The sequence below is a fragment of the Mucilaginibacter sp. OK098 genome (genome assembly GCF_900142915.1).
Classification (GTDB): Bacteria; Bacteroidota; Bacteroidia; order Sphingobacteriales; family Sphingobacteriaceae; genus Mucilaginibacter.
On sequence record NZ_FRCM01000001.1, the window covers coordinates 1,499,461 to 1,556,452 of the forward strand.

The 56,992-nt window shown below is 40.1% G+C and carries 59 protein-coding genes (2 of these 59 running past the window's edge); 32 read left to right on the forward strand and 27 right to left on the reverse strand.

All coding sequences use genetic code 11. The features are described from left to right. Positions 1 to 2,180 carry the 5' portion of a TolB family protein gene (locus BUE31_RS06160; protein ID WP_143167024.1) on the reverse strand. 667 nt of this gene lie to the left of the window's left edge, so 2,180 of the gene's 2,847 nt are visible here — the first part of the coding sequence; it begins with the start codon at positions 2,178 to 2,180; its stop codon lies off the left edge, out of view. 541 nt (positions 2,181 to 2,721) lie between these two features. Here BUE31_RS06160 and hscA point away from each other — a divergent pair. Further along, on the forward strand, positions 2,722 to 4,578 hold the full coding sequence (gene hscA / locus BUE31_RS06165) for a Fe-S protein assembly chaperone HscA (RefSeq protein ID WP_073401219.1): 1,857 nt from the start codon (positions 2,722 to 2,724) through the stop codon (positions 4,576 to 4,578). A gap of 184 nt (positions 4,579 to 4,762) precedes the next feature. Then, positions 4,763 to 5,755, forward strand: coding sequence for a hypothetical protein (locus BUE31_RS06170; protein ID WP_073401221.1), 993 nt, complete (start codon positions 4,763 to 4,765; stop codon positions 5,753 to 5,755). A 112-nt stretch (positions 5,756 to 5,867) separates the two neighbouring features. Here BUE31_RS06170 and BUE31_RS06175 read toward each other — a convergent pair whose 3' ends face one another. Next, positions 5,868 to 6,158 carry a hypothetical protein gene (locus BUE31_RS06175; protein WP_073401223.1) on the reverse strand — a complete coding sequence of 97 codons (291 nt, stop codon included), beginning with the start codon at positions 6,156 to 6,158 and terminating at the stop codon, positions 5,868 to 5,870. A gap of 93 nt (positions 6,159 to 6,251) precedes the next feature. Between BUE31_RS06175 and BUE31_RS06180 the strand changes: the two genes are divergently transcribed. Beyond that, positions 6,252 to 7,397, forward strand: coding sequence for a tetratricopeptide repeat protein (locus tag BUE31_RS06180; protein WP_073401225.1), 1,146 nt, complete (start codon positions 6,252 to 6,254; stop codon positions 7,395 to 7,397). Here BUE31_RS06180 and BUE31_RS06185 read toward each other — a convergent pair. Next, the gene (locus tag BUE31_RS06185; protein ID WP_073401227.1) at positions 7,394 to 7,978 is read right to left on the reverse strand and encodes a riboflavin synthase; all 585 of its coding nucleotides are present in this window, start codon (positions 7,976 to 7,978) and stop codon (positions 7,394 to 7,396) included. The genes BUE31_RS06180 and BUE31_RS06185 overlap by 4 nt on opposite strands. 401 nt (positions 7,979 to 8,379) lie before the next feature. Next, entirely contained in the window at positions 8,380 to 8,877 is a 498-nt protein-coding gene (locus tag BUE31_RS06190) for an SRPBCC family protein (protein WP_073401228.1), read from the reverse strand. 80 nt (positions 8,878 to 8,957) lie between these two features. Between BUE31_RS06190 and BUE31_RS06195 the strand changes: the two genes are divergently transcribed. Continuing rightward, positions 8,958 to 9,419, forward strand: a complete 462-nt coding sequence (locus tag BUE31_RS06195; protein WP_073401230.1) for an NUDIX hydrolase — start codon at positions 8,958 to 8,960, stop codon at positions 9,417 to 9,419. 93 nt (positions 9,420 to 9,512) lie between these two features. On the opposite strand, the gene accC is transcribed toward BUE31_RS06195, so the two are convergent. The 3 genes from accC to BUE31_RS06215 all read right to left on the reverse strand — a co-directional run bounded on the left by accC (position 9,513) and on the right by BUE31_RS06215 (position 12,440). Then, positions 9,513 to 10,994: an acetyl-CoA carboxylase biotin carboxylase subunit gene (gene accC / locus BUE31_RS06200; RefSeq protein ID WP_073401231.1), complete on the reverse strand. Its 1,482-nt coding sequence runs from the start codon at positions 10,992 to 10,994 to the stop codon at positions 9,513 to 9,515. Between the two features lie 379 nt (positions 10,995 to 11,373). After that, positions 11,374 to 11,892, reverse strand: a complete 519-nt coding sequence (locus BUE31_RS06210) for a GNAT family N-acetyltransferase (protein ID WP_073401236.1) — start codon at positions 11,890 to 11,892, stop codon at positions 11,374 to 11,376. A gap of 56 nt (positions 11,893 to 11,948) precedes the next feature. Beyond that, on the reverse strand, positions 11,949 to 12,440 hold the full coding sequence (locus tag BUE31_RS06215; RefSeq protein WP_143167026.1) for a c-type cytochrome: 492 nt from the start codon (positions 12,438 to 12,440) through the stop codon (positions 11,949 to 11,951). A 165-nt stretch (positions 12,441 to 12,605) separates the two neighbouring features. Between BUE31_RS06215 and BUE31_RS06220 the strand changes: the two genes are divergently transcribed. Together BUE31_RS06220 and BUE31_RS06225 are read left to right on the forward strand one after the other, a co-directional pair. Next, entirely contained in the window at positions 12,606 to 12,968 is a 363-nt protein-coding gene (locus BUE31_RS06220; RefSeq protein WP_073401240.1) for a BlaI/MecI/CopY family transcriptional regulator, read from the forward strand. Between the two features lie 5 nt (positions 12,969 to 12,973). Beyond that, positions 12,974 to 14,863 (forward strand): M56 family metallopeptidase, encoded by a 1,890-nt coding sequence (locus tag BUE31_RS06225; protein ID WP_073401242.1) that lies wholly within the window; start codon positions 12,974 to 12,976, stop codon positions 14,861 to 14,863. Positions 14,864 to 14,976: 113 nt separating this feature from the next. On the opposite strand, the gene BUE31_RS06230 is transcribed toward BUE31_RS06225, so the two are convergent. Then, a complete protein-coding gene (locus BUE31_RS06230) occupies positions 14,977 to 16,062 on the reverse strand; it encodes a DNA topoisomerase IB (RefSeq protein ID WP_073401244.1) in 1,086 nt (361 codons plus the stop codon). Positions 16,063 to 16,323: 261 nt separating this feature from the next. Between BUE31_RS06230 and BUE31_RS06235 the strand changes: the two genes are divergently transcribed. Further along, a complete protein-coding gene (locus BUE31_RS06235) occupies positions 16,324 to 17,346 on the forward strand; it encodes an aldo/keto reductase (RefSeq protein WP_073401246.1) in 1,023 nt (340 codons plus the stop codon). Positions 17,347 to 17,433: 87 nt separating this feature from the next. Here the strand turns inward: BUE31_RS06235 and BUE31_RS06240 are convergent, their stop codons facing one another. The 3 genes from BUE31_RS06240 to BUE31_RS06250 all read right to left on the reverse strand — a co-directional run bounded on the left by BUE31_RS06240 (position 17,434) and on the right by BUE31_RS06250 (position 19,972). Then, positions 17,434 to 17,979: an SRPBCC family protein gene (locus tag BUE31_RS06240; RefSeq protein WP_073401248.1), complete on the reverse strand. Its 546-nt coding sequence runs from the start codon at positions 17,977 to 17,979 to the stop codon at positions 17,434 to 17,436. A 66-nt stretch (positions 17,980 to 18,045) separates the two neighbouring features. Beyond that, positions 18,046 to 18,936 (reverse strand): helix-turn-helix domain-containing protein, encoded by an 891-nt coding sequence (locus BUE31_RS06245; RefSeq protein ID WP_073401249.1) that lies wholly within the window; start codon positions 18,934 to 18,936, stop codon positions 18,046 to 18,048. A 22-nt stretch (positions 18,937 to 18,958) separates the two neighbouring features. Continuing rightward, positions 18,959 to 19,972, reverse strand: a complete 1,014-nt coding sequence (locus tag BUE31_RS06250) for a threonine aldolase family protein (protein ID WP_410503963.1) — start codon at positions 19,970 to 19,972, stop codon at positions 18,959 to 18,961. Between the two features lie 41 nt (positions 19,973 to 20,013). On the opposite strand from BUE31_RS06250, the gene BUE31_RS06255 reads away from it, so the two are divergent. Continuing rightward, positions 20,014 to 20,739 (forward strand): hypothetical protein, encoded by a 726-nt coding sequence (locus tag BUE31_RS06255; protein WP_073401251.1) that lies wholly within the window; start codon positions 20,014 to 20,016, stop codon positions 20,737 to 20,739. 31 nt (positions 20,740 to 20,770) lie between these two features. On the opposite strand, the gene BUE31_RS06260 is transcribed toward BUE31_RS06255, so the two are convergent. Continuing rightward, entirely contained in the window at positions 20,771 to 21,985 is a 1,215-nt protein-coding gene (locus tag BUE31_RS06260) for a BaiN/RdsA family NAD(P)/FAD-dependent oxidoreductase (protein WP_073401252.1), read from the reverse strand. Here BUE31_RS06260 and BUE31_RS06265 point away from each other — a divergent pair. From BUE31_RS06265 to BUE31_RS06280, 4 genes are all read left to right on the forward strand, one after another. Then, a complete protein-coding gene (locus BUE31_RS06265) occupies positions 21,984 to 22,646 on the forward strand; it encodes an NADH-quinone oxidoreductase subunit A (RefSeq protein WP_083619378.1) in 663 nt (220 codons plus the stop codon). The genes BUE31_RS06260 and BUE31_RS06265 overlap by 2 nt on opposite strands. Continuing rightward, positions 22,636 to 23,166 (forward strand): NADH-quinone oxidoreductase subunit B, encoded by a 531-nt coding sequence (locus BUE31_RS06270; RefSeq protein ID WP_073401254.1) that lies wholly within the window; start codon positions 22,636 to 22,638, stop codon positions 23,164 to 23,166. Before BUE31_RS06265 ends, BUE31_RS06270 begins: the two co-directional genes overlap by 11 nt. Positions 23,167 to 23,328: 162 nt before the next feature. Beyond that, positions 23,329 to 23,763 (forward strand): hypothetical protein, encoded by a 435-nt coding sequence (locus BUE31_RS06275; protein ID WP_073401256.1) that lies wholly within the window; start codon positions 23,329 to 23,331, stop codon positions 23,761 to 23,763. 147 nt (positions 23,764 to 23,910) lie between these two features. Further along, on the forward strand, positions 23,911 to 24,816 hold the full coding sequence (locus BUE31_RS06280) for an alpha/beta hydrolase (protein ID WP_073401734.1): 906 nt from the start codon (positions 23,911 to 23,913) through the stop codon (positions 24,814 to 24,816). Between the two features lie 95 nt (positions 24,817 to 24,911). Here the strand turns inward: BUE31_RS06280 and BUE31_RS31300 are convergent, their stop codons facing one another. Next, positions 24,912 to 25,568: a fasciclin domain-containing protein gene (locus tag BUE31_RS31300; RefSeq protein WP_083619381.1), complete on the reverse strand. Its 657-nt coding sequence runs from the start codon at positions 25,566 to 25,568 to the stop codon at positions 24,912 to 24,914. A 256-nt stretch (positions 25,569 to 25,824) separates the two neighbouring features. On the opposite strand from BUE31_RS31300, the gene BUE31_RS06290 reads away from it, so the two are divergent. Continuing rightward, positions 25,825 to 26,313, forward strand: a complete 489-nt coding sequence (locus BUE31_RS06290; protein WP_073401258.1) for a hypothetical protein — start codon at positions 25,825 to 25,827, stop codon at positions 26,311 to 26,313. A gap of 60 nt (positions 26,314 to 26,373) precedes the next feature. Here the strand turns inward: BUE31_RS06290 and BUE31_RS06295 are convergent, their stop codons facing one another. Next, positions 26,374 to 27,837, reverse strand: a complete 1,464-nt coding sequence (locus BUE31_RS06295; RefSeq protein ID WP_073401260.1) for an isocitrate/isopropylmalate family dehydrogenase — start codon at positions 27,835 to 27,837, stop codon at positions 26,374 to 26,376. Positions 27,838 to 28,498: 661 nt separating this feature from the next. Between BUE31_RS06295 and BUE31_RS06300 the strand changes: the two genes are divergently transcribed. From BUE31_RS06300 to purE, 3 genes are all read left to right on the forward strand, one after another. Beyond that, positions 28,499 to 28,891 (forward strand): hypothetical protein, encoded by a 393-nt coding sequence (locus tag BUE31_RS06300; protein ID WP_073401262.1) that lies wholly within the window; start codon positions 28,499 to 28,501, stop codon positions 28,889 to 28,891. A gap of 48 nt (positions 28,892 to 28,939) precedes the next feature. Then, positions 28,940 to 30,079, forward strand: coding sequence for a 5-(carboxyamino)imidazole ribonucleotide synthase (locus BUE31_RS06305; protein ID WP_073401264.1), 1,140 nt, complete (start codon positions 28,940 to 28,942; stop codon positions 30,077 to 30,079). 104 nt (positions 30,080 to 30,183) lie between these two features. Next, positions 30,184 to 30,675 carry a 5-(carboxyamino)imidazole ribonucleotide mutase gene (gene purE / locus BUE31_RS06310; protein WP_073401266.1) on the forward strand — a complete coding sequence of 164 codons (492 nt, stop codon included), beginning with the start codon at positions 30,184 to 30,186 and terminating at the stop codon, positions 30,673 to 30,675. A 204-nt stretch (positions 30,676 to 30,879) separates the two neighbouring features. Here the strand turns inward: purE and BUE31_RS06315 are convergent, their stop codons facing one another. After that, a complete protein-coding gene (locus BUE31_RS06315; protein ID WP_073401268.1) occupies positions 30,880 to 31,443 on the reverse strand; it encodes a YqgE/AlgH family protein in 564 nt (187 codons plus the stop codon). A gap of 263 nt (positions 31,444 to 31,706) precedes the next feature. Here BUE31_RS06315 and pdxH point away from each other — a divergent pair, with 263 nt between their 5' ends. The 4 genes from pdxH (at position 31,707) to BUE31_RS06335 (ending at position 35,319) form a co-directional block, all read left to right on the forward strand. Then, entirely contained in the window at positions 31,707 to 32,354 is a 648-nt protein-coding gene (gene pdxH, locus BUE31_RS06320; RefSeq protein ID WP_073401270.1) for a pyridoxamine 5'-phosphate oxidase, read from the forward strand. After that, positions 32,351 to 32,848: an NADH-quinone oxidoreductase subunit C gene (locus BUE31_RS06325; protein WP_073401272.1), complete on the forward strand. Its 498-nt coding sequence runs from the start codon at positions 32,351 to 32,353 to the stop codon at positions 32,846 to 32,848. Before pdxH ends, BUE31_RS06325 begins: the two co-directional genes overlap by 4 nt. 239 nt (positions 32,849 to 33,087) lie before the next feature. Beyond that, a complete protein-coding gene (locus tag BUE31_RS06330) occupies positions 33,088 to 33,930 on the forward strand; it encodes a cupin-like domain-containing protein (protein ID WP_073401274.1) in 843 nt (280 codons plus the stop codon). 264 nt (positions 33,931 to 34,194) lie between these two features. Further along, positions 34,195 to 35,319, forward strand: coding sequence for an NADH-quinone oxidoreductase subunit D (locus BUE31_RS06335; protein ID WP_234997766.1), 1,125 nt, complete (start codon positions 34,195 to 34,197; stop codon positions 35,317 to 35,319). Positions 35,320 to 35,482: 163 nt separating this feature from the next. On the opposite strand, the gene BUE31_RS06340 is transcribed toward BUE31_RS06335, so the two are convergent. Together BUE31_RS06340 and BUE31_RS06345 are read right to left on the reverse strand one after the other, a co-directional pair. After that, the gene (locus BUE31_RS06340) at positions 35,483 to 36,580 is read right to left on the reverse strand and encodes a S1C family serine protease (RefSeq protein WP_073401278.1); all 1,098 of its coding nucleotides are present in this window, start codon (positions 36,578 to 36,580) and stop codon (positions 35,483 to 35,485) included. Between the two features lie 13 nt (positions 36,581 to 36,593). Beyond that, entirely contained in the window at positions 36,594 to 37,163 is a 570-nt protein-coding gene (locus BUE31_RS06345) for an RNA polymerase sigma factor (protein WP_073401280.1), read from the reverse strand. A gap of 490 nt (positions 37,164 to 37,653) precedes the next feature. Here BUE31_RS06345 and BUE31_RS06350 point away from each other — a divergent pair, with 490 nt between their 5' ends. From BUE31_RS06350 to BUE31_RS06385, 7 genes are all read left to right on the forward strand, one after another. After that, positions 37,654 to 37,851 carry a hypothetical protein gene (locus tag BUE31_RS06350; protein WP_073401282.1) on the forward strand — a complete coding sequence of 66 codons (198 nt, stop codon included), beginning with the start codon at positions 37,654 to 37,656 and terminating at the stop codon, positions 37,849 to 37,851. 138 nt (positions 37,852 to 37,989) lie between these two features. Continuing rightward, complete coding sequence (locus BUE31_RS06355) at positions 37,990 to 38,217, forward strand: hypothetical protein (protein ID WP_073401284.1); 228 nt, start codon at positions 37,990 to 37,992, stop codon at positions 38,215 to 38,217. 159 nt (positions 38,218 to 38,376) lie between these two features. Next, positions 38,377 to 39,888, forward strand: a complete 1,512-nt coding sequence (locus BUE31_RS06360) for an ATP-binding cassette domain-containing protein (protein WP_073401286.1) — start codon at positions 38,377 to 38,379, stop codon at positions 39,886 to 39,888. Positions 39,889 to 40,531: 643 nt separating this feature from the next. Continuing rightward, positions 40,532 to 41,656, forward strand: coding sequence for a cyclic dehypoxanthinyl futalosine synthase (mqnC, locus tag BUE31_RS06370; RefSeq protein ID WP_073401290.1), 1,125 nt, complete (start codon positions 40,532 to 40,534; stop codon positions 41,654 to 41,656). Positions 41,657 to 42,203: 547 nt separating this feature from the next. After that, entirely contained in the window at positions 42,204 to 42,764 is a 561-nt protein-coding gene (gene scpB / locus BUE31_RS06375) for an SMC-Scp complex subunit ScpB (protein WP_073401293.1), read from the forward strand. A gap of 166 nt (positions 42,765 to 42,930) precedes the next feature. After that, on the forward strand, positions 42,931 to 43,119 hold the full coding sequence (locus tag BUE31_RS06380; protein WP_073401738.1) for a hypothetical protein: 189 nt from the start codon (positions 42,931 to 42,933) through the stop codon (positions 43,117 to 43,119). Positions 43,120 to 43,207: 88 nt separating this feature from the next. After that, the gene (locus BUE31_RS06385; RefSeq protein WP_073401740.1) at positions 43,208 to 44,329 is read left to right on the forward strand and encodes an N-acetyltransferase; all 1,122 of its coding nucleotides are present in this window, start codon (positions 43,208 to 43,210) and stop codon (positions 44,327 to 44,329) included. A gap of 126 nt (positions 44,330 to 44,455) precedes the next feature. On the opposite strand, the gene BUE31_RS06390 is transcribed toward BUE31_RS06385, so the two are convergent. The 9 genes from BUE31_RS06390 to mce all read right to left on the reverse strand — a co-directional run bounded on the left by BUE31_RS06390 (position 44,456) and on the right by mce (position 52,122). After that, a complete protein-coding gene (locus BUE31_RS06390) occupies positions 44,456 to 44,797 on the reverse strand; it encodes a helix-turn-helix domain-containing protein (protein ID WP_073401295.1) in 342 nt (113 codons plus the stop codon). Positions 44,798 to 44,995: 198 nt separating this feature from the next. Further along, positions 44,996 to 45,844 (reverse strand): universal stress protein, encoded by an 849-nt coding sequence (locus BUE31_RS06395; protein WP_073401297.1) that lies wholly within the window; start codon positions 45,842 to 45,844, stop codon positions 44,996 to 44,998. A 107-nt stretch (positions 45,845 to 45,951) separates the two neighbouring features. Further along, positions 45,952 to 46,788 (reverse strand): 50S ribosomal protein L11 methyltransferase, encoded by an 837-nt coding sequence (gene prmA / locus BUE31_RS06400; protein WP_073401299.1) that lies wholly within the window; start codon positions 46,786 to 46,788, stop codon positions 45,952 to 45,954. A gap of 60 nt (positions 46,789 to 46,848) precedes the next feature. After that, entirely contained in the window at positions 46,849 to 47,277 is a 429-nt protein-coding gene (locus tag BUE31_RS06405) for a hypothetical protein (protein ID WP_073401301.1), read from the reverse strand. Positions 47,278 to 47,387: 110 nt separating this feature from the next. After that, positions 47,388 to 48,152, reverse strand: coding sequence for a triose-phosphate isomerase (tpiA, locus tag BUE31_RS06410; RefSeq protein ID WP_073401303.1), 765 nt, complete (start codon positions 48,150 to 48,152; stop codon positions 47,388 to 47,390). 119 nt (positions 48,153 to 48,271) lie between these two features. Beyond that, positions 48,272 to 49,456, reverse strand: coding sequence for a GlmU family protein (locus tag BUE31_RS06415; protein WP_073401305.1), 1,185 nt, complete (start codon positions 49,454 to 49,456; stop codon positions 48,272 to 48,274). Positions 49,457 to 49,524: 68 nt separating this feature from the next. Then, positions 49,525 to 49,773, reverse strand: coding sequence for a type B 50S ribosomal protein L31 (locus BUE31_RS06420; RefSeq protein WP_073401307.1), 249 nt, complete (start codon positions 49,771 to 49,773; stop codon positions 49,525 to 49,527). Between the two features lie 292 nt (positions 49,774 to 50,065). After that, entirely contained in the window at positions 50,066 to 51,430 is a 1,365-nt protein-coding gene (locus BUE31_RS06425) for a right-handed parallel beta-helix repeat-containing protein (protein WP_159440641.1), read from the reverse strand. A gap of 284 nt (positions 51,431 to 51,714) precedes the next feature. Continuing rightward, complete coding sequence (gene mce, locus BUE31_RS06430; RefSeq protein ID WP_073401311.1) at positions 51,715 to 52,122, reverse strand: methylmalonyl-CoA epimerase; 408 nt, start codon at positions 52,120 to 52,122, stop codon at positions 51,715 to 51,717. A gap of 106 nt (positions 52,123 to 52,228) precedes the next feature. On the opposite strand from mce, the gene BUE31_RS06435 reads away from it, so the two are divergent. The 3 genes from BUE31_RS06435 (at position 52,229) to BUE31_RS06445 (ending at position 54,351) form a co-directional block, all read left to right on the forward strand. Further along, positions 52,229 to 53,440, forward strand: a complete 1,212-nt coding sequence (locus tag BUE31_RS06435; RefSeq protein ID WP_073401313.1) for an IscS subfamily cysteine desulfurase — start codon at positions 52,229 to 52,231, stop codon at positions 53,438 to 53,440. An 83-nt stretch (positions 53,441 to 53,523) separates the two neighbouring features. Beyond that, positions 53,524 to 53,937 (forward strand): Fe-S cluster assembly scaffold IscU, encoded by a 414-nt coding sequence (iscU, locus tag BUE31_RS06440; RefSeq protein WP_073401315.1) that lies wholly within the window; start codon positions 53,524 to 53,526, stop codon positions 53,935 to 53,937. 87 nt (positions 53,938 to 54,024) lie between these two features. After that, on the forward strand, positions 54,025 to 54,351 hold the full coding sequence (locus tag BUE31_RS06445; RefSeq protein ID WP_073401317.1) for a HesB/IscA family protein: 327 nt from the start codon (positions 54,025 to 54,027) through the stop codon (positions 54,349 to 54,351). 252 nt (positions 54,352 to 54,603) lie between these two features. Here the strand turns inward: BUE31_RS06445 and BUE31_RS06455 are convergent, their stop codons facing one another. Continuing rightward, positions 54,604 to 54,972 (reverse strand): hypothetical protein, encoded by a 369-nt coding sequence (locus BUE31_RS06455; protein ID WP_200801865.1) that lies wholly within the window; start codon positions 54,970 to 54,972, stop codon positions 54,604 to 54,606. 235 nt (positions 54,973 to 55,207) lie between these two features. Here BUE31_RS06455 and BUE31_RS30640 point away from each other — a divergent pair, with 235 nt between their 5' ends. Further along, a complete protein-coding gene (locus tag BUE31_RS30640) occupies positions 55,208 to 55,567 on the forward strand; it encodes a hypothetical protein (RefSeq protein WP_143167028.1) in 360 nt (119 codons plus the stop codon). A gap of 530 nt (positions 55,568 to 56,097) precedes the next feature. Further along, positions 56,098 to 56,992, forward strand: the start of a protein-coding gene (locus BUE31_RS06465; RefSeq protein WP_073401322.1) for an AMP-dependent synthetase/ligase. It continues 1,019 nt past the right edge of the window; 895 of the gene's 1,914 nt are visible here — the first part of the coding sequence; its start codon is at positions 56,098 to 56,100; the stop codon falls past the right edge of the window.

The window sequence follows — 56,992 nt, forward strand, 5'->3', positions numbered from 1 at the left end:
CTACCAAACTGTAAACCGGTTAAATGTTTACCAGCTGATAAATTAAGCGGCACCTGCAGTCCGGCATTAATTTGAGTTTCATTCCAGTATATATTGCTTCCTTTATAATATCCGCGCCTATCAACTGTATAATTGGCTCCCGCTGAAATATAAGGAAACAATGTGCCGTAAATGGCATCAAAGCCAAATTGTTTATACCCCTCATCCCGGTTATAATCAAAGGAGATATTGGTTTGCATGGTATTCAGCACATTTTCTCCGGCTATAGATATTTCGTAGTTAGGGTCGCTAATATTGGGGATAATGCTGTGAAAGTTAAATAAATGGTACGATTTGGAGTATTTAGTTGCAGGCAGTGGTTCGTTCTTTATAGCAGCTAATAAATTGGTTGATGAATCTCTTTTTAAAGCACTAATATTAAAATCAGGTAAATCACAGCAGATCTCGCTTTTCTCCAGCCATTTGAGATCTTCCCTTTTGGCTTCAATCACTTTAAATCCTTCGGCGGCAAAGCCAACCCAGGCAAATGATCTTTCAGATACAGCGGGCTGATAAAATCCAAATGAACCTGTATGGTTATAACCGGCCTGGCAGTATAATTTACCGGTGGTTATATTTAGCGCGTATAAGTTATCATCTTTTCCGGATGCAACTGTAAAATAAACGGTGTCATTTTTCACTACAGGAAATGCTATTGGCTGATAGGAGAAAGGTAGCAGGTATTTTGCATCACCTGTTTTTATGTCGATCATGGCTAACGACATCTTACCTTTTGAGTTTCGTACAGCAGAGATCACCTTATCAGCACCATAAAATTTAGGATAGGTATAAAATAAACCCTGTTTGTTCGGAATAACAGCAATCAGCTTGCCATCTGCGGTGTTTATTAAGTGAAGATCACTTTTTCCGGATGTTGCTTCTTCAACCGTTACTATGGTTTTTCCGTCATCACTAAAGGCAGGTGAAAAATATTTGGTTTTTCGGGTAAGTTTTTGCTCTTCTCCCGTATTTATGTCCAGTAAAACCAGCTCGCCGTAGTTGCGGTAGTTCCACCTTACATCGGGGCGGTAGGCGCTGTAGATGATCTTACCATCACGATAAGCAAAATAGTCATCGATTGATACATCTCTTACACTAATGTTTCTTTCAATGTTACCGCTTTTGATCACAAATACAGGTATGTGATCATAGGTACTTTTCAGATAGATCAATGTACTATCGTTTACAAAAGCCGGGTATTCCCTATTGGCGTCGAAATGTTTGTGGTGCTTGGCAAAAGAAGTGTCAGCTTTTGGAAGTATGTTACCATAAGACGCATATAGACCAAACGCCTTTTTAAAATGGTTAAGTCCGTCGTTTCTGAACGTTTCAAAATCCTTGCCTGAATATTTTTTTATGGCCCTTTGTAAAGGATAAAATCCACCCTTAAAAGCAGCAGCATCATGCGTTACCTTTTTCCAGAAATCATCGCCATATTTTTCTCTCCCATATGATACCAGCATATAGCCCAAGGGATACCAATCAGGCACATAATCACGGTATGATCCATTGCGGATCTTCATATAGCTGTAATCTTTCCCTTCAGCCCATAAAGACCGGAAACCATTGAAGAAATACGGGAGCCTGCCCCTGCCCTGCTCACTTACATGAGTTTCGTTAAAAACGGCATCCCCTTCAAAAAACCAGTCGGGTATAGCAAGGCCGTTACCCAGCGCCTGGCCGCCCTCGCCAAAAAGCACTTTTAATAGGTGCGATACGCCCACATTAAAATTATTATACTGCTGCACATGCCTGAACTCGTGGATAGCCAGTTGCTCGTTCCAGGGCAGGCTACCCACATCAAAGCTATTCTGCTCGGGGGTTAAAAAAAACTCACTGCGAAAAGGCGCCAAACCAACGTAAGCATTGGCAACAGTGGTTTGGTTTTGCATTACAATGCTTACCTGCTTTTGCTTATAACCAATGGTAGGCTGGATAACTCCATTCATTTGCTGCACAATGTTAGCCACCTTTATCGCCATTGAATCAAGTCCAACAGGGAAGATAACTTTTGCCGCAGGGGTATTTACCTGTTTCCATTTTATGGATGGCGGATTACCACCAAATTGCTGGGCATTGGAAATAGTAACGGTGGCAGTTAAGAGTAGCAGTAAAAAGGAGTGTTTTGGGCAAAATTTCATTAGCGTGAAAGTAAGCACATTTTGTTGATTGTCTGAATCAGAAATCATTGAATTTATAAATTATTCGTTCCGCATTCGACATTTCGACTTCAGCATTTAAATTAAATCCCAAATTAAGAGTGTTCGAAAGATTTATAACCCTTCATTTTCATTGCCACAACGCTAAAAAAAAATTACCAGAGGCGTAGCCTCGGCCTATATTGTAACAACGGATTTTAATCCGTTGGCTATAAAAAGCAGATAAAAAAGAACCATAGGTTCGGTACATATAAATACTTCCTAAGATCGATATGCATCGTACTTGTGCTATTAGTTCTCAACGGGTTGAAACCCGTTGTTACAAAATGCATCGAGCCGAAGGCTCTTATTGTAAGGGATGATGAATCTTTCGAACAATCGTAATCCGAAATTAAGTCATTCCGCAATCGGCATTTCGACTTCCGCATTTAGTAAATCCGAAATAGAACATTCGAAATCCGAAATTCACATGACACACCATCAACTAAAACATCCTACATTTGCGTTTTGTTAATATATCGTAATGGCTAAAGTTTCTATCAACCTGGCAACGGGTTCTATACAAAAGGAAGAGTTAATAGTAGGGATTGATTTAGGTACCACCAATTCGTTGGTTGCTTTTATTAACCCGGATAAAAATCCGCAGGTAATAAATGATACCGGCAAGGGGGTTTTAGTACCTTCAATAGTGCATTTTGGTGCATCGGGCGATATTACAGTTGGTAACGAGGCTAAGGAATATTTAATAACCGATCCTCAAAACACGGTCTTTTCTGTGAAGCGTTTGCTTGGCCGCTCCTATCACGATATTGAAAACTACAAAGATTTTTTCTCCTACAAGGTAATTGACGATGATTCTGAAAGCCTTGTAAAAATAAAGGTTGGCGATAAATTTTATACACCTATCGAGCTTTCGGGCCTGATATTAAAAGAGCTTAAGGCGCGTGCCGAACACGCTTTAAAAACACCGGTTAACCGCGCAGTTATAACCGTACCTGCCTATTTTAACGATTCGCAGCGCCAGGCTACCCGCGATGCCGGTAAATTGGCCGGACTTGATGTATTGCGGATTGTAAATGAGCCAACCGCCGCAAGCTTAGCTTATGGCATCGGCTTAAACCCCGAAGAAACAAAAACAATTGCCGTATACGATCTGGGGGGCGGAACATTTGATGTTTCTATCCTGCAAATTCAAAACGGCATTTTCGAGGTATTGGCAACAAACGGCAATACTTTTTTAGGGGGCGATGATTTTGATAGCGCCATAGTTGATTACTGGATAGAAAAAAACCAGCTTAACAAAGCTGATATAATTGCCGATAATAAGCTTGCCCAGCAATTACGCCTTAAAGCCGAAGAGGCAAAAAAAGCATTTGCCCACCAAAGTTTGGTGAACGATAAAATAGGCGATATCTGGTGCACCATTGACCGGACTACGTTTGAGCAACTCATCCTGCCGAAAGTACAGGAAACCATTACCTGCTGCCAGAATGCATTGAAAGACGCAAAACTGGATATCAGCCAAATTGATGAGGTGATTATGGTAGGCGGTTCAACTCGTACGGAGCTGGTTAAAAAAATGGTGGCTGAGTTTTTTGGTCGCCCTGTTCATGATGAAGTTAACCCGGATGAAGTTGTTGCCCTTGGCGCCGCAATCCAGGCGGATGTTTTAGCAGGCAATCGCAGTGATATTTTGCTGCTAGATGTCACCCCGCTTTCCCTGGGCATTGAAACCATGGGCGGATTAATGGATGTCATCATTCCACGTAACTCAAAGGTACCTACAAAGGCTGGTCGCCAGTACACTACCTCAATTGACGGGCAGGTTAATATGAAAATTGCCGTTTACCAGGGTGAGCGTGATCTGATAAAAGAAAACCGCAAACTGGCTGAATTTGATTTGAAAGGCATCCCATCCATGCCGGCAGGTTTCCCTAAAGTGGATATAAACTTTTTATTGAATGCCGATGGGATTCTAAAGATCCAGGCGGTTGAACTACGTTCAGGCGTTAAGCAGGAAGTAGAAGTTACACCAACCTACGGCATCACCGACGATCAGGTTGAGCAAATGTTAATGGACAGCATCACCCATGCAAAAGATGATGTAAGCCAGCGGATGCTTATAGAAGCACGTGTTGAAGGGGAGCAAATGGTTAAAACGGTGGAAGGCTTCCTAAGAAAGAACAGTGATTTTGTTTCGATCGCAGAAATTTCCGATACACATAAATATATTGAAACTTTGAAAGGCTCATTAACCAGTGGCGATAAAGACCAGATCCATAAAGCCATTGATGAATTAAATGAATTTACCCGCCCCTTTGCCGAGCGATTAATGGACCAGGCGATCAGTCATGCCATGAAGGGAAAAAGTATAGAGTAATTCAATTGGAAAATTTGTAGAGACGCGATGCATCGCGTCTAAATGCGGACAAGCTGCCAATATGTTTCACAAACCTGGCAAATTGTGTTCCTAATTATAATGATTAATCTTAATGGTTTCAGACGCGAAGCATCACGTCTCTACAACGAATAACATATAAATCATACACCTATAAACACCTATTTTGAAAAACATCAAATCTACCTTCCTCCTATTAGTCCTGCTTTGCTTTTTAAGCATTACAAAGGCATCGGCTACAAAAATCAATTATTTAAAATTTAATGATACCACCGTTAAATCTTTGGATACCACTTTGTACGATTCATTGATGCATAAGCTGGCTAATGGTGATAAAAGGTGGCCCGTAAAAACTAAAGCCTATCCTTTGCCGGGTGCAGTTTTACCGTATAACCGAATAGTTGCCTATTATGGTAATATGTATTCAAAAAATATGGGGGTATTGGGTCAGTATCCGCCAAAAATCATGCTGGCAAAGCTTAAAGCGGAGGTAAAGAATTGGGAAAAGGCAGATACCAGCACCCCTGTTAAACCAGCCCTGCATTATATATGTGTTACCGCCCAGGCTGATGCCGGCAGGAACGGCCTGCACAACCTGCGCATGCCCTTTAAACAGATTGACAGCGTAATCAGCATGGCCAAATCTATTGATGCATTGGTGTTTTTAGACCTGCAGGTTGGCTTTAGTACGGTGCAAAAAGAGGTGCCTTTGCTTGAGAAATATTTAGTAATGCCAAATGTGCATTTAGGAATCGACCCGGAATTCTCTATGAAGGAAGGTAGCGTTCCCGGAAAGCGGATAGGTACTTTTGATGCAGATGACATTAATTATACTACCCAATACCTTGCATCGCTGGTTAAAAAGTACAACCTGCCGCCAAAAATATTTATTGTTCACCGTTTTACTAAAAAGATGGTGACAAACTATAAAAATATAAAACTACGACCTGAGATTCAGTTTGTAATGGATATGGACGGCTGGGGTGGCCCCGATCTAAAAAAAGGTACCTATAAATACTTTATCCAGGGTGAGCCGGTACAATTTACCGGTTTCAAGTTATTTTATAAAAACGACATTAAGAATGGCCCAAAACGTTTGCTGACTATGAAAGAAGTTTTGGACCTGAAGCCTGCTCCTATTTATATCCAGTACCAGTAATGAGGTGAAAGGATAAAGGCGAAAGGTAAAAGGCTGAAAAGCTTTTAAAAAAAAGGCGAAAGGCAAAACATGATGGTCTACCTTTCGCCTTTTACCTTTCAGCTTTAACCTCCTATAACTTATTTATCGCGTCCTGCTCTTTCAGGGCGGCAATATTGTTGGTATCGCTAAACTTATCGGTTTGTGAAGCAAAATCTTCCAGGATACTTGCAATGGTATCAAGGTTATCAGCTACACGTTGGTGCATATCGGGCAAGTCTTTTTCAAGTCTTTTATCACCCAGTTCCATATTATCTACCTCTATTTTAGCAAGTTTTTGAATGATCGCCTGCTGACTATTTTTTAAATCTTCCAGTTCATGGACAATCTTTTCCATTAACCCAAATTTCTTTAACTTATCCATAATGTTTTGGTTTTAATTATATAGTTGCAACATCACTTGACATAAAATGTTTGAAAATTTGGATTTATGATTTATAACTAATAATTTAGTTATATGAAAACCATTCTTACATCTTTCCTGTTCCTCTGCCTGTTTACAACCACATTTGCTCAGCAATCATCAAAACCAGATGATGCCCTGCTAATGGACTATTATCAAAGTCAGCGGTATAATGAGGCTATAGATTACCTGAAAAAGAGTTTCCCCGAGCCAGTTACCGATCTGAAGGTTTTATCCCGCCTGGCTTATACATCGCAAATGGCGAATAAACTTCCGGATGCCGAGGCTTATTACCAGCGTGCTTATGATATGGATACTACTAACCAAAACATCTTATTTAACATGGCTGGCATAAATATACGGCGCGGTAATCTTCCAAAAGCTGAGCAATATTATAAACAGGTAGCTTTACGGGATACAGGGAATTTCACAGTTTACAATCAGCTGGCATCGTTATCGGAAAGGAAGAACGACACCGTTGCCGCTATCGGTTATTTTGAACACGCTAACAGGATCAACCCTAACGATGTTGATGTGGCAAGTGAACTGGCGGATCTTTACACTGCCCTTAAACAATTCGACAAGGCGTTGTTGATACTAAATAAAGCTGCCGCAAGCGATCCGGATAACGTTATTATTTTGCTAAGCACCATGAAGTTAACCTACGCTGAAAAAAAATGGGCCGAAACTGTTGACGTATGTAATAAGCTCGTCCAAATGGGATCAGTAAGCGGGATGATAACTACCAAGCTCGGTATTTCTTATTATAATTTAAACAACTATGCCTGCGGCGCTGAAACTTTGGCCAGCCTGAAAGCCATTGAACAAACTGAATACACCCTTTACTATGCAGCCTTATGCTACAAAGGACTCAAAGACAATGTACAGGCTATTAATTTTTTGAACCAGGCTATTGCCCAGGGAATCTCTCCTTACATTGCTAACTACTATGGTGAAATTGCTGACAGGGACATTACTTTAAACAGGCATAAGAAAGCCGCCATGGCCTATCAAAAAGCGTTACAGTTTAGCGAAAGCCCGATATTGTATTACCTGTTGGCTAATTTATACGATACAAAATTGAATGATAAAAGAAATGCCCGCATCTATTATAAAAAGTTCCTGGCTTCAAACCCGTCGGGGAAACAACAAACCTATATAGCTTTTGTAAAAAGCCGGGTAGAGCAGCTTAACAATTAACGCTGCATTAATCGTGCAACGTATTTGCCTATAATATCAAATTCAAGGTTAACAACAGAACCGGCTTTTACATGCTGCAGGTTGGTGTGTTCAAAAGTGTAGGGAATTATAGCAACCGAGAAGCTGTTGTTATGTGAGTTAACAACGGTTAGGCTTATCCCATTTACGCAAATGGAACCTTTCTCTACCGTTACGTTGCCTTGTGCTACGTCATATTCAAAGGTGTATTCCCAGCTGCCATCTAACGCTTTAAAATCAATGCAGGTTGCGGTTTGATCAACATGGCCCTGTACAATATGACCATCAAGGCGGGCATTCATTTGCATGCAGCGTTCCAGGTTTACCAGGTCGCCGGTTTTAAGGTGGCCCAGGCTGGTTTTATTTAAGGTTTCTTCAATGGCTGTAACCGTATGCTTGCCATCTGCTAACGCGATAACCGTTAAACACACCCCATTATGCGCTACCGACTGATCGATCTTTAACTCCGCAGCTATTGATGATTCAACCGTAATGTGCAGGTTACCCTGTTCATGCCGCAGCTCAGTTATTGTTCCTAAAGTTTCTATTATTCCTGTAAACATAGTCGGCCCCCTGGCCCCCTAAAGGGGGAACTTTTTGATTTGCGCAAATGTAATTAATTACAGTATTTCTTGTGTCAGATAAATATGGTATTACCACATGTTATCCCCCCTTGAGCTACAGTGTACCCACATCTTTTTATAAAACCCCAGCGGGGTTCAATATTGGTAGAAAAATGTCAAAAAATATTTTTTGTGCCGGAGGTACAACACCTATTCCGCCTTTTGGTTAATTAACGAAAATCCGTGGTAAAATAGTCCAATAGGTTTCGCACCTATGGAGCGAAAATTTATTGTTTTCTATTTTTCTACCAATATTTTGCTCCTACCGGAGCAGCCTTTCTTGATAATTAATTTAAATAAAAGATGTGGGTACACGGTAGCCCCTTGAGTGGGCCTGGCTCCTATTTAAAATTACTGCTTAGCTCTAATTTTTTATTTCTCAAGTCAACTCCACCTTCAATTACCGATTTCAGGTTAGCCATATAAAACGTCCACCCTATTTGGCATTGGATATATAAATTTTTTGAAGGATCAGCTTCTTCAGGGATATTTTCCTGCGTAAGCTCAACAATTGATACTCCGTTGCGACTGTAGATATTTATGGTTACAATACTCCCGCCCGAAAAGGTGAATTTTAAAGAATCGGTTCCGTTTGCTTCAAGAATCTGCCCTTTTTCAACAGCATCATCACCATAGCCGTGCCAGTACCATTCATAGGTATCCTCGGTCATAATAAATTCATGAGGTTCCCTGGTGCGTCTTGGGATGGTATAAAAATTAGCTTTACGTAAAAACCATTTTTCAATACCTTCTGTGGTTGCCCATGCTTCGTAAAGGGTTCTTATATCTGTATTATAATCGCCGGCTATTTTAAAGCTGGTCCATTTGTTGTCGGTCATATGGGTAATATAGCTTTTATTCTCTCAAATTTAGTTATAATAGTTTTTGTGTTTGTTAACTTGCTGATAAATCTTTAAAAATGCCATATCAAAGTGCCGGGATCTTATTATACCGTAAAATAAACACCCATCTACAGGTCTTCCTTGTTCACCCCGGCGGACCATTCTTTAAAAACAAAGATATGGGTGCATGGTCGATCCCCAAAGGCGAATTTTTAGATGATGAAGAATCGTTTATAGCGGCCAAACGTGAATTTGAGGAAGAAACCGGGCAGGCAATTGATGGCAATTTTATCCCTTTAAATCCTGTTAAGTTAAAAAGTGGTAAAATGGTTTATGCATGGGCCGTTGAAGGTGATATCAACCATGAAACCATTTTCAGCAATTTATTTGAGATGGAATGGCCGCCCAAATCAGGCAAAAAACAATCATTCCCCGAAATTGACCGTGCCGGATGGTTTGAGATTGATGAAGCGAAATTAAAGATAAATGGGGCGCAGGCGGCGTTTATTGAAGAGTTAATTGCTCTTTTCTCTGTGTAACTTTGCGTATCTCTTTGTGAACTCCGTGGTAAAAAATAACCACAGAGATACTGAGCAGGCACGGAGGTCACTGAGATTTGGGAAAATACCGGTTTAAACAGCACGCCTGTTCTTCACCCAATCAGATACCTTTCCATCAACAACTTCAGCTACTTTTAAACGCTGGGTGCTTAATAGCTTTTCCATTATCATGGCTGCTATCAAAGCCTCGTCTTCATTGCTGGTTTGCAGCGAGCCGGGGGTAAAATACTTCTTTACAAAATGTGTATCAAAATTACCCGATACAAAAGCTTCATGCTGCATCACAAACTTTCCGAAACCAAGCGTAGTGGTTATCCCTGTTATGTGGTACTCGTCAATTGCGCGGATCATCCGTTCAATTGCCTCGGTTCTGTCTTTACCATAAGTTACCAGCTTGGCTATCATCGGGTCGTAGTAAATGGGGATCTCCATGCCTTGCTCAAAGCCATCATCCACCCTAACACCCGGACCTTTTGGGGTAATGTAGGTTTGCAACGTGCCTATATCCGGTAAAAAATTATTATCAGGGTCTTCGGCGTAAACGCGCAGCTCAATGGCATGACCATTAATTTTCAAATCCTCCTGTTTAAAGCTGATTGCTTCGCCTCTTGCTATTTTTATCTGTTCTTTTACCAAATCAACCCCGCTGATCAATTCACTTACCGGGTGTTCAACCTGCAAACGGGTATTCATCTCTAAAAAGTAGAAATTCAGCTGTTCATCCATAATAAACTCAACCGTGCCAGCGCCGGTATAGTTAACAGATCGCGCTACGTCAACAGCACATTTACCCATCTGCTCCCTTATCTCCGTCGTTAATATAAACGAAGGTGCTTCTTCAATAACTTTTTGATGGCGACGCTGCACAGAGCAATCCCGCTCAAACAGGTGCAGAATATTGCCATGTGTATCGCCCAAAACCTGGATCTCGATATGCCTTGGCGATGACACATAACGTTCAATAAATACAGAGCCATCCCCAAAAGCCGAGACAGCTTCAGATACCGCCAATTGCATTTGCTCTTCAAAATCAGCCGCGCTTTCCACTATCCGCATCCCCTTGCCGCCACCACCGGCTGCCGCTTTTATTAATATGGGGAAACCTACCTCAACAGCACGAAGCTTAGCCTCATTAATATCAGTAATGGCTTCCTCGGTGCCGGGTACCATTGGGATATTATATTTTAAAGCTGCCGCCTTTGCCGATAACTTGTTACCCATTACTTCCATAGCCTCGGGCGAAGGGCCAATCAATATCAATCCTGCTTCCCTAACCTTACGTGCAAATGCAGCATTCTCACTTAAAAACCCATAGCCCGGATGAATTGCTTCGGCACCTGTTTTATGGCAGGCATCAATTATTTTACTCCCCACAAGGTAGGATTGACTTGAAGGAGACTCACCGATGTGCACCGCTTCATCAGCATATCGAACGTGAAGCGCATTACGGTCGGCATCCGAGTAAACAGCCACTGTTTTAATGCCCATTTCGCGGGCAGAACGCATTACTCTTAAAGCTATTTCGCCACGGTTGGCAACAAGGATCTTTTGCATAAACAGTTTCAAAGTTAGAAGAATTGGCGGAAATTTTGCTGAAGCTAAAAAATTAGTACTTAGCAAACCGGGCTTTAAACAATCAAAAAACGGCTTTAGCAATAAATATTATAAAAACCGGTATAAACATTAAACATTGCGTAACCTTAGAAGTATTGTTTTCGTAAAAACCAAAAATCACTTTGGACCCCTTATATGAATATTCTAATCTTCCTGGTAAAAACACTTATGATCCTCGGCGTTATTCTAATTATCGGGGTATTGTTTTTTAGCTATCTAAAACATTTGAAAAAAACACGTTATCCTAACTGGAAATTTCCTGATTATGTTAGCGTTGGTTATGCCGAGTATTTGTACAATAAGTATATAAAGAGAAGCATTAAATAGCTTTTGGCGTATTACTTAAAATCAACTCCAGGAATTTAAGATCAAGCCATCGGCTAAACTTATACCCAACTTCTTTAAAGTGAGCTACCTCCTCAAACCCAAACGAACGATGGAGGTTAATACTGATTTCATTATCGGCGCTTATGCCTGCTAGCAGCGCATGTATGTTCATTTGTTTTGCACGCGCTATCAATGATTGCAGCATTATTTTACTAACGCCTTTTCCTCTATAAGAAGCCTCTACATAAACGGATAGCTCCGCAGTATACCTATAGCAAGGCCATGCCCTGAAATGCCCGAAACTGCAAAAGCCTGCTACGTCACCATCTATAATAGCAACAAATACCGGGAAATTATTATTCACTCTATCCTGGTACCAGTCTTTTCTCATTTGAAGGGTATGCGGCTGTTCGCTGTATACCGCAGTGGTATTCACGATAACATCATTATAAATATCGAGGATGCGGGGCAGGTCATCTTCCTGCGCATCTCTAATTTTTATATCATTCATAATTACTATAAAGCAAAACACCCTTTAACGTAATGTTAAAGGGTGCTTATTATATTTTATTGTTTGTGATCGCCTTGCGGAGCCGGTGTTCCACCAGGAGCAGGTGCACCTGCAGGTGGGCCTCCGGGACCTTTTCTTTCAGGAAGCTTTGCATCGGGATGAGAATCACCGCGGTGGCAGGTATAGCAGTTAACACCACTGGTTAACACCATTCCCAATGAATCCTTTTTAGCTTCAAAATATTTTTGGTTGATCTTGTTCATCATCTTATACATTTTGCGGGCCATCTCTTTTTCAGGCTTGGCATCACTTGCAAAATCCATTTTCTTTTCGGCTTCATTGCGTACATGGCAAAAATCGCAGTGAACACCTAATGAGCCCGACCATTCATGCATTACTTTACCTAATTGTTCGTGTGTAAGGTTTTTAGGCAGTACCTTAAGGTTTTTATAGCCCTTATCATCATCCGGCTTCATTGAGGTTAACGCAACCAATGTTACTACAGAAGACAAACAAAGGGTTACTAAGATTTTTTTGTTGATTAGCATATTTGTCATGTTTAAGTCATCTAAGATATGCCATTAATTTCAATGTTACAACCGTTACCTGTTTAATCACAAATATTTTACCATCAAAAAAATATTTGTTAAAAAAAGTTAAAACGCTTGCTTTATTACGAATTAATCGTAGATTTACGAAACAATCGTAAAAAGATGGAAAAATTATCTAAACAAGAGGAAGATGCAATGCAGGCGGTATGGCAGTTTGGCAAAGGTTTTATAAAAGATTTCCTTGACCTGATGGAAGAACCAAAGCCCCCTTACACCACGCTTGCATCAACAGTAAAAAACCTGGAACGTAAAGGTTTTGTAGAAAGTGAAAAAATGGGTAACTCATTCCGATATGCCCCGGCAATACTGGAAGAGGATTACAAAAAGAAATTTATGAACGGTTTTGTAAACGATTATTTTCAAAACTCCTATAAAGACCTCGTTACATTTTTTGCCAATGACAAAAAGATCAGCGCCAGCGAGTTAAAAGAGATCATTAAACTTATTGAAAACCCTAAATCCTGAAGGCCATGCCAGCTTTGTTTGTTTTCCTTTTTAAAGTAAATATTGCCCTCTTGCTATTTTGTGCGGGTTATTACCTGGTATTAAGGCATCTTACCTTTTACACATTAAACCGCATTTACCTGGTCGCCGCCATAATATTTGCAACCATATATCCCAAAATAAACATGTCGGGCTTTTTAGAACATCATCAGCAAATTGCCAAGCCGATGCAGGTTATAGTTCTTAACTGGCAGGCCCCCGCTAAGGCACTTATTAAACCGATTGCACAGCCAAACTACTGGTTATGGGCTGAAGTTGTTTTATGGACGGGTGTTGTATTGTTTGCTTTACGGCTACTGGTGCAATTATATTCATTATATAAATTATACCGCAACTCAACTGCCGCTACAATTCATAACCATGATGTAAGAGTGATCAATAGCGATACGGGCCCGTTTTCATTCTGGAAAAGCATCTACATTAATCCAGCAAAGCACGAGCCTTCTGATTTGAGATCGATATTATTACACGAACAGATCCACGTGAGCGAATGGCATACGCTGGATGTATTACTGGCTGAATTGAGCACTATATTCTACTGGTTTAACCCCGGGGTTTGGCTCATGAAAAAAGCAGTGCGCGAAAATATAGAATTCATTACCGACCGTAAAATATTAAAAACCGGCACCGATAGTAAACAATATCAATATAGCCTGGTAAACGTAAGTTTTTCTGCCGCACCACAGGGAATAGTGAACCACTTTAATATATCAACTATTAAAAAAAGAATTATCATGATGAACACAAAAAGATCTTCGAAATTTAACTTAACCCGGTATGCATTTTTAGTACCTGCCGTGGTTATCCTGCTGCTTGTTTTCAGCATCTCAAAAGCAGCTTTGGTTAAAAAAAGTTCCCCTGCTATTAAGGTATTTTCAGCTTTAACAAATAAATCAATTTATAAAGAAAATGTAAAAACTGCAGCAGGCAATAACAAAGCTATCACCACTACTATTAAAAGTAATTTAGTACAGCCAAAAGCTGCAAAAGCTATTGACACGATCAGAAAAGGCAAGTTCTTTTTTAGTACCTCTGACAATTCAGATTCATTAAATTATGTATTAAATGGTGTTAGAACCACAAAGGCTGCACTTTTAAAGCTCGATGAAAGCCGCATTTATAGTGTAAATGTTGTATCAGCAGAAACTGCCGCGAAATTATTGCCCCACCTTAGCAACAAACACGGTGCATTATTTATAACTACGGACGACTCTGAAGCTGGGAAAAAATTCAAAGAAAAATTAGATAATCTTGACAAAAACAAGTACACAGTAGTAAGTGGCAACTACACCCCAATTGGAACCGTAAGTAAACTTGTAGTTATTGGTACATCAAATAGCTCGGGTAATGCTATTAGTGATGATGATTCAGACAATAACGTAGCTATAGCAGGTTCAAGCAGTGGTACAGGAAAGGTTGCGACATTTAATCTTGTAACTAAAAATGGCAGTTCAGTAGCCCGGTTAACACAACGAAAAGGTGTTAACGTTTATGGAAATAAAACAAATAAAGATTCCTCTAACAAAGCGGCAATAACTTATAGCATATCTTTTGATACCGTCGCTGCTGTCCATAATTTAAACTCCAGGCTATACGAAAACAGGACTAATTCCAGGGCTGCCACACTTGCTTTCACAAATTCAAATTCAAAATTCAGTCTTAATCACCTTTCTGATAAGCTGATCATTATTAATGGTAAAATAGCGTCAGAAACAGACCTGAAAAAGATCTCAGCGTTTGACATCGACCGTATGGTTTTAAAAACCGATGAAGAAACCAAAGAACTTTATGGCGATAAAGCCAAAAATGGAATTGTTTTTATAGTGACGAAGAAGGGGGCTAAAGAAGTTAAGTAGGTTGATTAAGTTGGATTGAGTTGATTAGGTTATTGAAGTCAATAATAAGGTCAGTTAATAATTGTTGAGGATTTAACTTAATCAACATAATCCAACTTAGTCAACTCAACCAACTAACTGGCTTCGGCCAGTTTTTCGTTTTCAATTATTTTGATCAACGCTTTTTCGGCAATATTTAACTCGACAGAATTAACATCTTTTTCTTCATCAATATTTTTGATGTATTTAAAAATTGCACCGTCCTCATAGCTTTTTATAACAGTTGGGTGCACGTAGTACTTTTTGCAAACGGTACGGGTATTGCCCAGGTTTAGTGCAACCTCATCCAAAACCGTAACAATTTTCTTTTTACACTCTGCAATTGTTTCAAACTCACCGGCTTGTTTAAAGGCATATAATGCGCTTACGCTACCTGCCCAGGTTCTGAAATCTTTGGCGGTAAAATCTTCTCCGGTAATTTCTTGTAAGTAATTGTTCACATCTCCCGATCCTACTGTGCAATGTTTACCATCAGCATTATAATATTGAAAAAGTTCTTTCCCCGGGATTTCCCGGCATTGTTTTACCAGCTTCGCAAGTTTTCTGCTTTGTAATGATACTTTATGATAAACCCCTTTTTTTCCTTTAAACTCAAAATTCAGGGTTGATCCTTCAATCTTTACGTGGCGGTTCATTAGTGTGGTTAAACCGAAAGAGCCATACAGTTTTTTGTACGATTCATTCCCTACCCTTATACTGGTCAGCTCCATCAGGCGCACAACAAGCGCTACAATTTTATCATGATCGGGGTTATGGCGGGCCAGGTCTTTATCAACCTGCCTCCTGATAGCTGGTAAATGGGCTGCAAACATTTGAAGGCGATGATATTTTGATTGGTTACGAATTTTGTTCCAGTCAGGATGATAGCGATATTGCTTTCTTCCGGCAGCATCTGTACCGGTAAATTGCAAATGCCCGTTCTCATATGGCGAGATCCATATATTGGTATATGCAGGCGGGATAACCAGCTTGTTGAATCGTTCTATTAATTCTTTGTCTTTTACCAAACTTCCATCTGCATTGTAATAGTTCCAGCGCTTGCCTGCCTTTTTACGACTATAGCCGGGTGTTGAATCTGATACATAACGTAGCCCGACAGCTTTTGCAGTGATTTTTGGGTCGCGTCCTATTTTTTCGAGTTTGGTTAGCAATCGGTTCATCATCAATACAACAAGGGCGGATATTATAAGTTTGTTAATAGATAAGAAATAAATTCTACGATTATCTATTTCCTCTTTACGCGCAGCGAAGAGAGGGAAGGTCCAGCGAAGCGTCGACCGGGTGAGTAAACTATGCAGGCGATATTAACGTGAGCGCTTTAAAGCAAATGCATGGTGGAGCGGCCTTATTTTTTGACCATCCGCTGACTATTCTCAGCCAATAAACACTGAATTTTACTTTTCTAACAAACCATCAAACTTATGAAATACAATTTTTTAGGAAACACCGGCCTGGTGGTATCCGAGCTATGTTTTGGCACCATGACCTTTGGCGGCAAAGGCTACTGGGAAGCCATAGGCAGCGCACAACAGCAAGAAGTTAACGACCTGATGAAGGTTGTGGTAGATTCTGGCATTAACTTTATTGATACAGCCAATGTTTATTCGTTTGGCGAATCAGAGAAACTGCTGGGGCAGTCTATAAAAGATGTTGGTTTTAGTCGTAATGAACTGGTAATAGCTACCAAAGTTCGTGGCCGTATGGGTGAAGGTGCCAATGATATGGGCCTCTCACGTTACCACATTTTCCAGTCGGTTGATGATAGTTTAAAACGTTTACAGCTCGATCATATCGATATTTTATATTTACACGGTATAGATCCAAAAACATCAGTAGAAGAAACGGTGCGTGCTCTTAATGATATTGTGCTAACCGGTAAAGTACGTTATATAGCTATTTGCAACTGGCCTGCATGGATGGTGATGAAGGCAATTGCAATAACTGAAAAACATGGCTGGAATAAATTTATGGGGCTTCAATATTTTTACTCATTAGCTGCGCGCGATATTGAAAGAGAATTATTACCCTTAGCAGCCGATCAAAATATTGGTGTAATGCCTTGGAGCCCACTTGCAGGTGGTTTTCTTGGTGGTAAATACGGGCGCAATGCAGAAAAAGCAGAAGGCAGCCGCAGAGACACATTTGATTTCCCGCCTATTAATAAAGACAAAACCTACGATATTATTGATGTAATTACCGAAGTTGGCAAGCAGCACAATGTTTCAGTAGCCGAAGTGGCTTTAGCCTGGGTTCGTCAGCAAAAAGGAGTATCCAGCACCATTATCGGCGCTAAAAATGTTGATCAGCTAAATGCCAACATCAAATCGACCGAATTATTGCTAACTGCCGATGACCTGAAAAAACTTGATGAAGTAAGCGCACTGTCAAGAGAATATCCTGCATGGATGGTTGAAAGACAATCTGCCGATAGGGCGTTGAAATAAGTCGGAAAGGCCGAAAGTCAGTAAAGTCCGAAAGATGTAATCTCTCTTTCGGACTTCCGGACTTTACCGACTTTCGGACTTCTTCACTCACTCCTTTAATGTTTTACCTGTTTGAAGGTAGTAATTGATCGATTTTTCCCAATCCTTTAAATTTTGCATATAAATGGATTGCATGGCGATAGGGTTAATTTGATTGCCAATTAAATTAAGTCCTGTGTAGCTGTAAGTTATTTCTGCGGATGTAAGTTTACCTGATCCGGTACATTTTATTGTTATCGTCCAATACCTGTTTTCGGTTGAAACAAGGTATTGGATCAAATGATCATTTGGCTGGTATTTGGTTACAATCCACAAAAACCCGGTTTCATTATGTCCGTGTCCTTTTGTTTTAAAAACTGTTCCCTCTTCTATCCTTTCTGTTGATGGATAAACAAGTTTTGGATCCCACTTATCGGCCCATTTTTTTTCCTCAAATGCCCCAAATAATGGAAATACCTTTTCAATACTCCCATTAAGCTGAATAATTGCCGTTTTAGAAACCCTTTGGGATACAAATTTTTCAGTCTCCATTTGATTTTGATTTTTACAGGAAAACAGCAGCAATGCTACCATCATAAAATATAACTGTTTCATTGTTAATACTATTTGAAACAAATATATCCTGAGAAGTAAAAACAGATTTATCGAAAATTGGGAATTTTATTTACGCAATAAAGCAGATGGGGAAATTTTAAATCTTCTTCTGAAAAGGCTGCTAAAACTCTGAAGACTGTCAAACCCTACTGAATAACAAACCTGTGTAACAGAATAATGCTGTTCATTTAAAAGCTGATATGCTTTTTGCAGTTTTACATTTATAATATACTGGTGGGGTGTTATACCATACAATGCCTTAAAGTTTGCCAAAAAATGAAACTTGTTCATACAGGCCTGTGCTGCAATATCATCTAAAGATACCGAAGGCGCAGTTGCGTTGTCTTCCATAAAGTCCTTTGCTATAAACAAGCGCTTATATAATTCCTCCCTTGTTGATCTTTTTATTGAATTAATTTTTTGCAGATCAACGGAAAGCGCGGAGTTAATTTTAGCAAAACTTGTTAACAGATTAAATAAGATATCATCTATTTCCTGTTGGCTGTAGTAGTTTAATGATACCAGGAAATGCAACTGTGAAAGGATTGTACCTGATTGAAACGGCACATTCGGAATATTCAATTTTCCCTTTTGCTTAATTGAAGGATTATCTAAAAGATGATTGGCTGGGGTGCTAATTGAATAAATACTGCTGTCCACAAAATCCTCATTAAACAATATAAACAATGTTTTTAATGGCTGGTTACTATTGAAGTTGATAGTAAGCTCATCCCCCGGGTTTAAGAAATAAAAACACTTTTCAGAGATCGATACCGGCTGATCATTGATAATATACCGCCCTTTATTTAAGAAATTAGTGGCAAAAAGATAGGGAGTTGTATGTGCAGGATAGTAATATTTGGTATTGGTGTTTGCATATAAAATGGCATTTTTTAACTGCGCAGGTTGCCCGGTATTTATACTAAGTTGTGGGTTAGGCAGTTGGGAAATGACCATTACTATTGTATTTATTACCCGGTTAAATATTTTTCAGCACGCTTACTACATACTCCACCTGTTCAGGGTGCACATCAAGGTGCAGCACAAAGCGGATACGGTGTTTATCAGTTGATAATGCTTTTATGCCTTTTTCTTCCAGCTTTTGCAGAACGATGCTCGCGGGCTCAACGGTATCAAACAAAACAATATTGGTTTCCTGCGGCAATACATTGGCCACCCAACCACATTTACCCAGCTCATCAGCCAGTATCTGGGCATGAGTGTGGTCGATTTTTAACCGTTCAACATGATGATCAAGTGCATAAATTCCCGCAGCGGCTAAAAATCCCGCCTGGCGCATTCCGCCACCAAAAACTTTACGGATGCGCCGCGCGTATTTTATGGTTTCCTTATCCGCCAGGAACACAGAGCCAACCGGAGCCCCTAAACCTTTTGAAAGGCAAACAGAAATTCCGTCAAAACATTTACCGTAATCAGCGGCTTTATCACCCGTGTGAACCAACGCATTAAAAATGCGGGCGCCATCCAAATGAAGCTTTAAGCCTTTATTTTTACAGAGTTCAGCAATTGGTTTTATCTGTTCAATTGTGTAACAACTGCCTCCGCCCTTGTTGACCGTATTCTCCAGTACCACCAAACTGGTATGTGGGTAATGAATATTTTCAGCATTAATTTCAGGTTCAATCATTTCAGCAGTAATAATACCTCGGTAACCATTCAATAAACGGGTTGATACACCTGAGTTAAAGGCTATCCCCCCACCCTCATAGCGATAAACATGTGCAGTTTGATCAGCAATCAGTTCATCCAAAGGTTGAGTAAAGCATTTTATGGCAATTTGATTGGTCATGGTGCCTGACGGGCAAAAGATGCCGGCTTCCATACCAAAAATAGCAGCAGACTTCTCTTCCAGTTCATTTATAGTTTCATCTTCGCCAAAAACATCATCGCCTACTTTTGCATTAAACATAGCCTCCAGCATCCCCGGAGTTGGTTTTGTAACGGTATCGCTTCTTAGATCAACAATCATCATATTAAATGTTGTAAAATTACGTTATTTGTGTTTTAATAATTATGCGCTCAATTTTAATCATTTTATTTTTTATGCTGATGATTGTATCAGCAAAATCGCAATCTTCCAAATGGCAGCCCGGCCGTTTTACCGATATAAAAGGAAATACCGAATCTGGCTTTATCCGGGTTAACCCATCGGCCAAAGGCCCGATAAAAGGCGAAGGCTTTATTGAATTTAGAGAAAACGATAAATCAAACCCGTTTAAGCTAAGTGCAAGTGATCTGAAATCATTCGTGGTAGCAAAAGACAGCTTTGTTGTAGCACATGCTCCGGGAAATGAAGCCTGGGCAAAAAACGAGTTTGATTTTGTGAAGGTTGTAATTGATGATGAAGTTAAGCTCTACATGAGCCGTGGCGGCAGTGGCAGTAAGGGCGGTATTGGCGGAACTGGCATTGGTATTGAACCGGGCATAGGCATTGGAACCGGTGGATATGGCGGAGGCTTGAGTGGTGGTGTGAGTGGCGGCGTATCTATCCCTATAGGCGGCGGTGGCTATAACAACAACGAAAAAACGGTTTACTACTACGGTGCAAACACTGCCGAAATGAAACGCATTACCAATCAAAATTTCGAAGATGTAATGACCGATATTATGGGCGATGAACCCGATGTTGTCGACAAGATCCACGCAAAAGTGTACATACTTGCCAATATAGACAGGCTAATTGTTTATTTTAAACAGGTGAAAGAAGGTGAAAGGCAAAAGGTTAAAGGCGAAAGGTAAGAAGTTTTTACCTTTCAGCTTTCACCTCCTCTTACAGCCCCTGCGCTATTACAAACCCGCTTGCCCAAGCCCATTGAAAGTTGTAGCCACCCAGCCAGCCGGTAACATCCACACACTCGCCGCCATAGTACATACCCGGTATCTTTTTTACTTCAAGGGTTTTGGATGACAGTTCATCGGTTGATACGCCACCGCGCATTACCTCGGCTTTATCATAACCCTTATCTCCTGCCGGTTTCACCTTAAACTCATGGATCAGGCTGTTAATGCTTTCAAGGTCCGTTTTATTTAGCGATGCCAGGTTTTTATCCACTGGTAATTTATCGCTCAAAGCTTCGGCAAATTTGCGGGTAAACAGGTTGGCCAAATAAGCCAGCAGCATCTTTTTACCGTTTGCTTCGCGTTCCTGCAGGATCAGTTCAGCTATACTTTGATTTGGCAGCAGATCGATATAAATATATTCACCTGGCCGCCAGTAGGATGAAATTTGCAGAATGGCCGGGCCACTTAGCCCCCAATGGGTGAACAGGATATTTTCCTCAAAGCTGATCCGGTCGTTCCAAACCCGGCAGAATATGCTGTTGCCTGAAAGCTGCTCATACCAGGGCTGGTCTTTACCGGTTATAGTAAGCGGCACCAATGCCGGAGCAGTATCATTAATTTTTAAGCCGAATTTCTTTGCTATTCTCAACCCAAAATCTGTTGCTCCCATTTTAGGAATAGGTAATCCACCTGATGCGATCACCACTTTAGGGACAGATAAGTTTTCAGTTCTTCCGTTTCGTTCTAACGAAACAATAAAACCATTATCAACCTGTTCAATCCCTTTAACTTCTGCGTCGCACCAGATCTCCTGCCCCAAATCGGCACAAAGAGAGGTAAATACTTTTACTACATCCCTGGCATTATCACTTTCAGGAAATAGCTGCCCGAGTGTTTTTTCTTTACCAATGATCCCGTAGGTTTCAAAAAAGCTAACGGTATCATCAACCGTCCATTGCGACAGGGTTGATTTGCAAAAGTGCTCGTTATCAGATATAAACTGTTGCGCCGAGGCATACAGGTTGGTGTAATTGCATCGGCCGCCGCCACTGATCAGGATCTTAGCGCCTACCTTATCGTTCTTCTCTAATACAAGGGTGCGTTTGCCTAAAAAACCGGCTTGCACGGCACACATTAATCCGCACGCGCCGCCGCCGATAATTATAGCGTCAAAATCTGTTTGTTTTGTTAAATTTGCTGTCATGGCTGAAGTGTCGCAAATATCAGAATTTGGAAAGATACTTATCTTCCTTATTACAGGAATAATAATGGTATGCGTGGCTTTTTTAATAAACAAGCTTTTAGCGCCCAGTAATCCTACCCCGGAAAAGCTAACCTCGTACGAATGCGGCGAAGAAACAACCGGCAATGCCTGGCTACCGTTCAACTCCCGCTTTTATGTTATCGCGCTGATTTTCTTATTGTTTGATGTGGAAATGGTGTTTATTTTCCCCTGGGCAACTGTATTTGGCAGCCATGAAATAAACAACTACGACCCACGCTGGGGTTGGCTGGCATTAACCGAGATGTTTGTGTTTTTGGGCATCCTGATCCTCGGCCTGGCTTACGTTTGGGTAAAAGGCGACCTAGACTGGATAAAACCGAAGCCCATTGTTCCAATAACAGACACTTTTATTCCAAAATCCCTCTATGAAAAGTTGAATGCGGAACAAAGCGTTTATAAAGTGAAGGCATTTTCACTTACCACTGTTCCACCTGTTCCACTTGAAACAGTGTTAACAGCGGAAACAACCGGAACAAATGAAACATCTGGAACAAGTGGAACAGGTGGAACACCAGGAACACCGCCTATAAGAAAACCTATGTTTAAACCAACCTTTAAAAAACCCGGCAATGAGCAATGATCTGACAAGTGAGAATGGTGGCGTTATAATCACCAAAGTGAATGATCTGCTTAACTGGTCAAGGTTATCATCCCTATGGCCATTAAGTTTTGGAATTGCCTGCTGTGCCATTGAATTTATGGGGGCTTTTGCCTCTACGTATGATCTGGACCGATATGGCGTATTCCCCCGCCCATCTGCCCGCCAGGCTGATGTTATCATCATAGCCGGAACAGTTACTTTTAAAATGGCGGAACGCATTAAACGCCTGTACGAACAAATGCCCGAGCCAAAATACGTAATCTCTATGGGCTCGTGTTCCAATTGCGGCGGTCCCTACTGGCAACATGGCTATCATGTGGTAAAAGGAGTTGACAGGGTGATCCCTGTTGATGTATATGTGCAGGGCTGCCCACCAAGGCCTGAAGCGCTAATTGGCGCTATATTGGAATTACAGAAAAAAATTGAAGGAGAGAGATTGTTGGGGGGAGTCCGAAAGTCGGAAAAGACCGAAAGTCCGGAAGTAAAAGAAAGCGTATAACCCCCTCTCCCCGGTGGCTGTGTCCTCACAGCCAACTCCGTGCGGCTTGGGGTTTAGCACAAACTTTCTACAAACCTTATCATAGTTAAGTCGGAGCCCAATACTCATTTTAAAACTCACAGCCTATGGAATCATGGTCTATACCTTTTGACAATTAACAGGATGAACATTAAGATCAAAATTGTTTTGGGGGTCATAGTTGCAATTTGGACTTTGTCGTATTTGATGCATTTATATGCAACAAAAGACAAATTCAAGATTGAAAACATTGAATTTAAAAAGATTAATTCAATAAGAGTAGTTGATCGCGGTATGGAAGGGACTAATATTGTAGTTATCAATAAAAAAGACAGTATTTATGTATTTAATAAAATTATACACGATTCAAAAACCATTAACGAAAATGGTCTAAATTTAAGGGATAGCTATGGTCTTTGTGACATAATAATCTATTTTAAAGATAAAAAGTCAATGGAGATCGGTTTAATAAACACTCGTCTTACCGGAGGCATAATTAGATCAGGAGACTATATTTACCGCAATGATAAATTGTTGGACTATATTATTACTATCTTAAAAAACAGGAAATATAATTAAATGATGGTGTTATCCCTGGCTGCCGTCTAACTATTCTAATATAAAGATTATTTCTTAATTTTCATCGGGGATTTGGTATAGCCGCATAGGTAGTTGCCTATGAAAGACACTGACAACGGAGATGGGATATTAACATTGAAATCATTTATGAAAAAGAAATTATTCACTGCAATTATTATTTTAGGCATTTCAATTTCTTATGCTGCCCACGCCCAAACTAACCCCAAATCAACCATCTTCCCCACCGGTACAACCTTATTCGGCGATATCCCCTACGCCAATGATACCTTAAAAAAGCACTTGCTTGATATTTACCTTCCACCTGTTAAAAAAGCCAGTTACCCATTGATTATATGGATCCACGGCGGGGCATGGATGCTGAATGATAAATATGCAGATATGGGCTACATGACCCAAACCCTGAAAGCTTTTGCCGATAGCGGTTATGCAGTAGCCTCTATAGATTACAGGTACAGCACAACGGCCGTATTCCCCGCACAGATCAGGGATTGCAACCAGGCCATTGAGTTTTTATATGATAATGCAGATAAATACAGTTTGGATAAAAACAGGATCGCGCTGATAGGCTTTTCAGCTGGTGGACATCTTGCTTCATTATTGACTTTATCGAACAATAATAATGTTAAGGCTTTTTATCCGGATAAACAGAAGCCCAAATTTAAGATCAAGCTTTGTCTTGATTTTTATGGGCCGTCAGATTTCACAACACTTAAAGGCAATGATAGCCCTGATCCCAAATCCCCGATCACCCTATTATTGGGTGCGACTGTTGCTAACCGGCCCGACCTTGCAAAAACCGCCAGTCCCGTAACTTACATAGATAAAAATGATCCGCCATTCCTGATTGTACAGGGTGAAAAAGATGAATCAGTAAATCCTGCTCAGTCTGTTTCATTAAGCGCCCGGCTAAAACAAGCCGGTGTACAAAATGAGCTGATCATAGTACCGGGTGCACCGCATTACGGGGTAATGTTTGATGCGGAGTATATCCGAAAAAGTATCTTTTCTTATTTAAATGCTTATATGCAGTAACCTACTCGCCTCAATTGAGCTAATGCCTGTGATCAGCAAATATAAAAGCCCGGTCTGTTTTCCAGAACCGGGCTTCCTTTTAACCTTATAATTTATTACTTATACATAAACACACCATTAATCCCATGGATTATTCCATTTGAGGCCGGTGTATCAAATGAGGTCACTTCAGCAGTATTTCCCTGGGCATCTTTAAGCTGGAGTTTTTTATTTACAACAGCTATGGTGATGGTTTGTCCGTCAATAGTTTTCAGAGTTGCGGACCTGCTTGCATTTGTTAAAGCTTTAATAATTGCAGCTTTATCATATTTGCCTGCAACCACGTGTGCTTTTACAAGTGTTGCCAGCTTAACCGGATCTTTCATTAAGCTATCCAGCCTGGTTTTAGGGATAGCGCTAAATGCTGAATTGCCTGGTGCAAAAACAGTGAACGGACCAGGCCCCTGTAAAGTGGCATCCAAATTTGCAGCCTTTATAGCAGCTACCAGTGTTGATAGATCTGCAACGTTCGCCAGCGTAGCCTGTACGTCTTTTACAGAATCGGTCTTCGCAGCAGGGGTGGATGTTGCAGGTGGTTGTGTTTGTGCAGGTGGTTGTGTTGGCTGAGCAGGCTGCGGTGTCGGCTGGGTAGGAGTCGGCGTTGGCTGAGTCGGCTGCGGTTGGGTTGGGGTTGGTTGCGTTTGCGCAAATACGTTGTTTGACAATAGTCCTATTGATAGCGCTGCTGCTACAATTAAAATTGATCTTTTCATGTTAAAATTACTTTTATTTATTAGTTTTAGTTAGCATTATTGCCTCAAGTACGTTATTAAAATCACTTTCAGCAGTTTGTTAATTTCGATCTTTATAACTGTTAATTACACAATATAGTTTTAACGAAATAAAAAAAGATGTGTAAACAATTAATAAATACATAGTTAAATAAGCATTTTTCAGGGCACAAATCACTAATAATCTGTCATTTACTTTTTTATAATTTTATACCTTTATTACCTGTAAATTTTATCAATGGCGATTCAAAACACCGACAGACGTAACAATATATTTCTAAATATAATTTTAATAGGCTTATTAACCGGCACATTGGATGCGGTAGCTGCCTTAGCCTGGAACTATAAAGCAAATGCTGGGGTGATTTTTGAATTTATAGCAAGCGGGGCATTCGGAAAAGCTGCTTATGCAGGTGGCAGCACCATGGTTTTGTGGGGGATCCTGTTTCACTACATTATAGCCTATGCGTTTACAATTGTGTTTTACCTGGGCTATCCGGTTTTTTATAAGTTCTTCCGCAATAAGTATCTTATTGCCTTTGAATATGGAATAATTTGCTGGTTTGTAATGAACATTATCGTTATCCCGATCAGCAAGATTGGCTTAAAGCCATTTCATATTTTGCCAACCCTTATTGGAATGGGGATCTTGATAATTTGTATTGGATTGCCGGTTGCCTTGTTTGCCGACAAAAGGAGAAGAAGGATTTTAGCAGAAAAGATTTGACAACTTTTAAAAAGTTGTCAAATCTGCATTCACGATTTTGGACTACCGACTCATGACTTATTACTGTCCCTGCGCCAGCGTATAACCAATCTTACCCCCAAATTTCATCAGGAACTCAACTGAACACACTTTAGCATCTTCCGAAAAATCAGCAGCTATGTGTAAAAGCTCTTTCTGGCTTACAATTACACCTGGTTTCTTTTCAAAGCGTACACGGTATTCATTAACAAGCTCGGTATAAATTGATCCTGTTGGCCACACTTGTGTGCCGCGGTTCGAGATCATCACCAAATTGAAGTTGTCAGTAAGTCTTTTCTTTGCCAATTCAGCAAGCTCGGCAGGTTGTAATTCACCAGCTTCAACAAACACGTCAACCCCTACCATTTCTTCTTTAATCCCTTTGGTAACAGTAAGTTTATTTTTTGTTAGTATATGATGATTGGCATTGGCTTTAAGCTGCATATTTGCTTTTCCAACCACGCCGCCATCTGCGGGCACTTTACCTAAATTAGCAATTACAGCATCGGCAAAACCATTTGTGCCTACTGATGCAACAGCTTTGTCGCCAAAGTCACCTGTATGCACACCCTGCTCCAGGGTATAAAGCAAAGCATTTTCAATGGTAGCGGCATTTTCGGTAAAGCCCATGTAACGCAACATCAAGATCCCCGAAAGCAATAAAGCTGTAGGATTAGCTATGCCTTTACCCATAATATCAGGAGCAGTACCATGTACAGCTTCAAAAATGGAAATATTATCGCCAATATTGGCCGATGGCGCAAAACCCAATCCGCCTACTAAGCCGGCACAAAGGTCAGACACAATATCGCCCTGTAAATTGGTTAATACAATTGCCTGGAAGTTTTGCGGCTGGGTAACCAGCTTCATACACAAATCATCAACAATAATATCTGACGATTGAATATCAGGATACTCTTTTGCTATTTCCTGGAATGTTTCTAAAAACAAACCGTCAGTAAGCTTCATAATGTTGGCTTTATGAGCGCATGCTAATTTTGTATAGCCTTTACGCCTTGCCATTTCAAACGCATACCGGATAACCTGCGCCGAACCCGGGCGGGTGATAATTCTGCGGCCCACAGCAACATCATAAGTTAAAAGGTGCTCAATACCACCGTAGGTATCCTCAATATTTTCGCGGATGATTGTTAAGTTGATCGGGATGCCGGCCTTTGAAAAAACAGTTTCAACACCTTTCAATGTTCTGAAATCCCTTTGATTGGCATAAGTATTCCAAACTTTTCGGGCAGTTACATTTATACTTTTCACGCCTTTGCCTTTTGGCGTTTCCATTGGCCCTTTAAACAGGGTACCAAGGCTTTCAATAGTTTCTTTGGCGGCAGATGTCATCCCGGTTGAGTGGCCTGCATCAAAATAAGATTTCCCCATTTCAACAAATTCATATTCAAGGGGAACATTGTTGGCTTCAAAAATGCGGAGAACAGCTTGCATTATTTCGGGGCCTATACCATCGCCGTTGGCTACGGCTATTTTAGTTTTCATTTTAAAGAACTTTTAACGTAAATATCGCGCAAAGATAGCTGTTTAAAGGTTTATTTGAAATGCAATGGATCGATATCAGGAAATCGATTTGCAAAAAGCGGATAATAGCTACTGAATTTTGCTGCGCAGAATGAATATTTGCAGATAGTGATGGGTTTGCAACTGCGAGTGTTCGAAACATTTATAATCCTTCATTTCGTTACCACAACGCTAAAAAAGTTACCAGAGGTGTAGCCTCGACCTATATTGTAACAACGGATTTTAATCCGTTGGCTATAAAAAGCAGATAAAAAAGAACCATAGGTTCGGTCCGTATAACTACGTGCAAAATGGTAAATGCTTCCTAAGATCAATATGCATCGTGCCGACAGCACTTCGTACGTGTGGTCTTAGTTCTCAACGGGTTGAAACCCGTTGTTACAAGATGTATCGAGCCGAAGGCTCTTACTGTAAGAGACAACGAATTTTTCGAACACTTGCAGTTGCAAACCCATCGCTATGGTAAAACCTGCTTGCAATTTTAAAAAAGCAATTTTCCCCTATCTTTATCCCTATTTGTGACATTAGAATTGATGCGGATCAGGCTATTAAATATTTTTTTCAGGTATAAACATCCAATAGCCACACAAAATCGTGAAATTTGACAAAATTTAAATTAGATATGGTCAAAATAATTCTGCTTAATCTCGTTAAAACTTTTATTTTTTCGCTGATCGTTTCAATAGCCATCTCCTGCATTTATTACGCAGTAGTAATTAAAGGCAATGATTACAGCAAAGCGCTCCCGGTAATTATATCCGCATTATTTTATTTGAATGGAATATTACTGATAATGGCCACGCCGGCTTTGTTTACTCCTAATCCCGCTATTTGGGGTAATCCCGCATGGAAGCTATTCCTGTATTTTGCCGGGCCATTAGCTTATATAATTACCAATTTTATTGCCCCGCAGCCAGGTCCTAATAACACCATATATATTACTGCGGGCATTGTGTTTTTTATTACCCACGCTATTTTTTATTATAAACTCACTAAAAAAGTATCCGGTAATTAACACTATTTAGGCTTTTTGAAAGATTTAGGCTAAACTTGCAGCATTATAATGAAAGCATTTTACGGAGACCTTAAACTCGGAATTTTAGGCGGCGGCCAGCTAGGGCGCATGCTTATACAGCAGGCTATTAATTACAATGTTACCGTAAAGGTGCTTGATCCCGACAGGGAGGCGCCATGCCGCAAATTATGTGATGAATTTGTAATTGGCTCATTGGGCGACTACGAAACTGTTTACAACTTTGGCAAAAAGGTAGACCTGCTAACCATCGAAATTGAAAAAGTAAACGTTGATGCGCTGGAGCAGCTTGAAAAGGAAGGTGTTTTAGTTTATCCGCAGCCACGCATTATCAGGCTGATCCAGGATAAAGGACTGCAAAAACAGTTTTTTAAAGAAAACAATATTCCAACTGCCGAATTCCAGGTAATCTCATCGCCGCAGCAATTAAAAGAAAGCCATATCCCTTTCCCCTATATTCAAAAGTTAAGGCGTGACGGCTACGATGGCAGGGGTGTTTATAAAGTTATTGATGAATCGTACCTGGCAAAGGCTTTTACCGAACCCAGCCTTATTGAACGTTTGATTGATTTTGAAAAAGAAATAGGCGTAATAGTTGCCCGCAATGAAAGCGGTGAAGTAAAAACCTTCCCGCTGGTGGAGATGGAGTTTAACCCGGATGTTAACCTGGTTGAATTTTTGATCTCTCCGTCAACCCTCCCGTTTGAAGTACAGCAGGATGCGGCCCAAATAGCCATCAAAATAGCCCAGGACCTGAAAATTGTAGGCTTACTGGCTGTTGAGATGTTTTTAGATAAACACGGTAAAATATTGGTTAACGAGCTTGCTCCAAGGCCGCATAACAGCGGTCACCAAAGTATTGAGGGCAATGTTGTTTCGCAGTTTGAGCAGCATTTAAGAGCTATATTTAATCAGCCGCTTGGCGATACCGCCTGCCTTAATAATGCCATAATGGTCAACGTTTTAGGCGAAGCCGGATACGAAGGCCCCGCAGTTTATGAAGGCATTGAAAAAGTATTGAAATGCCCAGGCGTATATGTACATTTATATGGCAAGGCATTAACCAAACCATTCCGCAAAATGGGCCATGTTACTATTGTTGATGTTGATAGAGAAAAAGCTATTGAGAAAGCAAGATTTGTGCAGCAAACACTAAAAGTAATAAGTTAAATATAACCCGTCTTGTCATTGCGAGGTACGAAGCAATCGCGAACTATGCATAACGGGATAATGAGGAGGTTGCTTCGTTCCTCGCAATGACAAACTAGTATAATATGAGCCAGGTAAAAGTAGGTATAATAATGGGCAGCAAGTCCGACCTTAACGTAATGCAGGATGCTGCGGATGTGCTAAAAGAATTAGGCGTTGACTATGAAATTACCGTAGTATCGGCCCACCGCACACCCGACCGTATGTTTACCTACGCCCGTGAAGCAGCAGACCGCGGATTAAAAGTAATTATAGCCGGTGCCGGTGGTGCAGCACATTTACCCGGCATGGTGGCTTCATTAACCCATTTGCCGGTTATTGGCGTACCCGTAAAATCAAGCAATTCAATTGACGGCTGGGATTCTATTCTTTCCATATTGCAAATGCCAAATGGCATCCCGGTTGCAACGGTAGCCCTAAATGCTGCTAAAAACGCAGGGATCCTGGCTGCCCAAATAATCTCAACAGCTGATGAACAAATCGTCAAAAACCTGATTGCCTTTAAGGATGAATTGAAGAAGAAGGTGGAAGAATCGGCAAAGGAGATGGAGAAATAATTCTTTTATCACAATTCGCAGGGCGTTGCCCTGCGCTGTTATATTGGCCCCTTTCAGGGTCAGGAAACTTATAAAAATTAAAAATATCCCAGCCCTGAAAGGGCTTAATTCGTCAGCGCAGGTCGAAGGCCTGTGCGAAACAATCGGCAAAAACTACAATTCTTTCTTTCGGACTTTCGGACTTTTCCGACTTTCAGACTCCCCCTAATTCAACGCAGGATTCTCCGGAAAATTAGCAATATGTGCATAACGCTGCCCAAGCCCTATCACAACTTCCCGCCACAACGTTTCTTCATTTTGTGAAAATATGGTATCAATATTTAATTGATTGGCAACAATCCAGCTATCCTCTTTGATCTCTTCATCCAGCTGTTTGGGGATCCAACCGGAATATCCTGTAAAAAACCTGATCTCATCGGCATTTAATTGGTAACTGGTTATCAGTTCTTTAACCGCGTCGAAATCTCCGCCCCAAAACACCCCTTCGGCTATTTCAATGCCATCGGCTATTTTTTCAGGGCAGCGATGAATAAAGTGCAATGTGTTACCTGCCACAGGTCCGCCAATAAAAACAGGGATCTCTGAATATGACAGATCGGGTAAAATATCCCCCAGCAAAAATTCACTGGCATGGTTTAAAATAAAGCCCATGGCCCCGCCTTCAGAATATTCTGTCAATATAATTACGGCTCGTTTAAAGTTCGGGTCCACCATAAAAGGCTCCGATATTAGTAAACGTCCTGCGGCTGCCGAAATAGAACTTAGCATAAGGGTTAAAATTTTGTTTAATATAACAAGTATTGCAAAAATAAGTCCAGTTTTAAAAAAAAGAGTCAGGAAAAAGAGTCAGGAAGTCAAGAATCAAGATTCAAGATTAAAAAATAAAAATCATTTTGTAAATATTTTTTTTCTCAATGAGGGGAGTTTTACCTTTTCTCTTGATTCCTGACTCTTTACTTCTTGATTCTTGACTCTTGACCTCTTGATTCTTCATACCCCTTCCTCGGTAATTAATTTGTAAGTTTGCAGGGATGAATCAGGATAAATTAGAAAACTTAAGAGCGGATTACACAGCATCCTCACTATCAGAAAGCAGCACTAAAGCCGACCCGATAAAACAATTTGAGGCATGGTTTAACGAGGCCCTTGAAGCAAACGTGCCGGAGCACAATGCGATGACACTTTCAACAGCCACAACCAATGGCATGCCATCGGCAAGGATTGTTTTACTGAAAGGTATTTATAATGATGGCTTTGTTTTTTATACCAATTACCTGAGCCGCAAAGGCAAAGAGATAACAAAGAACCCGGTAGGCGCCCTAACATTTTTTTGGCCAGGCCAGGAGCGGCAGGTGCGTATCGAAGGCACTTTGGAAAAGTTAAGTAAAGAGCAATCAGAAAAATATTTCCACTCACGCCCTAAAGAAAGCCAGATTGGCGCTGTGGTATCGCCGCAAAGCCAGGAAATTGAGGGTCGTGACGTTTTAGAAAAAAAATGGAATGAATTAGCTGCCGAGTATACCGATAAGGAAGTGCCTAAACCATCATTTTGGGGTGGCTATATTTTAAAGCCCCGGATGATTGAGTTTTGGCAAGGCCGCACCAGTAGGCTGCATGACCGCATAGCTTACAAAAAGATAGATAACAAAACCTGGAAAAAAGTTCGTTTAGCACCATGAGTTTTGAGGAGATTAAATTATTATTGATTGAAAAGTTCGGCGCTGAAGTAATTATTGACGAAGAAACGGACGGCCTGCAACCCGCTTTGCTTATATCTCCTGCCCGTATTGCCGAAGTTTGCCTTGAGCTGCGAAATAATTCAAATACTTATTTTGATTTCCTGAGCAGCATAACGGGTGTAGATTATGGTGTTGAAGCAAACCGCTTTGGCGTTGTTTACCACCTGGCGTCCATCCCTTACCAAACACAGCTTACATTAAAAGTAAGTATTGATAATGATCGCGATCTTAACAACCTGCCAAGTTTTCCCAGCGTAACTTCTGTTTACCGCACTGCCGATTGGCACGAACGTGAAACTTATGACCTTTTAGGAATATTTTTCGAAGGCCATCCCGACCTTCGCCGCATTTTATTACCCGATGACTGGGAAGGTTTCCCTTTGCGCAAGGACTATAAAACAGCGGAGTATTATAGGGGGATAAAGATAGATTAGTTGATAGAGATTAGAGACCAGAGGTTAGAGATTAGTTGCGTTTTATAAAACTTTCCCTATTCTCTGGCCTTTAACCTTTGGTTACTATTCCCTCCCTAATCTCCAGCCTCTGATCTCTATCCCCAACTAATCTCTAACCTCCAGCCTCTAATCACTAAACCCAACCTTTTTAATCTCGATACCGTACAAGCCTGTATAATTTTAGTAATAATCAACTAATTAAACCCCAGGTTGACGCTATGGATATTATAAGAAGAGATAATATTACCTACGAAGAATTTATGGAGGAGCATTATAAGCCCGGCATTCCGCTGGTTTTTACTAATGCTGCAAAAGTTTGGAAGGCAAACGGCTTGTTTACGCCCGATTGGTTCAGGGAAAATTATCCTGAGCGGGAAACCGATTGCAGGGGAACATCCTACAAAATGAAGGATATAATGGATATGGTTGAAACCAGCACGGTTGAAAAACCCGCACCCTACCCTATTATATTTGATATCCCAGCAATTTTACCCGAGATAATGTCATTGATCGATCCGCTCGATCTGCAATACGCTTCGCCAAACTGGCTAAAAAACCCGATGTTTTCATTAGGCAAATGGGGCGGCGCTACAGAGTTGTTTATTGGCGGCCCGGGCGGCAAGTTCCCGTATTTACATATTGATTATTACCATTTAAATGCCTGGATCACCCAGCTATATGGCGAAAAACGGTTTACCGTATTCCCACGCGGGCAGGATGATTTGTTATACCCGCGCCCTGACGATCCCTGGCGCTCAGAATTAAACATTTTTGAACCGGATTTTGAGAAATTTCCGAAATATAAAGATGCCACACCTATTCATTTTACTGTAGGGCCGGGCGAAACGCTGTTTATTCCATTTGGAACATGGCATACAGCATATTCATTAACCCCAACTATTTCTGTAGCTTTTGATACGCTGAACAGCAAAAATCATAAAGAATTTATGAAAGATGTATGGACATTTAAAAGCCGCCAGAGTAAAGTAAAAGCCGTTGCCATGTATAGCTATGCCTGGCTGGCAACCCAAAGCAGCAAGCTTAAAGAAAGCTTTGCCTGAAGAGAATATAGTTTGATTTCGAAAGTTCCATTTCGGGGTCAGTAATTATAGTTTATCAGTCGCCCGTAGATTAGTAACTACGGGCGTTTTTTATTTATGTACGACTCATCCGGTAGAATTTCCTAAATTTGAAATCGGAATTGAAACAATTCAAAATCCGAATTCGAACATCCGAAATCCGAAATCAAATTGGCCACACATCCCAAATACGATACCGCTTTAAATAATTACTATCAAAAGATAGCCGATGCAGCCACCGAGGATATGGTGCTTAACATGGGGCCGCAGCATCCGTCAACCCACGGTGTGTTACGGCTTGAGCTGATAACAGATGGCGAGATAGTAAAAGAAGTGATCCCGCATATTGGCTATTTGCACCGCTGCTTTGAAAAACACGCAGAATCATTAACCTATCAGCAAACCATTCCGTTTACCGACAGGATGGACTACCTGGCATCAATGAACAACAGCCATGCTTTTGTTATGGGTGTGGAGCGAATGATGGGCATTGATAAAGATATCCCAAAACGAATTGAATACATAAGGGTGCTGGTTTGCGAATTAAACCGCATAGCATCGCACCTGATAGCCATTGGCACCTATGGCATTGATATTGGCGCCTTCACTCCCTTTTTATGGTGCTTCAGGGATAGGGAACATATTATGGGCATGCTGGAGTGGGCCTCAGGCTCGCGGATGCTGTATAACTATATTTGGGTTGGCGGCTTGTTTTATGATCTGCCGGTAGGATTTGAAGAACGTTGCGCTGAGTTCGTAACCTATTTTAAGCCCAAAATGGTTGAGCTCAACCAACTCTTAACCGATAACCAGGTATTCATAAGCCGCACAGCCAACGTTGGCGTTTTACCCCTTGATGTAGCCATAAACTATGGTTGCTCAGGCCCAATGCTTCGCGGATCAGGCCTTAAGTGGGATTTGAGGCGGATAGATAACTATTCCGTTTACCCGGAGCTTGAATTTGATATACCGGTGGGCAAAGGCGAAATGGGTGCCGTGGGCGATTGCTGGGACCGCTACAAGGTTCGGGTTGATGAGATTGAACAATCCCTCAAAATGGTTGAACAATGCCTTAGCCGTCTGCAAAATGAGCTGAAACGTACACCAGATTTTGATCCCCGCTCAAAAATGCCGCGTAAGATTACCCCAAAGGCACAGGACTATTATGTGAGGTGCGAAGGTGCAAAAGGCGAGCTGGGTTTTTATTTTATGGCTGATGGCCGGTCAGAGATCCCTACGCGCGTTAAAGCCCGCGCCCCAAGCTTTAATAACCTGTCTGTACTGCCCGAAATAGCCAAAGGGGTAATGATTGCCGACATGATTGCCATAGTAGGCTCTATCGACTTTGTATTGGGCGAGGTGGACAGGTAGGTCCATTTGAAAATTTGAAGATGGGTGAAATTTAATTACATGAATGCGAAAGAATATCCAGGAGTGAAGCTAAAGTTCCCCTTTAAGGGTTAGGGGCAAACAAACAGGGCGCTGTGAATAAATCACAGCGCCCTGAACTATATAGAATAGTTTTTTGGGATCTTTACTGGTTATAAACCCTAACCATAAATACGTAATTTTCTATTTTTTTAATCTGCTGAGGACGCCCAAGGCCAGCCAATATATTTTTACCGTTTATATTAATTGGCTTATTCAATGAATCAGTAGGAATATCCTTAATAGCCTTTAACAGATAACTTGTTTTAACCGCAAAGGCAGCACCTTCAACCCGGGTTTGCTTTCCGTTCACAATGCCGATAATATTACCTTTACTATCAAGCAATGGACCGCCACTATGCCCGTAGTCAAGCAGCGCTGATATCTGGTATTGCGTGGTATCGCCTTTGTACCCAGTGCTTGAAGTTAAGAAACCGGAACCCAGTACTATATTATCCTTTGGATACCCTATGGTAAACACACCTTCTCCCAAATCGGTTTCAGCTTTTTTAAATGTGTAAGGCAACGCGGCTAATGGCTTAAAAGATGGATCAGTGATTTCCAAAATAGCAATATCGTTTTGTGGTTCGGTATAAATCACTTTGGTACGGTATGATTTTCCGTCAGCTGCCTGCACATAAACCGAATCTGCATGTTGGATAACATGATTATCTGTAACTATGTAACCATTAGCTGAAATTGCAAAACCAGTACCCCTGAAATTGCCCGGGTTATTCATTGCGGTCCGCAATGGAAGGTTCTTTACCGCTGTCTGTAATGATTTTTGGCTGTTTTTTAATTTGTCGATCTCGCCAACCAACTGGCCATAGTTTGCTTGTTTATTACTCAAATATCCCGTAAAAAACAAGGTACATAGCGCAGCAAATATTGCTATTGACGCCGCCACAGAAATCTTTGAATGATGATTGCGCCACATCCTCACTACCCATGACGGGTGGATCATCAGCTCATCTTCCAAAGCATGAACATCAATTTCATCATGTATAGCATCCAGGCGTTGTTCCAACTCCAAACGTTCACCATACTGTTTTATCAGGTTGGTGAAATGCTTGTGCTCGGCTACTTTTGTGTTAACATCGGCATCCTTAGCCCGCAGTTCTTCAAACTGTGCGCGCTCAGCTTTGGTCATCTCACCATTAAGATAACGTTCAATTGTTTCGGTTAACTGGTTATTCTCGCTCATCGCTTTTCTCTCCTTATTTTTGCTGAAAAAATAATTTCTTCAGCCTTTGCAGGCATTTATATTTTTGAGTTTTAGCATTATCTGCATTGGTATACCCAAAATTCTCGCAGATCTCCTGCATCGATCTGTTATTTATATAAAAATCTTCTATAATAGTTTTACAAGGCTCGCCCAATAACTGGAGGGCATTACCCATTTTATTAAACTGGATGTCGCGTTCATTATTCTTTTCAGTTTCATCATCAACAGATAAGTACTCCTGGAAATCTTTTATATCGCCGCCATACCTGTTCATATGTGTAAGCCTTTTAAGCCAAAGCCTTCTACAAATCGAATAGATATAGGTTTTAAGCTTACTGCTTAATTCAAAATCACCCGTTTTAACTTTATTATAAAGAACAATTATGGCTTCCTGGTAAATGTCTTTCGCATCATCAGCATTGCCATTGTTATTAATTACCAGTTGTAATATCATCGGAAAATAAGCGATATACAGTCGCTTTAACACACTTTCCGAATTGTTAAGGATACCAAGGATAACTTCACTATCTGTTGGTATTCCGCTATTTAACTCTTTACTCACTACTTAATACTATTTATGCGAAATTGTAACCCATTATTGATAAAAAAAAATTAAAACCAAAATAAATTTACTTTTTGATTGATCGAAAGATCAGTTGATTGAGTTAGATCAAGTTAGACTATGTTGATTAAGTTATTAGTCTCACACTCCTGCTCATCCTCAATTTTAAAGTTGATCCATATAAAGTAGTATGCATCTGCTTACTTAAGCTTTCTATAGGTATATAACTTCTTTCCAAATTTAACCTATTCAACTCAATCAACCTAATCTAACCTAGTCAACCCGCACACCCAAGCTAACTTACCCTAAAACTGTTAAAGATAAAGAACAGTAACATCAGATAAAAGTAACGAAACCATAACTCCGGCTACTTTTATCGTATTAAAACTACTAATGCTATGGATTTTATATTTTTTTAAAAAATAAGTGGGTTACCTTTTAAACATTCTGGTATTAATGCTACAAACACTCACATTTAAAATAATAAAAAATGAAAAATTCATTCAAAATGGGCGCTTTAGCCTTAGTTATCGCGGTTTCTTTCGCAGCTTGTAAAGGTAAATCTGATTCAACTACTACTGACACAACTGTAAAAGTTGATTCAACAGTTAAAAAAGATTCAGTAGTTAAAGTTGACACAACTGCTAAAAAAGACACCACTAAAAAAGACACTACTAAAAAGAAATAATCTGATAAGATTTTTCTGTTAATTTTTTAGTTTTTACATGGTAAAAGGTAATCTCTGATTTTTTTAAAAATCGTGGGTTACCTTTTGCTTTTTTAGGTATTAAGAGAAACTATTTAATCACTTAAAAAGAAAATTAACATGAAAAATTCATTCAAAATGGGCGCTTTAGCCTTAGTTATCGCAGTTTCTTTCGCTGCTTGTAAAGGTAAATCTGATTCAGCTGCTGCAGATTCAGCTAAAATGGACTCAGCTAAAATGGATTCAGCTAAAATGACTGACACAGCTAAGAAAATGGTTGACACAGCTAAAAAAATGACTGACACAGCTAAAAAAATGACTGCTGACACTACTAAGAAAAAGAAATAATCTCTTTTCCAGTAAAAAACAAAAACGCCCGGTTAGCAATAGCCGGGCGTTTTTGTTTTATTCATTTTTCTTGCACTCATTTTGCCACAGGTATACCTATTTCAAATTATTTTAGGCTTATTGAAATAGATAATTAATTTTACCGGCAACAAAAAGCAGATGGATCTACCCTTAATTTCTATAAATAAAGCTACCGTACGATTTTTAAATAACACACTTTTTACCGGCTTAAGTTTTGCAGTCAGTAAAGGAAAAAGCTGGGCGCTGGTAGGGAAAAGCGGATCAGGCAAAAGCGCTTTACTGCATACCATAGCCGGCAGGTTCAATGTGACAGGTGGCGAAATTGTTTATCATTTTTTCGATGATTTTATTAAACACACAGGGAATGCCGACGGGCATCTTACTTATCACAAGCTGATAGCCCTTGTTGAACCCAAACATCACTTTAAAAACCTTTCAAACACATCCGATTTTTATTACCAGCAACGGTATAATTCGTCAGATTCAGAAGATGCGTTAACGGTTGAGCAGTACCTGCATTCCATAACACCTGTATTTCAACAAAATAATTACTGGAATTTTGAAAAAACAACCGGCTTATTAAAACTTGATGAGTTATTAAGCAAACAGATCATCAAACTTTCAAACGGCGAAACCAAACGCCTGATGCTTGCCGCTGCTTTATTAAAATCGCCGGTTTTATTATTGTTGGATAGTCCGCTAACCGGGCTGGATGTTCAAACCCGAAAGGATTTTAATTTTATAATTGATGAGATCATCAAATCGGGTATAACGGTAATAATGGCCACATCACCTTATGAAATTCCGGATGCAATAACCGATGTTGCCATTTTACAGGATGGCGCGATAATTAAAAGCCTTACCAAAGATGAGTTTAAACCCGCTTTGTTTATGCAGGATGATACCGATGTTATTGATAACGAAGAGCTTAAAGCATTATTAAATCCCGAAACAGCCAAAACAACTTATGAGCATATTGTTAAAATGAATAATGTGTTTATAAAATATGGCGATAAAGTTATTTTAAACCAAATTAACTGGCAGATAATCCCAGGAGAAAGATGGGCGCTGCTGGGGCCAAACGGATCCGGCAAATCCACCCTGCTTAGTTTAATAAATGCGGATAATCCACAGGCGTATGCCAATGATATTGTTTTGTTTGATAAAAAACGCGGAACAGGTGAAAGCATCTGGGATATAAAAAGCAAGATCGGTTTTGTATCGCCCGAATTGCACCAATATTTCCCTACCGATAACAGTTGTTTACAGGTTATAGAATCAGGATATTATGATACACTCGGCCTGTTCCGTCCATCGCAAAAAGTAAAAGCAGATACTGCTTTGCGCTGGATGAAGGCGCTGGAGATAGACAAATATGCCCGTGTACTCTTAAAAAACATCCCGGCAAGTGCACAACGCCTTTGCCTGCTGGCCCGCGCCCTGATAAAAAACCCCGATCTCCTTATTTTTGATGAACCCTGCCAGGGCCTTGACGAACATCAGCAACATCACTTTAAAACACTAGTTGATACCATTTGCAGGCTCAGCAATGTTACGTTGATCTATGTAAGCCATTATCAGCATGAGATTCCGGAGAGTGTGACGAAAGTTTTGAGGTTGGATAAAGGGCTTATAATTAAAAATGAGTAAATTGTTTAAGCCTTACAACACACGTTTTCTGGTGGCGGAGGCGGCAAACTATATGGCTCCCCTCTCCAAACCAAAATCTTATTTTTATAAAGAATGAAAGCAATATGCTTACTTTTAAGTTGGGCACAAATATCAATACATCTAATGATATCCTCATATTTTGTATGATCTACGAATGTTATACTAAATCCGTTTACTGTATCCCTAGTATTCGATAACATTCTAACATTTTGTTCGAAATGATTTAATAGAACCCCATCTTTTTTTTCGTCACCGGTTAGCAAATCGTTGTTAAATTTCCTAAATGTGCCAGGCTTAAACGGTTTCCTTTGATACTGCGCCCATGCTTTAATCATCGAATCATCGCCCCATGCAGCATGAATTCCGTATTTAATTTTCGACAAATTAATATAATAGCTGTATACAATAAACAGTATCGGAAAAAGTGCCAGGCTGATAAGGCCAGGAAAATATAATTTCCTGATAGATATGCGCTTCCGTTGTAGCATATAACTAAGTTACATAAATCAATTATCTACAATCAAAATTTATTTGAATTGTTAAACAGCTGTAAAAGTTTACTCGTTATCCACCTTTTACCTTTCTGCTTTCGCCTTTCACCTCCTACTTCGTATATTTGTGCATGAACACAGCGGATTTGTTGCAACGCGCTTTGCGGTTTGATTTTTTGACCCAGGAGGAGGGCGTTTTTCTTTATAAAAATGCTTCAACTGCCGATTTGATGTACACAGCCAATGAGCTGCGCAAGATCCAGGTGCCGCATGGCAAAGTGACCTGGCAGATCGACCGGAACGTTAACACCACCAATGTTTGCATAGCCAACTGTAAGTTTTGCAATTTTTTCCGTCGCCCCGGTCACGAGGATAGTTACATAACTGATATTGAAACCTATAAGCAAAAAATTGAAGAAACCTTTCGCTATGGAGGTGATCAGTTATTGCTGCAGGGTGGCCACCACCCCGATCTGGGACTAAAATTTTATGCTGATACCTTCAGGCAGCTGAAAGAACTATATCCAACTTTAAAACTGCATTCATTAGGTCCGCCGGAAATTGCGCACGTTGCCAAACTGGAAGGCATGAGCCATTATGATGTTTTAAAAGAATTAAAAGCCGCAGGCCTGGATTCATTACCCGGCGCCGGCGCCGAAATATTGAACGACCGCGTTCGCCGCCTCATCAGTAAAGGTAAATGCGGTGGTAAGGAATGGCTGGATGTAATGCGTGCCGCTCACCAGCTTAACCTGCCAAGCTCTGCCACTATGATGTTTGGTCATATTGAAACCATTGAGGAACGCTTTGAGCATTTGGTTTGGATTCGCGAAGTACAATCTGAAAAGCCGGAAGGCGCTTACGGCTTTGTTGCCTTTATTCCATGGCCCTTCCAGGATGATGGCACTTTATTACGTAAGATAAGAGGCATCACCAACAATGTTACCGGTGATGAATATATCCGGATGATAGCGCTTAGCCGTATTATGCTGCCAAATATTAAAAACATCCAGGCCTCATGGTTAACCGTTGGCAAACAAGTAGCGCAATTATGCCTGCATGCCGGTGCAAATGATTTTGGATCCATAATGATCGAAGAAAATGTGGTATCAGCAGCGGGTGCCCCACACCGCTTCACCGCAAAAGGTATCCAGGAATCAATAAAAGAAGCAGGCTTTGAACCACAGCTGCGTACCCAAAAGTACGATTGGCGTGAAATCCCAGCAGCTATTGAGGAGCAGGTGATAAATTATTAAGAGAGTCCGAAAGACGGGAAGTCAGTAAAGTCCGAAAGTAGAAGAATAGCTTTTACTTCCGGACTTTTCTTTATAGCGATGGGCTTAATCGAAACGTACCCTAATAATCGGTTATTTACCTTATTTAATGCAGGTCTTCGACCTGCACTGATATATTAGGCCATAAAAACCACAACATCCAAGCCCTGAAAGGGCGACATCCATCAGCGCAGGTCGCAGGCCTGCGTGATTGATAAGATTTCGAACTTGAATGTTTGAAACATATCCTAATGATCAATTATTTTCCTGCTTCATCCGTATTTAACGCAGGCCTTCGACCTACGCTGATATATTAGGCCATAAAAACCACAACATCCAGGCCCTGAAAGGGCGACATCCATCAGCGCAGGTCGCACGCCTGCGTGATTAATAAGGTTTCGAACCCATCGCTATGAAAATGCGGTATAATTTAAAAACTTTTTCCATCTTTCGGACTTTACCGACTTTCGGACTTCCGGACTTTTCCTTACTTTCGGACCTCCGGACTTTCCAGACTTTCGGACTTGAAATGGACAACATTGAACAATACATAGAAGCCCTCATATTTGCATCGGAACAAAGCATCCGTTCAGAAGAAATTATCTATTGCCTGCAATCGGCATTTAGCCAGGATTTTAGTGAAGATGAAATAAGCGGCTATATTCAAAACATCACCAATAAATATCATGATCAGCAATTTGCCATCGAGGTGGTTAAAGTGAGCAATGGCTACCAATTTTTAACAAAGAAAAATTATCACCAGGTTATCAGCCTGCTGCAGGCACAACGCTCAAAAAAGAAATTAAGCCAGGCCGCGCTCGAAACGCTTGCCATTATAGCCTATAAACAACCTGTAACTAAACCCGATATTGAACAGATCCGCGGCGTAAATTGCGATTACTCCATTCAAAAACTCCTCGAAAAAGAATTAATTGCCATTATTGGCAAATCAGAAGCATTGGGCAAACCAATACTTTATGGCACAAGTATACTTTTTATGGACTATTTTGGCATAAACAATATAAACGAACTGCCTCAAATGAAGGATTTTACAAATAATACGGCTTCTATTGGCGAAGAATCTGAATAATTTTATAAATCACTCAAAAACAATTAAAAAATATTTTTTTTTAATTGATGTTTTTAATGAAAATGATTTTGATTATTTTTACTAAGAAATACAACCAACAAATTAAACTTATTTGCATTTGTGTGCATTTATTAATGAAAAAAGTTTTACTATAAAATTCATGGCAATGGGAACTCCAAAAAAACCGGTAAACAAGAAAGTTGAAAACACGGGAGAGGATGAAGATGATGATGATAGCACGCTTGATCAGAAACCCAAGAAAAAGGTAGATGATGACGACGATGATTTTGACGGCCCTTTAGACGATTTAGGGTTTGAAAATTATGGCGATGATGACGATGACGACGATTATTGATCTTTAAAAAAATAGATTCTACTTTAAAGCATCCGGGTTATGCCTGCGGATGCTTTTTTTTATATTAAATTTTTCCCGGCTAAATATTATGATTATACGCGAAGTAAAAGATAAAGCAACCAAAAAGGCATTTTTAGATACAGCGAGGATAATTTATGAAAACGATAGCATTTGGGTTTGTCCGCTTGATAATGATATTGAAGCGGTTTTTGATCCGGCTAAAAATAATTTCCACCAGGATGGTAAATGTACCCGCTGGGTGCTTACTGATGCAAACGGGCAGCTGATTGGGCGCATTGCTGCTTTTATAAATAATAAAAAAGCTTATCATTATGAGCAACCCACCGGGGGTATCGGTTTTTTTGAGTGCATAAATAATGAGGGGGCTGCTTTTTTACTGTTTGATACAGCTAAAAAATGGCTGGGTGAAAATGGTATGCAGGCAATGGATGGCCCGATAAATTTTGGCGAAAATGATAATTTCTGGGGACTACTGGTTGAAGGCTTTATCCCTCCCTCCTACGGGATGAATTATAACCATGCTTATTACCAGGCTTTTTTTGACAATTATGGCTTCAAAACACTTTATGCACAGATCACCAATCATTTAGATATCCTTAAGCCATTTCCTGAACGATTTTATAAAATAGCCAAATGGGTAACTCAAAAACCAGGCTATGAATTCAAGCATCTGAAAGCCGGTCAAATTGAAAAATTTGCTTCAGACTTTATGGAGATCTATAACGATGCCTGGAAAGATTTTGAAAATTTTGTACCGATAACCCATGCTACCATTGCCGAAAGCTTCAAAAAAATGAAACCGCTTATGGACGAAAACCTGATATGGTTTGCGTACATAAATAATGAGCCTGTATCTTTTTTAATAGTTTTACCCGATGCTAACCCAATGATAAAGCCACTAAATGGCAAGCTAAACCTGGTTGGAAAACTTAAATTTGTTTATAATAAATGGAAAGGTGTTTCGCGGATGCGGGCAATTGTAATGGGAACAAAGCAAAAATTCCAGAATCACGGGGTTGAATCAGCGCTTTTTATAACGCTGGGCGAATATGTTTTGCCTTTAAACCAATATAAAGAACTTGAACTATCGTGGGTTGGCGACTTCAATGAAAAAATGATTGCAATGCACAATGCAATGGGGGCAGTATTTGGTAAAAAGCATTTAACAATGCGTTATATCTTTAATTAGTATAATTATCACGAATTTTATCGAATTACACGAATGGACTGCCTGAAGTTGGGCAATTACAGAATGTTTGCTTTATTATAATTCGTGAAATTCGAATAAATTAGAGCCCATTCGTGATAATTAATATCAGGCGGTTACCCTGTTGTGCCTTAACTCTTCAAATAACTCAATAACCTTCTTTTGCAGATCAATAACCTCTGTTTCGCGATCCATTAATTTTTTGTTAATGGTTTCCAATTCGTTAATCGCTTTTTGATCCTGTTCAGAATCGGTAAAAGTAAGCAACTGAACTACGGACATTTCAAACAAAGCTGCTATCTGCTCAAGTCGTGATAAATTAATGTCGGTTATTCCCGTTTCAATTTTTGAAAAAGCCGGGATAGAGATGTCCAATCTTTTGGCAACATCCTCCTGGCTCCATCCTTTTTGATGACGTAATAACCTGATTTTTTTTCCGAGTGTTTTCATTTAATATTAAAGGTTAAAAGATTTCGCGATAGTTAATAATCTTACAATTATATTCAATATCTATCTAATTATCAACAATTTTGAATAATATTTTATTTTAATGTGAAGTTAATTTACCGCTTTCACAACTCTAATATATCGATAATTATTATTAATATCTAATATACGGCTTTTATACGTGTTTTAGCAACAATTAACTTACTTTAACAACAGTACCGGTACGGCCGCACTTTCTAACAATTGCTGCGAAACACTGGTATGCAACAGTGATTGCAGAAAGCTATATTTATGCGGTAACGCTATTACTATTTGTGCGTCATTGTGCTTTGCAAATTGTAGTATTCCGTTAATAATATTCGTTTCGTTAATAAAATAATACTTGGGATCATGCTGCTTAAGCGCTGCATATAACGTAGTGCCTTCAGCCATTTTCTCTGCATTATCTGTTGAGCCATTGGTTTTATTATTAATATTTACCACCAACAAGTCAAATTTCTTCCTGGCAAGCATCTTCATAAGTGAAGCCAAAGGAGCTATTTCAGTAACTTTATTAAAATCACAAGCAACAACCACACGGCTTATATTTTCAATACTGTAGGCCGGTGGTACAACTATTACCGGTACCGGGCAGGTTTTTGATATCCTAACTACGTGGCTTCCTATTTTTGCATCGGCATTGCTACTGTTCCCTGTGGTGCCTATTATAACAAGATCGGCATTTTTACTGATTACATTTTCAACTACTGCACGTACTAAATGTGTGCGGTTTAAATGCGTACTTATTTCAACGCCCGGTCTAACTTTACTGGAAAGCCTTTTTTTGAATTCTTCCAGCTTTTTTAACCTGTCGGCTGCATTTTGTTCAATTTCCTCATCCTTTACCAGCACCATATCAGGGTTGGGCAGCATTGTTTCATATACCGATACGTAATAAGCATTTAATAAAACAATGTGCGTAACTTCTGTTTGATGGCTTAAGGCAGCAGCAAACTCGGCTGCATGGGCAGCTGTTTCCGAAAAATCAATAGGAACCAGGTATGTTTTCATCTCGGGATTGGGGCAACACTCACATTTAGCAACACTAAAAATATAAAAAAAAGTTTAATATTTACATACAGTTAACCTAAATGTAATTTACACTGTGTAAAGCACACTTATTTTACAAACTTAGCAGCTACCCAATCCTTATTTTTCTTATGGCCGATGTATTTTAACCCGTATTTACAGGCTTCTTCTTTAATTATATCAAGGTCGGGGACTTCATAAAAGCCACTGAAATATATTTCACCATCAGTTTTTAGCACCTCACTATAGCGTTCCATTTGATCGATCAGGATATTGCGGTTTATATTGGCCAGGATGGTATCGAAAATTTCAGCAGGGATCACCTCTTTTGAGCCGCAAAGGGCTGTAATATTTTCGATATTATTTAACTGGGCATTTTCAATAGTACTGGCATAGCAAACCGGGTCGTAATCAATTGCTGTAATTGCTACAGCTCCTAATTTGGAAGCCATGATGGCGAGGATCCCTGTTCCGCAACCCATATCAAGCACCTTTTTATCGGCAAAATCATTTTCCAGGATCAGCTCAAGCATCATTGAGGTAGTTTGATGATGCCCTGTTCCGAAAGCCATTTTAGGGTCAATTACTATCTCGTACGGAAATTCGGGCTTAGCCTGATGAAATGTGGCACGCACAAAAATCTGCTTGCCAATCTCAATCGGTTCAAAATTACTTTCCCATACCTCATTCCAGTTTTTTTGAGGGATAAGTGTTATTTCATAGCTAAAAGTAAACAGATCCTGGTAAGATAATAAAGTTTCGTCCAGCTTCTCCTGGTCAAAATCAGTTACAGGGATATAAGCTTTAAATCCAAAATCCAGCTCTTCAAAAGTATCAAAACCTATCTCGCCCAAAGCATTTATCAGCAAGTCCTGCTGGTAATCTTCAGTAGTTATGGTGGTAAAAAGTAATTCGTAGTAGTTCATAGGAGTTACAGATTAGAGAATGATGATCAGGGATTAGTTGTAAAAAATATATAACATTAATCAGCGATCCTCAAACAAGTACAATACCAGCAGGTTAACCAACCAATAAACCATTTGTACCGCGGTCATAAAACCTACCAGCTTAATAAGATTATTAATTCCGCGCTGTGGGTCCCAAATGGCATAGCTGATCCCAAGAGCAAAAACAAAGCAAATAAAACAAAGATCGACTATAACATTTACCTTGTCGGCTACCGTCTTTCTTTCCATGCCATTCCATACCGGCATTATCACCACTATTTGGGTTAATACCCCAACAATAAACAGCAAAGGCAACGTATACCTGTAAAATGCCATGAAACTTCTCAAATCACCTACACCCATTCTATCTATCTGCAAAGTAAAATACAGCGAGCTATACCTTACCGCAGCAAAGAAAATAAAAAAGCCTATAAATGGCGGCAGGATAACTTTTATCAGGTGTTTCATGCTTTCAGCGGTGATTAGAGGTTAGAGACCAGAGATTAGTTAAAAGTTTAATAACTCAATAAAAATTATCGCGTTTCGGCCTAATCTCTAATCTCCAGTCTCTGATCTCTCTAATTAAACACTTTCACAATATCAATAAAATCGCGGGATTTAAGGGATGCGCCGCCGATAAGACCGCCATCAATATCAGGCTGTGCAAAAAGCTCGGGGGCATTTTTAGGGTTGCAGCTTCCACCGTATAAAATAGTGGTGTTCGCCGCTATTTCCTGCCCATATTTTGCGGCGATCTCGATGCGGATAAACGCATGAATTTCCTGTGCCTGATCAGATGATGCGGTCACACCGGTACCAATAGCCCAAACAGGCTCATAGGCAATTACCAATTTCGCAAAATCAGTTTCATCCAGGTGAAATACGCCTTCAACCAATTGGCTCTTTATAATATTGAAATGCTCTTCTGCTTCCCTTTCCTGTAAAGTTTCACCGATACAAAAAATTGGTTTTAGATCATTTTTTAAAGCGGTATCCGTTTTTGCAGCCAATAACTCATTGCTTTCGCCGAAATACTGGCGGCGCTCTGAGTGACCTAGAATAACATACTCAGCCCCAACTGATTTTATCATTTTTGCAGATATTTCGCCGGTATAAGCACCAGACTCTGCCTGGTGAGCATTTTGTGCGCCAACTGCAACATTGGTATAACCTTTTGCCAATTGCGCCAGGCTATGCAACTGAATAAACGGACTGCAAATAACAGCCTGTTGCTTGCCGGTCGCTTCGTCTTTAAACATATTTATTATTTCAGAAAACAAGCCTAAACCTTCGTTATAGTCAAGGTTCATTTTCCAGTTTCCGGCGACAATTTTTTTTCTCATGATTGTATTATTAGTTGATTAAGTTAGATTATGTTGATTGAGTTGGATTAAATTTGTGGAATCGAGATTGACTCAAAGGTTGATTTAATACTCACTTAATCAACTCAATCAACCCTTACCTAAAACCTCCTGAATCCCTCAGTTAATTCGAATACGGTTTGTAATATATGTTTTTCATTCTCATCAAAATCACGGTGATCTCTGCGGGCAAATACTCTTTCAGCTGTTTCAAACATCTTTTTAATAGAGTAAACATCATAGCCTTGCGCGCCACCCCATGAAAAATCAGGAACAAAATTCCGTGGAAAACCTGCGCCAAAAACATTTGCGCTTACACCTACTACGGTGCCGGTGTTAAACATGGTATTTATGGCACATTTGGCATGGTCGGCCATAATTAGCCCGCAAAATTGCAGGCCGGTTTTACGAAAACGTTGTGCGGTATAATCCCACAGCTTTACATCGTCATAATTATTTTTCAGGTTCGAGTTGTTTGTATCAGCACCGATGTTGCACCACTCGCCTAATACCGAGTTACCCAGGTAGCCCTCGTGTCCTTTTGATGAATAACCCCATATCACCGCATTATTTAACTCCCCGCCTACCCTTGAATATGGGCCCACAGTTGTTGCACCATAGATCTTGGCCCCCATTTTAACTTGCGAATGCTCACAAATAGCAAATGCACCCCTGATGTGGGTTCCCTCCCAAACCTCTGTATTGTTAGCCAGGTAAATAGGTCCGTTAGTGGTGTTAAAAGTTGAACAATCTGCTATAGCACCTTCTTCAGCAAAAAAGGCATCGCCTATAATGGTGTTTGTTGAGCTGATGGCTGCGCTGGTGCGGCCTTTGGTAAGCAGGTTAAAGTCTTTACGCAGCTCTATATCGTTCTTCCTGAAAATATCTTCCGGAAACCTGATCATTAGCGGTGTGTTTTCTAAAACGGTAACCGATGAAAACTCAGCATTAGGGTTAAAATCAGCGGCATCGGTTTCATTTAACTTAACAGCCAAAAGTTGATCGCCATATTTTAAAGCTTCGCCGTTTTGCAAACGGTCAATAGCTTCTGTAATAGATTCATCGGGACAAACACCGCCGTAAATAAATATATTATCCTGCTCAATTTTTAAAGGGAACTTTCCCTGTAACCAGGGTTGGGTATGAAAAGAGGTGTCCTGTTTTAAATATTTAGCCCACTTTTCGGCAATGGTAAATATGCCAATGCGCAAGTCGGCTACCGGGCGGGTAAAAGTTAAAGGCAGAAGTGTTTGGTGTGCGTTATCGTCGAATAAGATAATTGCCATGGTGCAAAAATAAAAAAAGTCCCCCGATGTACCGGGAGACTTGTAAATATTTTATCGAAAAAACAAAATTACTTTTTGTTGTAACGGGTACGGAATTTATCAATACGACCTGCAGTATCAACCAGTTTCATTTTACCGGTATAAAAAGGGTGTGAAGTATGAGAAATTTCAAGTTTAATCAGCGGATATTCGTTGCCATCTTCCCATTTTATGGTTTCGCGGCTATCGATGCATGATTTGGTTATAAAAGAATATTCGTTAGACATATCCTTAAAAACAACTAACCTATAGTTTGATGGGTGCAGATCTTTTTTCATTGCGTGTTAACTTTCCTTATAAAAGAGGTGCAAATGTAGTAATAATATTTTAATATGGAAACGGTATTTTATTTTTTAGTTAATGGCTGATTGATGAGTGTGCGTGATTGGATTTACGTAGAGACGCAATGCATTGCGTCTCTCTTCGCAAAGTTGTCTGAACCAGGATTAAACAGATTTTAGAATTTATCAGATTTTGCTTTTACAATGATACAGGACGAATATTTACAAGCGACAAGTATCCCTAAAATCCGTTAATCTGTTTAATCCCGGTTCAGAAAAAATGCAGTGTTTATTTATATTCTGTCGCGCCGATATCAAAACCATTGCCAGAAGGGCGTGCAGTATTGTAATAATCGAAGCTTATCCCATATGATAACACGTTTGTGCCTGCGTTAATAAGCGGGGACGACGGTTGCAAATGAAAGTCATCGCCATTATAGTTAATAAATTCACAGGCATTGATGTCTTTATTAACATAGTTACTTGATGCAGTGACTTTTACATCATCACTTTTTTTGAACACGGCGGTACCTGATCCCGGATTTATAATTACGTTATTAATAACTGTATTCATCGGGATAATTTCAGAATCCAATTTAATACCATCTGAAGCGGGGGCCACAATTGTATTATTTATGAACTGAAAACCCGGGCCTGGTGTATACCTTGAATCTGCAAAAATGCCGTTATCTCCCGAATTGATAATGTAGTTATTAAACACCACGTTGTCGCCAAGGCCCAGAACTATTATTCCGTTGCCAGGTGCGTTTTTAATAAGGTTATTATAACATTTACCGCCGGTTCCTTCGCCTATCTGAATGCCATTATTCTGGCTGTTTGCAAAAGGCGTTAATCCGGGAGATTGAACTGTATTGCTATAAATCTCACATCCTGAAACAGCACTGCCAACCTGTATACCTTCGCAGCCGGTAGAATCTGTAATATTATTGTATATCTTAACATTCACTACATCATGGGGCAAAACCGTGCCACAGGTAGCAGCCACTCCGTTTGCATAGAAGGAATTCCCGATATAAAAGCCTTCACCACCTGTTTTATGTACATAATTGTCGTGAAGAAAAACGTTTTTCATTGTAAAATGACCGCGTTGCGTTGCCAAATCACATGTCGGGTCTGTTTTTGCCATGATCCCGGCAAACCCACTATTGAGAACCTCCACATTTTGAATTTCAAAATCCGTGCTAAGGTCATCCATCGTCATGCCGATATTGCCGCCATTTATCACAAGCCCATATTTCATGCCGGCGACACCATTACCTCTAATCTTAAAGTACTGGCAATTTTGTGTTTTAAATGTATACCCGGCGCTGCCCGGCGCCGTGAAAATCACACGGCCTCCTTTGTTAATAATAATGATCGGCTTATCCACCGTACCTTTAAGGTTTTTTAACAATAAGGCTCCTCTTGTTCCTGCAGGAATACATAAAACAGATCCTGCGGCAATGGCAGTTCCGTCAACCTGCCATTGCGATGGCTGAACAGTGTAGGTACAATCAGCTACCGGATCAGCGGGATTACCGGGCTGAACGGCAATTGTTGAATCGCCGGTCGGCTTTGCAATTTCAATGTCTGCCTTTTTTTTTGTACACATCGTAAATGACAATAAGGCCATCACAAGTACTATTTCACGCATTACACAATTCCTATTCATCATTCACAAACTATCTTTTTCAACAAAAGCCGACTATAGCCATTACGATTTATTCAAAACGACCTGTAATCCCTGCTTATTACGATATGTTAACGAATTATTATATACCCGGGAAAACGTCCGCTATACATACGATACTTCGCGTCTTTTTGTGTGCAATTATCTGAACCGGGATTAAACGAATTTTAGGATTTATCAGATTTTTTTTAAATGATGCAGGACGAATATTTACAATCGACAAGTATCCCGAAAATCCTTTAATCCGTTTAATCCCGGTTCACCTCCTGGCACAACTCAATCAACACTCCGTTCGCACTTTTCGGATGCACAAAACATACTAACTTATTATCCGCTCCTAATTTGGGCTCCCCATTCAACAGCACAAACCCTTCATCTTTTAGCCTTTGCATCTCGGCCCTTATATCGCTTACCTCAAAGGCAATATGGTGAACCCCCTCCCCTTTTTTGGCAATAAACTTAGCAATAGGACTATCCGGGGTTGATGCTTCAAGCAACTCAATTTTGTTGGTGCCGACTCCTAAAAACGCTGTTTTAACCCCTTCAGAAAGCACTTCTTCGATTTTATAAACCGCTGTATTGAGCAATTTTTCATAAATATTGCCGGCCTGCTGCAGGTCATTTACCGCAATTCCAATATGCTCTATCTTGTTCATGTCCAAATATTGTAAATTATTGACTGTGTTAAGGTATTTTAAACCTTATTTTGAATGATTTTAAATTAAACTTACCTATCTTTGTACTCGTTAATAATATTGACTTATGAATCTTCCGATATATCTAGATAATAACGCCACAACACCCATGGATCCACGGGTTCTTGAAGCTATGTTGCCTTATTTTAATGAAAAATTTGGTAATGCTGCAAGCCGTAACCATCCTTTTGGCTGGGTGGCCGAAGAAGGCGTTGATTACGCACGTGAGCAGGTGGCTAAATTAATTGGCGCAAGCGATAAAGAAATTATCTTTACATCAGGCGCTACCGAATCAGATAACCTTGCAATTAAAGGTGTATTTGAGATGTACAAAGAAAAAGGTAACCACATAATAACTACGGTTACTGAACATAAAGCAATACTTGACGCCTGCAAACATGTTGAAAAACTTGGCGGAAAAGTTACTTACCTGCCGGTTAAGGAAGACGGCCTGCTTGATCTTGAAGAGCTTGAAAAAGCCATGACAAACGATACCATCCTGGTGTCTGTAATGTATGGCAATAATGAGATAGGTGTTATACAACCGATAAAAGAAATTTCAGCTATAGCTCACAAATATGGTGCGCTGTTTATGACAGATGCTGTACAGGCTGTTGGTAAGATCCCCGTTGATGTTAACAGGGATGGCATTGATCTACTAGCACTTTCTGCTCATAAAATATACGGGCCTAAAGGCGTTGGCGCATTATATGTACGCCGTAAAGGCCCAAGGGTTAAAGTTACCGCTCAAATGGATGGTGGCGGTCACGAGCGCGGTATGCGTTCAGGTACTTTAAACGTACCGGGCATTGTTGGCCTTGGCAAAGCATGTGAACTGTGTGGTTTGGAAATGGAAAGCGAAGCAAAACGTTTATCAGTTATGCGCGACAGGTTACAGTCTTCATTAACCGTATTGGAAGAAAGCTATGTAAATGGTAATGTGGAGCACCGCTTACCGCATGTGGCTAATATCTCTTTTAAATACGTTGAAGGCGAAGGCTTAATGATGGCTATGAAAGATCTGGCTGTATCATCAGGCTCAGCTTGTACATCGGCTTCTTTAGAACCATCATACGTGTTAAAAAGCCTTGGTTTATCAGATGACCTGGCGCATTCATCAATCCGCTTCGGCTTAGGCAGGTTTACTACCGACGAAGAAGTTGATTATGCTATTGAAGTAACCAAAAAATCGGTTACACACCTTCGCGAGCTTTCTCCGCTGTGGGAAATGTTTAAAGAAGGAATCGACCTTGACTCAATTGAGTGGGCAGAACACTAATTAAGAATTTCGGAAATCGGAATTGCGATTTCGGATTTTTAGATATACAACAACAATTATAACAACTATTAAAAAATATAAAAATGGCTTATTCAGAAAAAGTAATCGATCACTATACCAACCCCCGCAATGTTGGCACTTTGGATAAAAGTAACCACAAAGTAGGTACCGGTTTGGTTGGTGCCCCTGAATGCGGCGACGTAATGCGCCTGCAGATCCAGGTTGATGACAACAACATGATCACCGATGCTAAATTTAAAACATTTGGCTGCGGCTCTGCAATTGCATCATCATCATTAGCTACAGAATGGCTTAAAGGAAAAAGCATTGACGATGCAATGAAGATTGACAACATGGATATTGTTGAAGAATTAGCATTGCCGCCGGTAAAAATTCACTGTTCTGTATTGGCAGAGGACGCTATAAAAGCGGCAATTAATGATTATCGCGTAAAAAACGGCATGGCGCCGATTGAAAGCGAAAAAGTACATCACTAAGAACAGAAGCAAGACAATAAGAGTAAAGAATCAAGATTAATATCTTCTTGACTCTTGGTTTCTTGATTCTTGAATCTAATTAAAACAATGATAACAATAACTGATAAAGCAAAAAGTAAAATAGATCATCTAATGACAGATTCGGGGCTTGATGCTTCGTATTTTCTGCGGGTATCTGTTCAGGGTGGTGGATGCTCAGGCTTATCATACAACCTTGATTTTGATAACGAAATGAAAAAAGGCGATCAGTTTTTTGAAGATCGCGATATCCGCATTGCGCTGGATATGAAATCGTTCCTATACCTTGCCGGAACAGAGCTTGATTTTTCTGACGGGCTAAATGGTAAAGGCTTTAACTTTCATAACCCTAACGCAAGCAGAACTTGCGGTTGCGGCGAAAGTTTTTCAGTATAAGAACATTTTAAAGCATAAAACAAAGAAAGCGCCAATTGGCGCTTTCTTTGTTTTATCACACCCTCTCCCATTGGCTGTGTCCTCACAGCCAACCACCAGGATATTCCCGCCATATTCATATAGTAACATACCGGCCTCCCCGTTGACTGTGTCCCCACAGCCAACCACCAGGACATTCCCGCCATATTCATATAGTAACATACCGCCTACCCGTTTGCAGTGTCCCCACAGCCAACCACCAGGACATTTATATTACATCCATAAATGTGTTAACCAATCAAAACGATTATCCCCCTGTTCATAAAAAGAGCAGGAAGAAAAATAATAATCATTAGGATCAGTCACCAAATTCCAATGGGATTGTAATGGATTTAGGTGAGTATAATCCAATTTTTGCTCCAATATTTTTCTATCATACATTATAATCGGCAATGCATTCTTTTGCCAAAACTGATGATCTCTGCTATTACGATCAACTTTAAATTTATTTAATAATGGACTATCTATCGCTCTAAGCTCTTTTAAAAATTCATGCCCGGTAAATTTCATAAAGCTTGCATGAGGCATTTCCTTACCATTTTTAGCCTTACATTCCCATATTATGTGAATATGATTTGGCATTATAACAAAGCCATAAACTATCAGCTTCTGTTTTTTAACAAGGTGAATGAGACTGTCCAGCACAATTTGTTTAAACCTATCACTTTCTAAGAGAGGCAGTCAGTCAAGTATGGCTACTGTATAAAAATAAATTACGTTCAATTCCATAATTGAAGATAGTAGTTTTACAATATTTCTTTACACCAATATTTTTCCTCTTTCGTACAAACCAACAAAGGCGCGAATCGCGCTTTTGTTGGTTCCTCTCCTCCCCGTTGGCTGTGCCCTCACAGCCAACCACCAGGACATTCCCGCCATCTACATCTTAACAAACAACCTCCCCGTTGGCTGTGTCCCCACAGCCAACCACCAGGACATTCCCGCCATATTCATCTTAACAAACAACCTCCCCGTTGGCTGTGTCCTCACAGCTAACCACAGGACATTCCCACCATATCCGTATGGTTTATTAACAAGTTTGCCCATTCGCCTTTCCTATCCGTTAAATAATCCCAAACCCAATACATTTTCGATTAGCATGGTGGTTGGCTGTGAGGACACAGCCAACGGGGAAGAAGCTAAAAGACCTGATAAATCAGGTCTTTTAGTAATTTAAAACATTCATATGCCTTTATTTCCACTCCAAATAAATCAGTGCAATCAAAAAAACAAAATCGGCACAATCATTATTAAAATATTTAGTTTTAACAGCATTTTTTTTCTCTTTCGTACAAACCAACAAAAGCGCTGATTGCGCATTTGTTGGTTCCTCTCATCCCCGTTGGCTGTGTCCCCACAGCCAACCACCAGGACATTCCCGCCATATCCATGTAGTTTATTAACAAGTTCGCTCATTCGCCTTTCCTATCCATTAAATAATCCCAAACCCAATACATTTTCGATTAGCATGGTGGTTGGCTGTGGGGACACAGCCAACGGGAAGGAGACTAAAAGACCTGATAAATCAGGTCTTTTAGTAATGAGCGATAAATGTAACTGTGATTAAATGTATTAAAGCAATCATTTTCTCACCAACAAAATCAGTGAAATCATTCCAAATAAATCAGTGAAATCATTCCAAATAAAATCGGTACAATCATTATTAAAATATTTAGATTTGTTTACATATAAACCTCTTTAATTTAAATGAACACGGTATCTGAACGATCAACCATTCCAGGGCTTATCCGCCATATTGTAAAACACATCCATCCTGATACGCAAACTTTCATGACCCACAAGGTTGGTGATACATGGGTTGAGATAAGCTACAGGCAGGCATTAGAGAGAATAGATGCCATTTCGGGCTGGCTGCTTAATATCAGTATAAAAAAAGGCGACCGCCTGGCCCTGATAATTGAAAACGGCCCTGATTATGTTTATTACGACCAGGCCTTACAGCAAATTGGCGCCATAAACACTTCCATATATCCTACCCTTTCGGAAACTGAGATAGAATATATTTTAAATGATTCAGGAGCCAAAACCATTCTGGTGGGAAGCCCTTTTCTGCTCCGTAAAATTGTAAAAATTGCCAATAACTGCCCGGCATTGATCAGGATAATCCCGGCCTTTGATGATTTTGAAAAATCCATTACCAAGGTAAGCCTTAATGCGGGCGTAGTAGGCCTTAAACAGGTAATTGATGAGGGACTAAAAATGGATGATCAATACACATCAGCCATTAACAGTGCGCGTGAAGCTATTTTACCATCTGATATTTCTTGTCTAATTTATACTTCCGGCACAACCGGTACCCCAAAAGGGGTTATGCTTACGCATTTTAACCTTACCGAAAATGCAAGAGTATGCCTGCTCCAGATCACTATTATTGAGTCTACAGATATTTTCCTGTCGTTCCTGCCATTATCACATGTATTTGAACGAACGGCAACTTATCATGTTTGCCTTTATACCGGGAGCTGCATAGCCTTTGCACAAAGCCTTGACCTGCTTGCTAAAAACATGGCCGAAATAAGGCCTACCGTTATGAATTGTGTACCACGGCTTTTAGAACGGATCCATGATAAAGCCATGAAAA

What these genes read in the sequence shown, in the direction of transcription:
- hscA (WP_073401219.1), top strand. Translation starts at nt 2,722, where the DNA reads ATGGCTAAAGTTTCTATCAACCTGGCAACGGGTTCTATACAAAAGGAA.
- BUE31_RS06175 (WP_073401223.1), bottom strand. Translation starts at nt 6,158, where the DNA reads ATGGATAAGTTAAAGAAATTTGGGTTAATGGAAAAGATTGTCCATGAA.
- BUE31_RS06180 (WP_073401225.1), top strand. Translation starts at nt 6,252, where the DNA reads ATGAAAACCATTCTTACATCTTTCCTGTTCCTCTGCCTGTTTACAACC.
- BUE31_RS06185 (WP_073401227.1), bottom strand. Translation starts at nt 7,978, where the DNA reads ATGTTTACAGGAATAATAGAAACTTTAGGAACAATAACTGAGCTGCGG.
- BUE31_RS06190 (WP_073401228.1), bottom strand. Translation starts at nt 8,877, where the DNA reads ATGACCGACAACAAATGGACCAGCTTTAAAATAGCCGGCGATTATAAT.
- BUE31_RS06195 (WP_073401230.1), top strand. Translation starts at nt 8,958, where the DNA reads ATGCCATATCAAAGTGCCGGGATCTTATTATACCGTAAAATAAACACC.
- accC (WP_073401231.1), bottom strand. Translation starts at nt 10,994, where the DNA reads ATGCAAAAGATCCTTGTTGCCAACCGTGGCGAAATAGCTTTAAGAGTA.
- BUE31_RS06210 (WP_073401236.1), bottom strand. Translation starts at nt 11,892, where the DNA reads ATGAATGATATAAAAATTAGAGATGCGCAGGAAGATGACCTGCCCCGC.
- BUE31_RS06215 (WP_143167026.1), bottom strand. Translation starts at nt 12,440, where the DNA reads ATGCTAATCAACAAAAAAATCTTAGTAACCCTTTGTTTGTCTTCTGTA.
- BUE31_RS06220 (WP_073401240.1), top strand. Translation starts at nt 12,606, where the DNA reads ATGGAAAAATTATCTAAACAAGAGGAAGATGCAATGCAGGCGGTATGG.
- BUE31_RS06225 (WP_073401242.1), top strand. Translation starts at nt 12,974, where the DNA reads ATGCCAGCTTTGTTTGTTTTCCTTTTTAAAGTAAATATTGCCCTCTTG.
- BUE31_RS06230 (WP_073401244.1), bottom strand. Translation starts at nt 16,062, where the DNA reads ATGAACCGATTGCTAACCAAACTCGAAAAAATAGGACGCGACCCAAAA.
- BUE31_RS06235 (WP_073401246.1), top strand. Translation starts at nt 16,324, where the DNA reads ATGAAATACAATTTTTTAGGAAACACCGGCCTGGTGGTATCCGAGCTA.
- BUE31_RS06240 (WP_073401248.1), bottom strand. Translation starts at nt 17,979, where the DNA reads ATGAAACAGTTATATTTTATGATGGTAGCATTGCTGCTGTTTTCCTGT.
- BUE31_RS06245 (WP_073401249.1), bottom strand. Translation starts at nt 18,936, where the DNA reads ATGGTCATTTCCCAACTGCCTAACCCACAACTTAGTATAAATACCGGG.
- BUE31_RS06250 (WP_410503963.1), bottom strand. Translation starts at nt 19,972, where the DNA reads ATGATGATTGTTGATCTAAGAAGCGATACCGTTACAAAACCAACTCCG.
- BUE31_RS06255 (WP_073401251.1), top strand. Translation starts at nt 20,014, where the DNA reads ATGCGCTCAATTTTAATCATTTTATTTTTTATGCTGATGATTGTATCA.
- BUE31_RS06265 (WP_083619378.1), top strand. Translation starts at nt 21,984, where the DNA reads ATGGCTGAAGTGTCGCAAATATCAGAATTTGGAAAGATACTTATCTTC.
- BUE31_RS06260 (WP_073401252.1), bottom strand. Translation starts at nt 21,985, where the DNA reads ATGACAGCAAATTTAACAAAACAAACAGATTTTGACGCTATAATTATC.
- BUE31_RS06270 (WP_073401254.1), top strand. Translation starts at nt 22,636, where the DNA reads ATGAGCAATGATCTGACAAGTGAGAATGGTGGCGTTATAATCACCAAA.
- BUE31_RS06275 (WP_073401256.1), top strand. Translation starts at nt 23,329, where the DNA reads ATGAACATTAAGATCAAAATTGTTTTGGGGGTCATAGTTGCAATTTGG.
- BUE31_RS06280 (WP_073401734.1), top strand. Translation starts at nt 23,911, where the DNA reads ATGAAAAAGAAATTATTCACTGCAATTATTATTTTAGGCATTTCAATT.
- BUE31_RS31300 (WP_083619381.1), bottom strand. Translation starts at nt 25,568, where the DNA reads ATGAAAAGATCAATTTTAATTGTAGCAGCAGCGCTATCAATAGGACTA.
- BUE31_RS06290 (WP_073401258.1), top strand. Translation starts at nt 25,825, where the DNA reads ATGGCGATTCAAAACACCGACAGACGTAACAATATATTTCTAAATATA.
- BUE31_RS06295 (WP_073401260.1), bottom strand. Translation starts at nt 27,837, where the DNA reads ATGAAAACTAAAATAGCCGTAGCCAACGGCGATGGTATAGGCCCCGAA.
- BUE31_RS06300 (WP_073401262.1), top strand. Translation starts at nt 28,499, where the DNA reads ATGGTCAAAATAATTCTGCTTAATCTCGTTAAAACTTTTATTTTTTCG.
- BUE31_RS06305 (WP_073401264.1), top strand. Translation starts at nt 28,940, where the DNA reads ATGAAAGCATTTTACGGAGACCTTAAACTCGGAATTTTAGGCGGCGGC.
- purE (WP_073401266.1), top strand. Translation starts at nt 30,184, where the DNA reads ATGAGCCAGGTAAAAGTAGGTATAATAATGGGCAGCAAGTCCGACCTT.
- BUE31_RS06315 (WP_073401268.1), bottom strand. Translation starts at nt 31,443, where the DNA reads ATGCTAAGTTCTATTTCGGCAGCCGCAGGACGTTTACTAATATCGGAG.
- pdxH (WP_073401270.1), top strand. Translation starts at nt 31,707, where the DNA reads ATGAATCAGGATAAATTAGAAAACTTAAGAGCGGATTACACAGCATCC.
- BUE31_RS06325 (WP_073401272.1), top strand. Translation starts at nt 32,351, where the DNA reads ATGAGTTTTGAGGAGATTAAATTATTATTGATTGAAAAGTTCGGCGCT.
- BUE31_RS06330 (WP_073401274.1), top strand. Translation starts at nt 33,088, where the DNA reads ATGGATATTATAAGAAGAGATAATATTACCTACGAAGAATTTATGGAG.
- BUE31_RS06335 (WP_234997766.1), top strand. Translation starts at nt 34,195, where the DNA reads ATGGTGCTTAACATGGGGCCGCAGCATCCGTCAACCCACGGTGTGTTA.
- BUE31_RS06340 (WP_073401278.1), bottom strand. Translation starts at nt 36,580, where the DNA reads ATGAGCGAGAATAACCAGTTAACCGAAACAATTGAACGTTATCTTAAT.
- BUE31_RS06350 (WP_073401282.1), top strand. Translation starts at nt 37,654, where the DNA reads ATGAAAAATTCATTCAAAATGGGCGCTTTAGCCTTAGTTATCGCGGTT.
- BUE31_RS06355 (WP_073401284.1), top strand. Translation starts at nt 37,990, where the DNA reads ATGAAAAATTCATTCAAAATGGGCGCTTTAGCCTTAGTTATCGCAGTT.
- BUE31_RS06360 (WP_073401286.1), top strand. Translation starts at nt 38,377, where the DNA reads ATGGATCTACCCTTAATTTCTATAAATAAAGCTACCGTACGATTTTTA.
- mqnC (WP_073401290.1), top strand. Translation starts at nt 40,532, where the DNA reads ATGAACACAGCGGATTTGTTGCAACGCGCTTTGCGGTTTGATTTTTTG.
- scpB (WP_073401293.1), top strand. Translation starts at nt 42,204, where the DNA reads ATGGACAACATTGAACAATACATAGAAGCCCTCATATTTGCATCGGAA.
- BUE31_RS06380 (WP_073401738.1), top strand. Translation starts at nt 42,931, where the DNA reads ATGGGAACTCCAAAAAAACCGGTAAACAAGAAAGTTGAAAACACGGGA.
- BUE31_RS06385 (WP_073401740.1), top strand. Translation starts at nt 43,208, where the DNA reads ATGATTATACGCGAAGTAAAAGATAAAGCAACCAAAAAGGCATTTTTA.
- BUE31_RS06390 (WP_073401295.1), bottom strand. Translation starts at nt 44,797, where the DNA reads ATGAAAACACTCGGAAAAAAAATCAGGTTATTACGTCATCAAAAAGGA.
- BUE31_RS06395 (WP_073401297.1), bottom strand. Translation starts at nt 45,844, where the DNA reads ATGAAAACATACCTGGTTCCTATTGATTTTTCGGAAACAGCTGCCCAT.
- prmA (WP_073401299.1), bottom strand. Translation starts at nt 46,788, where the DNA reads ATGAACTACTACGAATTACTTTTTACCACCATAACTACTGAAGATTAC.
- BUE31_RS06405 (WP_073401301.1), bottom strand. Translation starts at nt 47,277, where the DNA reads ATGAAACACCTGATAAAAGTTATCCTGCCGCCATTTATAGGCTTTTTT.
- tpiA (WP_073401303.1), bottom strand. Translation starts at nt 48,152, where the DNA reads ATGAGAAAAAAAATTGTCGCCGGAAACTGGAAAATGAACCTTGACTAT.
- BUE31_RS06415 (WP_073401305.1), bottom strand. Translation starts at nt 49,456, where the DNA reads ATGGCAATTATCTTATTCGACGATAACGCACACCAAACACTTCTGCCT.
- BUE31_RS06420 (WP_073401307.1), bottom strand. Translation starts at nt 49,773, where the DNA reads ATGAAAAAAGATCTGCACCCATCAAACTATAGGTTAGTTGTTTTTAAG.
- BUE31_RS06425 (WP_159440641.1), bottom strand. Translation starts at nt 51,430, where the DNA reads ATGCGTGAAATAGTACTTGTGATGGCCTTATTGTCATTTACGATGTGT.
- mce (WP_073401311.1), bottom strand. Translation starts at nt 52,122, where the DNA reads ATGAACAAGATAGAGCATATTGGAATTGCGGTAAATGACCTGCAGCAG.
- BUE31_RS06435 (WP_073401313.1), top strand. Translation starts at nt 52,229, where the DNA reads ATGAATCTTCCGATATATCTAGATAATAACGCCACAACACCCATGGAT.
- iscU (WP_073401315.1), top strand. Translation starts at nt 53,524, where the DNA reads ATGGCTTATTCAGAAAAAGTAATCGATCACTATACCAACCCCCGCAAT.
- BUE31_RS06445 (WP_073401317.1), top strand. Translation starts at nt 54,025, where the DNA reads ATGATAACAATAACTGATAAAGCAAAAAGTAAAATAGATCATCTAATG.
- BUE31_RS06455 (WP_200801865.1), bottom strand. Translation starts at nt 54,972, where the DNA reads ATGCCAAATCATATTCACATAATATGGGAATGTAAGGCTAAAAATGGT.